A 48,384-nucleotide genomic window follows, 5' to 3' on the forward strand; every position below is an offset into this window, starting at 1 on the left:
CCTTTGATGGTTTTGGCGAAGATGCCGTTGTGCAGATCAGACAGCAGTTCGGAAACTGAATAGGCGTCGCGGCCGTTGGCGGCTTCATTTTCCATCATGCGGGACAGGCGCTCATCACGGAGCAGGTCGTAATAGAAAAAGGACTGTAACCCTTTGGCATATACGAGTGCACCGTATTCTATATTACCAATCGGACTCTCCTTGATAGGATAGCTTTTCGCATAGATTTCATTTTTAAAGAGCCATGCAGGTGTGTTAAACACTTCTTCCAGCAGGTATTTTACGGCATCCTGTTGTTTCTTTTTAGGGACATGCACGTAGCTGTTCTGTTTCTGACCATATACGGTAGGCGTAACATAGACACCACCCACACTGGCCATTACGTGATAACCGTATTGATTCCACTGGCCGATGGCGCTGTTGAGCATTTTACCGGCTTCATCATAAGAACTTCCTTCTTCGCGGGTCCAGCTGAGAATCTGCGGAACGATGCGTTTCAGGTTCTGCAGGCCGTAACGGCTGGCTTTCACGGCATCGTTGCCCAGGTCTTCTATCTGGCTGCGGGGATCGATGGCATCTCTGATATCCTGTTGTTCACCGAAAGCATAGAGCGGATCATTTTCGTGTGCCCGTAACTGTTGGTTCAGTTCAACCAGCTCTTCATGCGGATTTTTACCGGTATAACGGTAAGCCCATCCGATCGCGAATTTATCGTATACGCCAATGGCAGGTGTGATCTGGGTTACGTTATCACCAGGTTGGGCCACGTAGTTAAAACGGGCGTAGTCCATGATGGAAGGCGCAGTACCACCCATGCGGGAGGTGAACTCCGGAGAACGCAGCGAGTCTACATCGAAGGCGAAGCTGCTGCCCATATTGTGCTGGAGGCCCAGGGTATGCCCCACCTCGTGGCTCGATACAAAACGGATGGCGTGCCCCATCAGGGAATCGCTGAAGTGGTTACCACGGGCGCGGGGATCGATGGCACCTGTCTGGATACGTACCCAGGAGTGCAGGGTGCTCATCACATTATGCCACCAGATGATATCTGCTTCCAGGATTTCGCCGCTGCGGGGATCTATCACGGAAGGCCCCATAGCGTTGGCTTTGGCAGAGGCAGCGTAAGTCACTACAGAATAGCGGACATCGTCTGCATCAAAATCAGGATCGTTGACAGGTGCATCTTTAGCGATGATCGCATTTTTGAAGCCGGCTGCCTCAAAGGCTTTCTGCCAGTCTTCAATACCGGCTTTGATATAAGAACGCCACTGTGCAGGAGTGCTGGCATCGATATAATATATGATCGGTTTCTTAGGTTCTACCAGTTCACCATTCTTATAACGCTGCATATCTTCCGGCTTGGGTTCCAGGCGCCAGCGGGTGATCAGTTCCCGCTGCTCCAGTTTGTGCTGTGCATCGCTGAAGTACCATCTGGGCGTAGTAAAGAGCCCTACCCTTCTGTCGGCGAAGCGGGCCTTCATCGGCTGATCGCTGAGCAGTACCAGGTTGGTAGTGGTTTCAATAGATACTTCCACACCGGTGATTTTGGATGTCAGCTCAGACTTGGCCACCACATTATCCTGAAAGGGTTTGATACCACGGATGCGGGACAGGTCTTTAATAGGAGAGCCTGGCAGGCCGAGTGATTCAAAGACGTTGTTGATGCTGCTGTTGGAGCCGTCAAACAGTTTGGACACGTTGATCACGAATGCAGTGGTGTCTTTGTTATAGGCTTCTATTTTAAACTGATCTATCAGGGAAGGGGCGAAGTTATCTGCTACAGACTGCGCGATGGCATTGTTGGCAGGTACTTCGAGGAATGGGTTGTATTTACGCAGGAAGATCTTGTTCAACAGGGTATCTCTTTCAAAAGTGATGACCATGTTGGCATAGTTCATTCCTTTATTGACACCGGCTTCATTGAGTTGTTCCGGTACTTTGGAGAGTTTGTTGACTACCAGCAACTCCCGGCCTATCAGGTTCAGCGGGATTTCGAAGAAGTAGTCCGTTTTCACACGGTGTACCTTAAACAGGCCATCGCTGGAGACAGCATCTGCCGGGATCACTTCTTTATAAGGCTTCAGCCCTTTGGTATCGGGTTTCTTTTTAGCGGTCGTATCAGCTACTACCACAGGGGTTTTCTTCCCGAAAAGCCATCCGCCTTTCTTCTTTGATTGGGCTATTACATCAGTGGATGTAAAACATTGTGCCGAAAGGGCTACACATGGGAGTAGCCATAACAGTTTCCTGTAACTTGCGTGCATAGATAGGAGTTGTTAAGATGTATTGTAAATACTTCCGGGTAACAATCATCCAGCCCATTGCCGCGGGAAACTGAGGTGATGATACGCCACAGCTAAGCCCAGCAAGGGCTGGGCTACAAAGGACGAACAAGGTTTGCTACAAAGTATTGATGCGGTCTACTTCAGTCAGGACACAGGCAATTTCTTTACCAGCAATATGATTTTACGTTTAACTTTTTTTTAACTATAAGGGCGCAAAGCTATTGAAAAGTATCAACTAAATCGTTTTTTGTTAGACAGCTTTCTGGTTTTACAGGAAAAAAATAGCGGGAAACAAGCTACGGACGGGCATCGCCGTTCATAACATTTTTAAAAAAATTATAAAAGCCGCTGAAAGGGGATACATGCAGCACTTCTATAATATACCCATTGTGCTGCTAATCTTTTTTGTAGATATCAAATTTATTAAACGGCACCTTCCCAAAATCCTTGCTGGTACGAACTTTAGAGGTCACCTTGTCTGGCTCGGAAGCATGAAAACTATCGCCTCCGTCTTTGTGCAGGTACCAGTATTTATCTGTTGGTGAATATTTGAAGGTGATAATCCGCGTCCATCGCCAGCTGCTGCCACCATAGTGTTCTACGGAAAAATAACCGTTTTTGATCACCACCGATTCGAAAGGATCTCCCATCATACCACCGCAGTCTACACAATACACAACATTGTCATTGCGGGCGGCCAGTTTATAGGAATGGTCCGGCTGTCCCAGCAATATCAACAGCGGTCTTTTTTCAGGATGTTCCACTACATCAGAGGTGGAATCCTCTCCTGGTTTATACAGTACCATAATCATATCCGGGTAGGGATCCAGATTTAAATCACCACTGGTGGTATCAAGGATACTATACACCTTAGGTATGAACGGGGCCAGCTGCCGCGGAATAGCCGCATCTGCATCCTTCTTTTTTTGAGCCACGGTAGTGGAAGCACTCCACATCAGGAGGGAGATTATTAAAAAAGCGGTAGTTAACAATTGTTTTCCCATATGACACTGTATTAGCTTCTTTTTTAAATAGATGGATCATTATAATCATCTACATATCGCAAGTTGTAAAAAAAATTTCTACCCCCAAACTTTTTAGACTTAACATCCCGTATCTAACAATATAGCTCAACTGCTATCATTCAATACAAGTTTCCACAAAATGAAAAAGCCAATCATAACATTAACCATATGGAGTCTGGCGCTGAACGCAATGATAAACAACCATATCAACCCGGATGCAGCAAAAGAACAGTCTACAGACAATGATGCATCCTGGTGGCTCGACTCCCAGGGCCAGCTATGGCAGGGCAGGCAGGGAAAGATATGGACAAGTGTAACCGTATCGAAGGCAGGAAAGAGAACACCGCCTCCCGGTACGGTGTCCCCCCAACGAAAAGCCCCCGGCAGCTGTTATACATTATCAGACGGTCGCATGCTCTGGATTGAAGAATAAAACATGATTACTATTCCGATTATATTTGAAATCACTACGCATATATCAAAATACAACACTTGTTTCCCCGCAGCTGCAGGAGAAAGAAGTAGTATTCCGGCGCCTTTACGATGATTATTCAGGCGCTATATATGGAGTGATATTAAGCCTGATAGATGATACACATCTCGCAGAGGAAGTCTTACAGGATACTTTTTTGAAAATATGGAAGAACATGGATCAATATGATCCAAAAAAAGGAACCTGGTTTACCTGGATGCACCACATAGCCCGAAACACCGCCCTGGATGTGATGCGCAGTAAAGCCTTCCGCAACCGCAGCAAAAACGAGCCGCTGAGTGACCACCACATGCAGCTTCCCGCACCTGCTGCCCAGGAAGATACAGGTCTCCGTAAGCTGGCCGGCCAGTTAAAAGACGACCATAGTGTATTGATAGAACTAGCCTATTTCCAGGGATATACTCAGGAAGAAATCGGACGCAAACTGAACATCCCTTTAGGCACTGTTAAAACAAGGCTTCGCACAGCCCTGAAAAGATTAGCAAAAATGATCACGGACCCTTGAATATACAAGCATACATATCAAGCGGCGCGCTGGAAAGCTACGTTTTTGGGCTGGCGACTCCCGAAGTAAGATCGGAAGTAGAACAGCTCAGAATGCTGTATCCGGAGGTGAATGCTGCTATTATACAATTGCAGCATGACGTTGAAAATTTTATTATCCTGCATGCTGTTACTCCCCCTGCAGGATTAAAAGACAAGCTAATCGAAATAGCGAATCGAAACAAGAAAAGGGCTCATGATCTTTCTTTTCATATTACGATAAGCCCTGGTTCTTCTCCCCATCTTATCACGGTACACCGTTACTGGAGAATCGCGGCAGTCACCATTATCATTCTTTGTTTTGCCTTATTATCCAGTGCAATAATTTTTGGTCTCAAATACAAATCGCTTTCACAAAAAAATGAAATACACAACCGTGCACTCTATCATCAACTGGCAGCCAATCCGGATGTAAGAATGATCCCGTTAAAAGGCAGCAACAGCGATCAGACCTGCTCCATCACACTCTTCTGGAACAGACATACCGGCGTCTTATATGCCCTGGCCGATTACCTGCCCAACTCTCCGAATGAACTTCAATTCCAGGTATGGGCCGTTGTTGATAACAAACCCGTTAATGCAGGCCTGATGAAAGTAGATAACAGCTTCCAGAAACTAATCAATATCCCCCACGCAGACCTCTTCTGGATCACACTCGAAAAAACCGGAGGCAGTAGTGTGCCCCGCAAGTATAATATCATAGCAACAGCGGAAACTAAATAAAAGAAACAAACATTTACCCTATCTTAGTTGCGTTTTTAAAAACCCGGATTATACAGTTCAACTTCCCCACTTATCCCAAAAAGTTGTTGGTCAAGGAACTGCACCGCAACACAGGAAATAAAATACCTTATGAAAAAGAGATTTATCTATCAGGATGAAAAGTCAAACAAGTTTTGGGACATTGAAATAAAGGAAACGGAGCTGACCGTCACTTTTGGCAAAACAGGCACCCAGGGCCAAATCCAGACCAAAACATTTTCCTCGGCAGAAGAATGCAATAAAGCCGCTGAAAAACTAATCACCGAAAAAACCAGGAAAGGTTATACCGAGCTGGCTGAAACAACGCATCCCGAAAATGATGCCGTAGCTCCGGGAACCTTCCCCCCGCCGGCACAGCTGTATAACGATATCCTATCACTGGCCGCATACCTCGAAACACACTGGCCTGAAAAGGTGGAGATATCCCCCGCTTCCGAAGAGCATATCGGACAAATGGAATCCACAGCCGGTTTCAGCATGCCGACGACCTTCCGTGACTTCTGGCTCAAAAAAGGATTTTTCTATTTTGATAAAGATGATATCACCTGTGCCGTTTACGCTTATAACGCCGAAGGGCCCAATGCCAACACCCTCTACGCGATGCTGGACTTATTCCTGAATATCTATAATCGCGAAAGTGTATGGCTGGAACAGGAAAAAGACTTTTTATCCCAATGCTGCTGGTTACTTGGCTTAATTGTCAAAGACGAGGAAAGATGGTACACCGTTGTCGATCCGCTTGGCCAGGTATATAATATTCATACCCCTCAGTCCCTGAGTGATATTACCGATGAGGACTTTATACAGGCATTCGCACCGCTGTTGTCAGCCAAAGCGTCCCTGTCAGCATTTATCAAAACAGGAGAAAGCCAGGCACCGGCACATCCGGAAATACCACCTGCATACCTGCAACCCACCGCGTCATTAATGGATGTAACTACCTCCCTGCTTACTGCAGAAGGTATTTCCTCCCAAATGATCACCAACTATGAGCTGGAGAAGGTAGAAGAAGAAACAGGTTTCCCGCTACCACCAACACTGATGGCCTTCTGGCAGAAACATGGCAGCATCCTGTACAACAATCCTTCTCCTGTTCCACCCAGCTTCTACCAGAACATACAACTCTTCTTCCCCTCCAGGCCTTATATGGTCAACTATAAAATGATCCGCTTTGGATTGTTTGATTTTCTGGAGACGCTGCTCAAACCTAAAACAGTCAGACCTTTTGAAGATGAAAAAGAATATCTGAACAAATGTTTTCTGGTATATGGCATGATGAATGAATGCATAGAAGGTTTCAATTTTGTGGAATGTTTCTATTGCGCTGCAGATGGTTCCATGGGAAGTATCAGATTCTTAAATGCGCTGCCTTTTGATATACACCAGATCCTTGCGCCGGTAATGGCTCTCAAGGATAAACAGACGTATGCTATTCAGCATCTGGACGCTGTAAAAGCAGACCAGGAGAAAGCAGCGGAAATGGCAGAACAGCAAGAGGGCGCAGATGAAGAAAACGAAACAGCCACTTTCCTTCAAAAGTACCGACTGCAAAAGCTTTCCTACCAGGAGGTTTTGGAGCGGCTTGATGTGGATAGTTTGTTTGATTACTGGGAGGTGGAAAGTGAAGGTAATAACTATACCATAGAAGAGTATGAGAGTGAAGAAGAATATTTTGAAGATGACCGGCAGATTTATTTCTGTGATGGTGACCTGATCATCAATGGCGACCTGGACATTCCACACACCGCCTACGATCTCCTGGTAGTAAACGGGGATATGACCATCAACGGGAGAATACCCGACCGATATGGTGAGAGTACGCCTTATTATGTAACAGGCAATACTACCGCCGATTGTCTGATCCTGGGCTATTTCCAAAAAACGTGTGGAGAAGAGAACATCCGTTACATTGCCTGCGCATGGGCTCAGGACGACGAATCACTAAATGCTTTGCCCCATCGTAAAATTAATGCCCCGTACTTTTTTTCATGGTTCTATAACCTGGGATGTTTTGAATTTGCGCCACATACGCTGATTACCGCCCTGTATGAGGAAGAAACGTTATTAGCCTATGAAACGGATAATGCCTTCCTCCCCTGGCATGATTTTGCATGCGCCTTCCAGCCGGCTTTCTATTATAGCATCGAAGAGCGATACCACGACAATCTCAGTATTGATATCTCCGCTATGTATGAGGCGCTCCGCAACAATAAGCCCATACTGGCTGAAGGTGTCACACTGGAAGGTATTCAGCTGATACCACAGGGTCTCCGCCTGAAAAATGAAGAAGATTTTGCCGGTGCCTATACCTGTTTTAAAAAGGCCATAACGCTGTCCCCAGGCTATTACTGGCCGTATTACTATGCCGGTGAATGCCTTTTTAAACAACAGGCTTATGCCCAGGCAATGACCTACTTTTCTAAAGGTATCGCCTACACGCCGGGAAAAATGAAATACGAATACAACTGTATGGAACAAGCTGCGCTGTGTGCCGTTCGTATAGGCGAATATGAAAAAGCCATCGAATGGTCAGAAATGGCCATACAGAAGCAGGCATCGGCCTATTTCCCCATGCGGGTGATCGGAGAGGCACTGATCCTTCAAAACCGGCTGAACGAGGCAAAAAGTTATCTTGAAAAATCACTCAGCATCCACGATATCTTCAGCAACAACTGGCTGCTGGGGCTGGTCTATCACCTTCAGGGCGATCAGGAACAAGCCGCTGTCTACTACAATGCAGCTGCCGACAAAAACCATAAAGCAAAGCCCTACACACAACACACCGACCTCACCTACATATACGGCGAGCCGGTTACCGTAGACTGGGATACCAAACGTTCCAGCCCCAAAGTAAAAGATCAGGCTTATTGGGATCAGTTTATGGCAGATGCCCTTTCCCAATACGGTCCCGACCTGTACAAAAGAACAGGCCAGTTCCCCGATTACTGGCTCTCCGCCAAACTTGCGACCATCCCGGCGCAATACAGGACACAGGCCATGCTGCTGGCTTTACTGGGCCATCAGACCAACGGAGAATACGATGTAAATGGTGACATGCTTCAATCTTTTGATCCGGAAATGATCACGCCGGAAATAGTGTTACTGGCCTTGGACCGCGAGTCTAAATGTCATTATAAACATATTCCAGCCAATTTGCTGACCATGCCCGTTTTTGAGGCATCCATACAGCAAATTGATCTGTCTTATGTACCAGCTGAACTGATCACTTATGAATTGTGTTTCCGCGCGGTAAGTATTAATCAGTACAACTACAATCATGTCCCTGAAGCATTCAGGGATGAGCGTATGAACATTGCGCTCATTGCCGGCGGCGGCCTGCAGAACCATCCATGCAAGGAACTGCCTTCCAGGTATCATACCCGCGAATACATACAGCCCGCCATCGACCTCGGCATTCATGTTATAAAAAATATTCCAACCAGATTGGTGGATAAGGAAGTGTATGAATATGCTGCTGCCAAATACGGCCAGGCCCCTGAATGGCCATTTATCACAGAGCAATACGACCGGCAAAGATGGCGCTATGGCTCCCCCTCAGACGTTGAGTGGATGGGCCAACAAGTCCGGAAATACGGCATCGGCGCCTTCACTCATATCAATACTGCCCGGATAAATCAACATAGTTATCAATACTTCAAAAAACACCTCGGACACCTGCCGGAATTTGAGCAAAACGTAAAAACATACGGCTGGGACCAGCGTATCAAGATCACTGATTCAGACATCCAGGAATTCGATTACGACACCTTTGGAAAGGTATGGGCCTGCTTCTGGGACGAAGACTTTATCATTAAAGCTATTACCTCCAATACCAGGGATTCCTGCGAACGTATCTATACCGTACCTCAGCAATACCTGACACAAAAAATCTGTGATATCGCTGTACAACGGAATTCCTACGATTTTCAGTTTGTCCCCAAACAGTACGTCACCGCGCAGATGTGTGAAACCGCCTGCTCACAGGATTATGGCACTGCACTGGAATATGTACCCCTGGAGCTGCGGACCGAAAAAGTCTGTGACCTGGCTCTTTCCAGGAATGCAGACAATATTAAATTCGTGCCCATCCCGCTGCGCAGCGCGCAACGTTGCCTCCGGACAGTCCAGCGGGACAGCCGGCTGTACAAATATGTTCCTTATGAACATTATACCACCGTTTATGAAGCGCTCTGTAAAAAACAGCAGAACAGCGATTCTCAGGACTTCCTGCTCCTCCACTGGGGCCTCGGACTGATCATCGATAAAAAGTACAACGATGCCCGAAAAAAATTAATGGAAGTAGAAAAAGCAGAAGACCCCTACTCCTGCTACCTGCATCAGGCACTTTATTATATCGGCTGGAGTTATTTCCTGGAAGGCGATACAGCAGCCGCCAATGAGTACTGGCAAAAAGCACAGGACCTCGCTAAAACAGAGAAGATTGAAAAAGAGGACTGGCTGACTTTCCCCTACAGCGATTTTCAGCTGGTACCCGTTGCCGGAGGACTCCCCTTCAGCAAGGATGAATTTGACAGCCAGATGCGCGAAGTAACGCTGCTGATTGGAAATAAGGATTACACACAGGCCATTGAACTTTTAGCCCAAACGGAAAAATTGCTGCAGGACAGCCAGTGCACGGAAATATGGCTATGGGCATATGTCTGGGACCACCAACGTTATGCATTATACGAAGCCGGTATGCAGGATGCATCCCTGATATTATGCAGAAAGATCATTACAGAACTGGAAAAGGTCACGCTATGGGATTATCTGGAAGAATATAACCCTGTACGGGCTGCACTGCGCAATGCACACAACAGCCTGGCTTATCATTACTACGAAACAGCCACCAGCCTGGATACCGTCATGGAAGGTATTAAGCATATTAAAGTAACCATGAAAACGGCTGCCCCCATTGAGGAAAAGAGTGTGTTAAATCCGTTTTATGAAACACAGGTACTGCTGTGGCATAAAGCCATGCACTACGATCCGGCCCGCCAAAAGGAATTTCAAAAGGTGGTAGACAAAATCGGTAAACTCAAACTCTGGGAAAAAGGCTTTTTAAGTGATGAATTAAAAGAGAAGCTGGGTATATAGTACTAAAAGCAGGCAGTATTAAACTGCCTGCTTTCTTATTTACATCCCTTATTTAAGACACCTGCCCCGAAGACTTAATATTGAGTTCACATCTGCTCTCTATGTTTGTTCCCGGATATGGAAAAGCTAACGGACCATCGGTTGTTGTTATTGATTCAGAAGGGAAATCATGCTGCTTTCACCGCCTTTGTCAATCGTTACTGGGAAGAGATTTACACCTATACGAAATCCCGGATAAGGCAGGGTGTGGATGCCCAGGACATTGTACAGGATATCTTTATCAGCTGCTGGAATAACCGGGAGCGTCTTCACACCGGAGAAAATGGCCGTCTTACTGCCTATCTTTATCAGGCTGCCCGGTATGCTATTATCGATTATTTTTCGAGGCCAGGTATTACTGTCTACAACGATATCCTGCTGGAAGCGGTCGCTGACCGGCAGATGGAGAATAACTCCGAAGCACAGCTCTATCTGAAGGAACTGGAGCTTCATATCCGGCAGGAAGTGGACCAGCTGCCGGATCGTCTTAAAATGCCCTATCTGCTTAGCCGGGAAGGGAATCTGAGTCTGAAGGATATTGCCCTGAAAATGTCGCTCTCGGAACAGACCGTAAAAAACAATATCACAACAGCCCTTCGTATCCTCCGTGCACGCCTGCACGAAAATGAGCATTACCTGGGAACGCTGATGTTATTACTTGCACTACCCTCTTACAACAACTTAATAATTCCGTAACATAGATTAGCGGTACTTGTAGCTGTCCGGAGAGATTCTCTCTGTATGGAACATCAACACCAGCATAATAACGGCGTTAAAGCGCTGCTGAAACGTTACCTGCAGGGAACAGCCACTCCGGAAGAAGCGGAGAAAATAGCGTACTGGTACAGTACCCTGCAGAACCCGGAGCAGTCGGCTTTATCACCGGAAGAAAAGGCCATACTCAAACAATCCATACTACACAATATCATCAGGCAGACAGCACCTGCAAAACAGGGAGTTAGCCGGAAATGGTTCCGCTATGCAGCAGCTGTACTATTAACCGCATGCGTTGGCGGATGGCTGTATTCCCGCTATAGCCCTGCAGCAGCGCCCACTGTGGTATATTCCGGCATCGGAATTACCAGGCGGGTAGTCCTGCCAGACAGCAGCATCGTCATCATGAACGCCGGCAGTACCCTGCGGATTGCTGCCAGCTTTGGCAAAAGAGAAAGGAATATCGAACTCGAAGGAGAGGCTTTCTTTGATATAAAGCCCAATCCCACCTGTCCTTTCAGGGTACGTCATGGCCAACTGACCACCACCGTTCTCGGTACCTCCTTTAACATCCGTACCTACCCGGGAGAAGAAAATGCAAAAGTAGCAGTTGCCAGTGGTAAGGTACAGGTAGATATACATGGAAAAGAGGGACAGCATTTTCTGCTGGAAAGCCATGAAATGCTGCAGTACAGCTCCCTCCAGGGCAACGTAAGAAAAGGCAGGGAAGATACCAGCAGCATAGGACAATGGCAGCGGAAGATCCTCGACTTTAACGGCTATACGCTGACCGCAATGGTAGCCGAACTGCAACGGCAATACCCTGTCGGCATACAATTACATACCACCCCTGCGGATACAGCCCATTACAACATCAGCTTCCAGCAGGAAAATATACAGGATATCCTCGCCGTATTGACCGGTCTTACCGGCATCACCTATAAAAATGAAAATGGACAAATCATTATTTACAGTAAAACTTATGCACCGTAAACAGTAAACAGAAAAAAGAAACCGGAAGTGCTACCAACACCTCCGGTTAGATCCCGTGCCCCGTAAAGGCACAGTATTTTTTAACGACTAACATTAAAAACACCACAAAAATGAGAAATTTTTATGCCGGTTGTATCAGACCGGTCAAAACTCTTTTTTCCTTAAAAATGAGACTAACACTCTTTTTCGCAGTCCTTTCCACTTCTATCGCCTCCGCTACTCATATAGAAGGACAGTCGATGGAAAAAATCAGGGTGGACATCAATGCCAGGGAATTACCGATGAAAAAAGTTTTGCAGATGATAGAACAACAATCATCGCTTACCATCGGGTATGACCTCAGTACCATCCCTGCTGAAAGCAAGGTCAGCTACACCGCTTCCGGTAAAACAGTTGCCGTAGTCTTAAGGGAACTGTTAAGCTCTTTCCCGGTCAATGTAGTGCAGGTAAATGACAAATATCTGTTGCTTCAGTCCAGCGGTCAGCAGCAATCGGTAAAGATCAGCGGCCGGGTGACCGACAACAAAACCAAAGAAGTATTACCAGGTGTCAGCATCAGCATTAAGGGCAGTTCTTCCGGTACCTTAACGGATGTGGATGGCCGCTTCTCACTGGGATTTCCGGCGAATAAAGAAGAAGTTACACTGGCAGTGTATTTTCTGGGTTTTAAGAAGAAAGAAATCCAGCTGAGGAAAGAAAACTGCAGTGGTTTACAGATTGCACTGGAAGAAGACAGGCTGGGCCTCGACGAAGTGGTGGTAACAGGCCAGGGTATTGACATTGCACGCCGTCGTTTATCCTCCAACATCGTCAGCATCGGAGCCCGTGATATCGAAAATGTACCGGCAGGCCGGCTGGACCAGCTACTGCAATCCCGTCTCCCTAACGCACAAATCAAAATGACCGGCGGTCAGGCAGGTGCTACCTCACTAATACGCACCAGAGGTATCAACTCTGCCTTTATCAACTCTACGCCCATCATTTATGTAGACGGTGTGAGGATGGACAACCTCAACACTGTCTCTGCAATGGGTGGCGGAAGTGCGCAGGGTGCAGCTATCAGCGCCATTGCAGACATTCCCATGGATAATATTGAAAAGATCGAATACATCAACGGAGGTGCTGCCACCACGCTCTATGGCTCAGATGCTGCCAACGGTGTAATCCAGATCTTCACAAAAAAAGGCGGTGCAGGCACCACAGCCATCAACGCCGAAACACAGATGGGTGTAGAAACACCAACAGCCGACTTCCTGCACTTCAAGCGTACCAAAGAACTGCTGATGCAGCATGGTTTCTACCAGAAACATCATATCGGCATCAACGGAGGAACAGACAACTTTGGCTACAGCTTCTCCGGTAACTATCTCAATTCCCAAGGAACTGAAATATTTAACCAGAATCGTAACCGCAAAATCGACTTCAGTACCGGTTTCCGGGCTGGGCTGGGTGAAAAGGTAACTTATGAATCATCCTTCACCTATGTCAACAATAAATACAAACGTAACCGTAATGGTAACCAGGGCGGCTATACGGGATTATGGTTTACAGAAAGCGGCGCTTCTGCCATCACAGGTCCTAAATTCAACCCTGATATCGACAACCTCTCTGATGCTGATTTTGAGAAGATGAAAGCGTATGTGCGCGAAGCTGAACGTTTACAGGATAATGATATCACGGTAAACCGCTTTCAAACTTCTCAGTCATTTAAATACCGTCCACTGAAAAACCTGGTGTTTAAAGCTACCGGTGGTATCGATTACCGTGTGCAGAAAAACCAGGTGATCACTACCAACCAGTACCTTTCCTTTACCACCGGCAATCCGGTAAAAGACCAGGGCAGCATCGCCAACAATGATCGCAAATACCTGGGCCTCACCCTGGAACTGAATGGTCAGCATGAATTTAAAACAGGACAGTTTTCATTCGTTACTACTGCCGGTACACAATTCTTCCGGAATGAAGACCAGCAGATTGCCTATAACGGCAGCAATATCCGCGACGGCGCAAGAAATATTAAAGACGCCGCCTCCAAAACAAGTGATGAATTTTATCTGGAAGCAGTGAACTATGGCATTTATCTGCAGGAAAACATCGGATTTAAAAACAAACTGTTTCTGGACCTGGGTATCCGTGGTGATGGTAACCCTGTCTTCGGTAGCAATATTGGCATACAGTACTATCCTAAAATCGGTTTCTCCTATATCCCCAGTGCTGAGCCCTGGTTTGCTGGTATTGCAGAGATCATTTCTTCTGCCAAACTGCGCGGAGGATTTGGTATCGCCGGTAACCTGCCTACTCCCTTTGCTAACGAAAAGACGATTGCCTTCCAGGGTTACAACAACGATCAGGCGGCATTTTTCGGTCAGCCTGGCAACGACTACCTGAAGCCGGAAAAAACACATACGCTGGAAGCCGGTGTAGACCTGGGTTTTATAAAAGACCGCCTGCTGGTGTCTGCCGGTTATTTTAACGCCATGACCAAAGATGCGCTCTTTTTTGTACCTCCCACTCCTTCCTCCGGCCAATCCGTATTTCAGTTATACAATGTGGGTAAAATACTGAACCGCGGATGGGAACTCAGCATTACCGCCATTCCGGTAGATACAAAAGATCTCACCTTACGACTGAATGCTTCGCTGAATACCCTGTATAACAACGTGGAAAAAGCTGGCGGCGCACCTTTTAACCTCAATGGTTTCAGTGCCCGTACCATACAAACAATCGTACAGGAAGGCTCTCCTATCGGCTTCCTTCGCGGCAACTATGGCGTATTGGGTGCTGATGGCGTATTACAGTCCACCACCGCACAACAGAACCTGGGCACTACTATTCCCAACCTGTTTGGCAGTCTGGGTCTGAATCTGCGTTACAAACAATTCGACTTCTTCGTGAACGGTGACTATCAGAAAGGTGCCTATGCCAACTCCTTCGACCGTCAGTTCCGCTTCTATTACGGCGCCAACAATGAAGGTATTCCACAGGCTGAGATAGACAAAAACAAACGTAACAACTGGCTGAACTTCACCAATATGTTCACCGAAAAAACAGATTATATCAAGATCAGACTGATCGGATGCAGCTACAACTGGAAACCGGCCCTGTTCCACAAAGTGATCAAATCGGCTACCGTAAGCTTTTCCGCTATCAATCCGCTGAATTTCGCGACATCTTCCTTTGATCCTGAATCTACCATCAGTGGCAGTGCACAAGGCCAGGGTGGCGCTACTACAGGAGGCATCTCTTACGCCACCTATTCAGCACCCCGTCAATTTCTGGGCACTTTACGCTTAAACTTCTAAATAAAAAAATCATGAAAAGATATATAACCGCAGCCCTGTTATCAGGTATCCTGGCACTGGACAGCTGCTCCGTATTAAACCCGAATGTTACAGAACCTGTTTTTCTGAACAATCCCAATGCAGCCAGCAGCTGGGTAGTAGGCCTGCGCCGCCAGCTGGCGCTCACCATGAACCAGGTAGTCGTTTCTTCAGAACTGGTATCAGATAACTACTATAACAACCGTACGCTCAGCAGTAAGGTATTTGATATCCCACAGATCGATTATTACGACCTCGATGTAAATAACCTGCAGGTGCAGGTACAACGCCTGCGGGAGATGTCTGAATACGGACTAAACAAGGTGCTCCCGGCCGATCCAACCAGCACAGCCGCCGATTCCGCAGAAGTATACTTCAGCAGCGCCTTCGCCCATATCCTTAGCGGAGAGCTGTTTGTAGGGCTTCCGGGCAGCAGCAACGGGCCGGTAGTAGCTCCCGCCGAACATCTGCAGACAGCCATCAGCCAACTGGACAAAGCCATCTCCCTCAGTAAAAACGCCACCGAAACAGGCGCCTATACCCTGCTCAAAGCCAGGGCCTACTACGCACTGGGAGATGCGGCCAATGCAGCTAAATTCGCTACAGCGGCCATGAGTAATAACACACTGCTCCGCCAGGTAAAATATGATGGTGTGAACAACGTGTCCAATGATATGCAGACCTATCTCTTCTCCTCCACCAATAACGAGTTTGCTCCTTTGCCCCGCCTGGACTTCCTGGATCCCAAGTATTTCCATACCGGCCTCGCAGCAAACGATCAGAAACCCGTTACCATCGCCAAAGCAGAAGAAGCATGGCTGATACTGGCAGAAACACAGATAGCAGCCGGTAACCTCCCAGAAAGCCGCAATACGCTCAAACAGCTGCTCACCATCGTAGCCAACAGGCCCGTAGTGATGGTAGACGATAAAAAAGAAACCAGAAACGGCGGTAACCGCACCGACTACCCGCTGACAACCGTAAAGGTAAAATTCGATGAGGCCGATTCCCTGCGCAGCAATTATGTATTGAACCGCCAGGCGGGTAACGTCAAGGTATATACGGTTTCTGGTACCATGGTCACCGATAATGACCTGAATGCAGCCGCCACCGAAGATCAGCTGTTATACGTGCTGTACCGCCTGCGACAGGAGATCTTCATCGCAGAAGGCAGACGCATGACCGACCTGGGTATTAAATTCCCGGTGTCACAAACAGAACAGCTGAACAATCCCAACGTGAAACCTGAGCACCTGAAAGCGCAGATCCCTGCCTTCATTCCGCTCAACAGGGGCATGGACGACTTTACCTACGATAAAGCCAATGGCGTGGTAACCATGAAGTATGACATGAATGCCGTACTGGTGAAGAACAAACATGCAAAAGAAATTTTCCCTTTCATCAACTAAAACGGTCATCAGCATGAAAAAACTCATATTATTCGTAGGTACGTTACTGTTATCAACCACGTACACCATAGCCCAACAGGCGAAATACGTAGTACTGATCAGCATCGACGGCTTCCGGCCGGATTTTTACCTGGACCACTCCTGGCCCGCTCCCAACATGCAGCGCCTGAAAGGAAAAGGGGTACATGCCACCGGTGTGAAAGGTATTTTTCCTACGATTACTTACCCATCGCATACAACACTCATCACAGGTGTAACACCCGCTAAACATGGCATCTGGTATAATACACCTTTCGAACCTGAAGGAGCCAGCGGCCGCTGGTATTCAGAAACCAAATACATCAAGGCCGAAACCCTATGGGACGCAGTAGGAAAGGCTGGCCTGGTGTCTGCCGCGGTTTCCTGGCCGGTATCTGTAGGGGCGCCGGTAAACTATAACATTCCGGAGACCTTCTCACTGAGCAACCCCGGCGACCGCAGAGCCCCTACCAGTGAGCAGTCCACCCCTAAAGGACTGTTCGAAGAAGTACAACGCTACGCCACCGGCGAACTGCAATCCACCGACCTTAACCTCCGCTATCTCGGGATGAATGAAACGCTGAGCCGCATGGCAGCTTACCTGATACGTCGCTACAAGCCCAACCTGCTCACCGTACACCTGCCCTGCACCGATGAGGTACAACACCGCGAAGGCCGGGAAGGTAATGCTGTCGCTACTGCAGTCGCCTCTGCAGACCACGGCATCGGCACGATCCTCGAAGCCATCGAAAAAGCCGGCATCGGCGACAACACCGCCGTTATCATCACCGGTGACCACGGCTTCGTTGACATCCATACCTCCCTTGCCCCCAATGTATGGCTGGCACAGAAAGGCCTGGCAGGCAGCAAGGAAAATCCCGGCAGCTGGAAAGCCATGTTCCATAGCGGTGGAGGATCCACCTTCCTGAAGCTGAAAGATAAAAACGATCAGAAAACACTACAGCAGGTGAAAACCATACTGAACGAACTGCCGGAAGGCATCCGCAAACAGTTCCGTATCATCGAGCAACCGGCCCTGGCCCAAACCGGCGCCGATCCGGATGCCGTGCTCGCACTCACTGCCGTACAAGGTATTGCCTTCTCCGCCGGTAAAGACGGTGAAGCAGTCAAAAAAGCCAACGGTGGCGCACATGGCTATTTCCCTGATTTCAGGGAAATACAAACCGGTTTTGTAGCCTATGGTGCAGGCCTGGCTGAAAATGTAACAGTGCCTGTGATAGAACTCACAGACGTAGCGCCGTTGATAGCGAAGCTGCTGGGCATATCACTCAAACAAGCAGATGGGATGGTGTATCCCGGGATGCTGAAGAAAGGGAATTAAAATTAACCACCTGATAAACAAAAGGGAAGCTTTACCTAGCTTCCCTTTTGCGTTGATGACTGCCATCGTTTCGGATGCATATAAAAAACAACAAAGCCGCCCTGGGGCGGCTTTATTGCTGTCTTCATTTTCTCACAAATCAATGACAGGTTTTACCTTACCTGCCAAAAGATTTTATTATACGCTCCATCTTGTGCAGCAACAGCTTTAAAGTTGTCAGCATTCAATGTGCGTTCTTTATCAGGATAGAGTAATCTCAGCGGAGGCGTAGGCATGGTAGTAGTACCTACATCTTTCGGGAAATACAGTTTGGGATAGCCGCTTCTTCTCATCTCTGCCCATGATTGGGGAGATAACATCACACCATAATCTACCCATTTCTGTAATCCTATTTTATTCAGGTTATCATCTTTCCCTATCGTACCATAGGCAACCTGCGGACTGGTCAGCAAAGCGCTGATTTCTGCTGCAGTAGCGGCCTGGGCAGGAGTTCCCCAGGCGCTCATGCCATTGATATTGAAATAGTAGGTAATAGATTGTTTGATACCGTTTTCGTAGGCCGCTTTAGCATCACCACCACCCCATCTTTCATAGGCTTCCGCTTTAGAAAAACTAACTTCTGCAGCAGTTAATATAATACCCGGGAAGTTCACGTTGTTGATGAATGTTACAGAATCTATACGGGAAATAAAACCGGAGGAAATGGAGTCTGACTGACGACCACCATCCCAGGACAGTGGCACACCAAAGTAACCACCACTCTTGTTTTTCGCAAAGAATACTCTTAAGCGCGGATCACCGGAAGGTTTCATCAGTGAATCCAGCATATAACCAGGTGCCAGATTACCACCCAACCCGTCACGCATATCTGTAGACAACAGGTCAGGACCTTTTGCAGCTATCTGTACGTTCTCAGAGACAGTCTCTATCAGCGGATATTTTGTTGGATTGCTCAGCAATGTTTGCACAATACCTTGCGCTTTGGCCTCGTCCTGGTAGGAAATACGCATCGCCAGGCGTAACATCAGTGAGTTACAGTATTTACGCCATGCCACCAGATTACCTTTCAATACAAAGTCCTGCTTGGTCAATTTATTCTGATAAAACTGGTCTGCCTGCACAGTAGACAGGTAGTCGCTGATCCGTTTCAGATCAGTTAATGCCAGATCATATACATCTTTACCTTTATCATACTTCGCCAGTATCAGCTCTCCTCCGGTAGCATTCAGTTTACCGGCATCGGTAAAAGGAATATCTCCCCATAAATCCACCATCTGCGTAGCCTGGTCATAAACAAAAATACGCGCGGTTTCCATGAACAGTAAATAACCTTGTTTTTCCGCATCCGTTTTAAGGGCATTATACAGGCGTTCCATTTCGCGGAAACTCGCTATAGGACCGGAAAAATTTGAACCTGGTGCAGTATAGAAATCATTCCAGCGGTCCTGCGTATAGTTCACTGTTTGCTCATACATGCGGTTAGTATTTGCAAAACCCAATGACTGCGCATACCGGCTCGTTTGAGGAGCAATAAACGTATACAGGTTCCAGTAGTTAGGAATAATACGCCTGTTTTTGAATAAACCACTGTATAAACCGTCGATATTTGCTAAGGTTGTTTTCTCCGGATCATAATACCGATCATCAAACTGCGATTTTTTGCACCCTGAGAAAATGCCCGCTGACACCGCGGCCATCATTGCTATTATCAGAATATTCCTTTTCATTTTTCTCATTTTAAAAAACAGATCAATTAAAAGCTCAATCTAAGATTCACCCCCATGGTACGGGAAGCTGCTGTGGTACCGGATTCAATACCCTGGCTAACAAAGCTGCTACCAATACCCACCTCAGGATCCAGGTTAGGCAATGATTTGTACAGATAAAACAGGTTTCTGCCAAACACGCCTACAGTGAGGTTTTGTGCCTTTACTTTGCTTTTTAATTTCACTGGCATTGTGTAATTCAATGACAGTTCGCGGAATTTGATGAAGTTGTTATCAAATACAGCACCTTCATAAGTACTGGAAGAGCCGGAACCAGGCCATGAACCCCAGCTGTAGGTGTTCAGATAATAGCTGGCCGCATCAATGATTGTTCCGTTCTGCTTACCATCTGCTGTTAAACCATTCAGGACAACACCATCATGATAAACTTTTGCACCAGCCGGAGCTCCGCTCCCCGCAGCTACATTTTTACCGCTACCATCTACATAGTAGGCTACACCGCCATGTTCTGCATCACGACCGGCTAAAGTGCTCTTATACATACCGGCACCTGTACCATAGTAGTTGGAAGTAGAAATCATCTGACCGCCCCAGCGGAAATCCACCAGAAAGTCGAGGGTCCAGTTTTTATAACGCAGTGTATTGGCAAGGCCACCTGTTAAGTCTGCCTGGATGTTACCCAGTTTTACCTGATGATCAAAATCTATGATATAATAACCGTTAGCATCAATCATGTAGTTGCCCTGCGCATCCTGTTTACGTTTGTAGCCCATGATATCACCCGCAGCCTCACCCACTCTTGCAGTTACCAGCAGGGAACCATTATCCACATTGGAAAGTACCAGTTTATCCATACCAGGCATCAGGCTTTTCAGCTTGTTTCTGTTGTAGCCCAGTGTAGCGCGCATGTTCCAGTCAAAATTACGGGTGGTAACCGGCGTACCATTCAGTGCTACTTCCAAACCATAGTTGTTGAGATCTCCTACGTTTTTCCAGATAGAGTTGGCACCGGTGCTGGAAGGTATGGTCAGGTTAATGATCTGTCCTTTAATGGTACCGTTGTAATAGGACACATCAAAGCCCAGTCTGTTGTTCAGTAATTTGGTTTCCCAGCCTACTTCCACTTCATGTTTACGTTCCGGCTTCAGGTTATTATTACCATAAGCGCTTTGCGGAAGCAGTGCAGGTACCCCATTCATGGTATAGCCGCTATATACTACGTTGGAAGAATATATACCGGCAGCAGTAGCTACTTCACCGTAAGACAAACGCAGTTTGCTGTAGTCCACAAAGGAAGGGAGTTTCAGCGCTTTAGTCAGTTCCAGTGAAGCACTTACGCTGGGATAGAAATAGGCATTGTTGCCGGGAGCCAGTGTAGAAGCTCTTTCATAACGACCAGTACCCTCGAGGAACAGGAAGTTTTTATAATCAAAGCTTACAGTACCAAATAAACCATCCTGTTGATAATACTGACGGTAGGTAGAGCTGGCAGAGATCGGATTTTTTGAAGCATTCAGGCTAAACCAGTTTTCCTGCGTAAGGCCACCATTGGTACCAATACCCACAAAACGATTTTCTTCCCGGCGTGCCTGATAACCCGCGCTGGCACTGAATCCAATGTTTTTAGACAGTTGTTTGTTGTAAGACAGTAATACGTCGCCGTATACGATGTTATACACATTGTTGTTTGTAGCATATGCACCACTTTCACCAAATGACAGCGGAAATTCAGCTCTGTTCATGGTTTCTGCACTATACCCGGTGAAGTCATTACCTATTCTTCCACGCAACTTCAGATCTTTCGCAATTTCATAGCTCAGGGTAAGGCTGGACAACAGACGATTGGATCTTTCATCGTAGCTGTTTTCCAGTTGTTTCCAGAGAAAATCCATGTAATCATAAGCTCTGATACTGTATTTAATCGCCTCTGCAGGATCTTTGGAAGTATCATCAAACTTCACCCACTTGTATCCTTTGCTGGTTTTATATTTGTTCATGTACACATCCATATAGTCAGCAGAACTGAAGAAGCCACCATAGTTGGAGGTTACACGGTTAATCTGCTCAGGACGGTTATGTACTTTTTCATTCACATAAGTGAGTACGATGTCTGTAGTCAGCTTAGGAGTGATTTTATAAGTCGTATTAAAGTTGAACGTATTTTTTTGTTGTTTACCACCAATCTGCACCCCCTGATAATCGTTACGGGTATAGGAGAAACGGTAGGTCAGTTTGTCGCTGGCATTTGATATCGCAACGTTAGCAATAGAGCTGTAGCCATCGCGATAGAACTGTTTCCAGTTATTTTTATGGCTTACATACTTACGGAATTGTCCATCCCACCAGTAAACATCCTGTCCTTCCATTTTAGGGCCGAACTGGGCGTAGGCGCGGAAGATAGGCCGTATGGCATCCTTACCATTAATAGTACCCATATGAATCCAGCCATCATCATCAGCGCCAAAAGAAGATTTATTGGTAGCTCTGTCGTAGCCCGGACCATAGGTAGTTTGCAGATCAGGTGTTACACCCACTTGCTCAACACCATAGGAATAGTTAACATCTACGCCAAGACCTCTTCCTTTAGTACCGCTTTTGGTGGTGATCATCACTACACCGTTACTGCCGCTGGAACCGTACAACGCAGTAGCAGCAGCACCTTTGAGGATATTGATATCGGCAATATTATCAGGATTGATATCCAGCAGACTGTTACCACGGATACGGGTATCACTCCAGTAACCACCATTGTTCACAATATCATTACGGATAGGAACACCGTCTACTACAATCAGTGGCTGGTTATCACCATTGATGGAGTTCAGACCGCGGATCTTAATATTCACCGCGCTGGTACCGCCACCGGGAGCAGATTGAATTTTTACGCCGGCAGCCCTTCCATATAAAGCAGAAGCGAAGTTGGTAGGAGAAGACTTAACAATATCCTCACCGGATACTGTGGAAATAGCATAGCCTACTTTACGCCGGTCTTTTTTAATACCCATAGCGGTTACTACTACTTCACTCAGGCCCTTTGTATCATCATCCAGACGGGCATTCAGTACAGTGTGACTACCTGCGGGCAGTTCCTGTTTCAAATAACCAACAGAACTAATAATCACGGTGGCATTAGACGATACATTCAGTTTGTAGTTCCCGTCGGCATCAGAGGTAGTGCCATTGGTAGTACCCTTTTCCTGTATACTTGCACCAATAATCGGATTTCCTTTTGCATCCTGTATTTTACCGGTAATTGCCTTCTTTTCCTGCGCCAGAATTACCTGACAACAAAGCAGAAGAAGAGACACGCATAAGAACAGCGATCTTTTCATTTTTTACTTTTTTTGATGAATGCGAATAAAAGAGACGTAGAATTTTGATTATTAATAGCCTTTAGCCATTATTTGGTTGATACTATCTTTTTGGCATAGCAGTAGCTTATAATGCGCTATGGCATAGCACAAAATCCAATTGCAGTTGGCTGAATTTTCTAAAATGGAATACAGTTACTGTTGGCTGTTAAGTAAAATCTCTGGTTGAATGTTTAATTAAAAAAATGACAATCTGGTCTTTGCTCCTCTGACTGATTCTTGGTTGAACTGATGATCTGGTAATAAAAAAGTTGCAGGTGTAATATTTACTCCCGACGAATACAGTAAAAATGTATCAGTCCTGGTAAAACGTTTTAGCTCTTTCTGAAAAAAAATAAGAGTTCCCCCTTGATTCAGTATTCTTATCTAGCAATTCAAACCTATGTAAACTTTTCTAGTTCCACAACTTTTTAATAGTTTTTTTACAAAAAAGTTAAAATATGATCATTTTTGATTAAAATAAAATCATTATACTATTCAAATTATCAAGACAAACATGAAAACTTTACAACGATTTTAGCATTTATGTGGAGGAAAGCAGGATTGAGTTCATTACCTGGATGATAAAATAAAAACGGCCGTCTTTATCAGACGGCCGCTTCAAAGAAATTTTAATTGCCCAATCCATTGCTCTTCACGCGTTTATGTTCTTCTTCTGTACCACTTTCGATTTGTTTTGCCGCTTTTACCTGACTGTTTCCGAAACGATAGGTAAAGGATACTTTAAATTGTCTGGTTTCCTGTTTACCCGCCGCCCAAATTTTCTGTCCGGCAAAATCCGAGCTGGCGCTCCACTTCAAGGTGTTGAACAAGTCGCTCACAGCTACTTTGATAGCAGCATTACCCTGCAATAGTTGTTTTTGCAGGCCGGCATCAGCACTCCAGATAGCTGCCGCCTTCATGCTACCCTGCCAGATGGAAGGAGTATTGTAAAAGGCGCTCAATTCTCCGGTCCACCCTTTCCCAAAACGGATGCTGTTTTGCAGGAATATATTCGCTCCATATACATCCAGATTCAACTCCCGGCCGGCGCCATAGGAAGCGTTGTATTTTGAATAATAACCATTCACATTGGCGAAAAGGCTATAGCTCTTATATTGAAAGGGAAAGCTGAAGGAGATACTGGTGATATCCTGTGCAGCCAGATTACGATTGGAGAGATACCCCTTCGTTCCATCAGCGGTATCCACCACCTGTCCAAATACATCTTTCACATGGCTGTAGCTAAGTGTTGTGTTTAACTGAAACTTATACGTATAGGTGAGGCTGATAGTATTACTATATTGTGGGCGAACTTGTGTACTCCCTTTGTGAAAAGTATATTCATTCAGCCGATATTCAAAAGGGTTCAGGTCTTTGTAAACCGGACGGTCAATCCGGCGACTGTATGCCAGCACAAACTGGTTGTTGGTTTTAGGTGCAAGCGTGAATGAAAGGTTCGGGAAAAAATCGAGATAGCTTTTATGGAATGACTGGTCTGTCGTCTGATCATTTTCCGCTTTTTTCCCTCCTGTCAATTCACCTTTTACTGTTGAGTGCTCAGCCCGTATGCCTCCCTGTAAAGAAAAGCCTTTGAACTCACGGGAATACCGGGCATACAATGCATTCACATTTTCGGTATAGCTAAAAAAATTACTGGCAGCATTATCCAGCACTGTTCTATCACCGGCTTCATTATACTGATTGAAAGTGTTATCGGTTTTAACATAACCAAACTTGCCGCCAATACCTAAACGTCCTTTAGCAAGTCCGTGTTCGTAATCAGCTTTTATTGAATAAATGTCAATATGAGTGGGACTTTCGATAAAATAGTTTTTACTGCCTGTTATTGTTTTGCCATCGGGTTGCAGGAAGGTGTTGGGTTGCCACTGGTCAGAATTCAATGAATAATTACCATAGTCACCATTTACTGTCAGGAGCCGGCCGGTACTATCTTTATAGGTGTAATTCAGGTTTACGTTTACGTTATTATTTTTCATGCTGTTGTTGTTGGTAGCATCCAATATGCGAGCCTCGCTGCCTGTTGGGTAATACATAATGGGTGTATAGTTGTGGTTTTCCAATGTGGGTGTGGCAAAGCTCCCATTCACCGTCAATCCGACTGAATTTCTGGTATCAAGCGTGTAATCAAGACCAGCTTTGACATTGTGGCTTCGGTTCTTAAAGAGTACCTCACTCTTTTGATCAAAGGCGGTATCCTTTACAATGCGATAAAGGTTGAAATCCATGCCAGACTTACCAAAAGCACCGGTATACGAACCAAAGGCGTTGAGTCTTTTGTTACGGTAGTTGAGCGAAAAACCATCATCCATCCTTGTATGACGGCTGATGCTGACACCTGCTGAGATGCTACCGTTTAAGCCCTGCGATTTATTCTTCTTCAGCCTGATATTGATGACACCTGCTGTACCGGCAGCATCATACTGTACTGAGGGGTTGCTGATGATTTCAACAGCTTCAATCTGAGATGAAGAAAGGGATTGGAGATAATTACTTAAGTCCTGTTCATTAAGTGGCGATGGCCTGCCGTCAATGTATACCTGTACACCATTCCTGCCATTCAGCGTCAGGTGATCATCTTTATCTACCATAACTCCCGGCGATTTGCGCAGCAAGTCCAACGCATGGCCCCCTATTGCATTGATGGTACCTTCTACATTCAATACGGTTTTGTCCGGCCTGACTTCTACCATAGGTTTACGCGCCGTTACGCCGATGCCCTTTAGATTACTGCTGGCTTTATGCAGATGGAAAGTGGGAAGGGTTATTGTCTTTCCCGAAAAATAGAACGGTAAAGAATAAAAGACATCAAAACCCACATAGCTGATAGTTATAAGTAGCGTATCCCGCGGCGCTTCTGAAAAAGCATAACTGCCATTCTCTGAGAGACTAAGCTTAATCAGTGAACTATCCTTTGCGCTAAGCAGGGAAACCGTGGCGCCACTGAGAGGTCCCCCTGTTTCATCGCTTATCGTGCCATGAATGCGCTGGGCCTGTAATGCAGATGCAAGAAGAGAAAATATCGGAAGAAGAAGTAAAATTTTTTTCATAATTTCTTTGTTGTGAGTATATTTTTCAGGCAAAAGGAAGGCTATACGACGCTCGCGCCTCGTTTAACCAAATAATTTATGTGCAGGGAGTTAATAGTTTGGCGTTAATGGGGCCGAACAAATTGGAAACAGGAAGAGCGGGAATAACGCTCTTCCCGGATGTTGCTTAGGCTCCGCAGCTGCAGCCACAAGTACAGGTACTGCCAGGACAGTTATCGCCGCAAGTGCAGGTATTGTTGTTCATAGTAGTGGTGGCGCAAGTGCATTTTTTTGTTTCCATGTTTTTTGTGTTTTTGATTATTGAATGATTTGATAACACAAAGCTACAATGGCAAAAAGGGTTCATTGTTACATCATGAAGTGGTAGATGTACATAATTCCAGGTTTTCGAAAAACGCTGCCGTAAGGCAATTCCCCGCTTGCTGCATCCTTATATAATTACCGGGGGAAGATCATTTCATGCTTGGTACTGCCATGCAATTGTGATAATTTAGCAGCTTCAATACGAAAGAGTATGCAATATCCCAAAGCCGCCATGTACCTGGGTTCCACCCGCAGTATGTTGATTTCCCCGCACCTGGTAACAGACGTTCATCAACACGTCGTTATTCAGTTTACCTGTTCGCTGGATGGAAAACCCTTCATTGTTTGGACGGAAAGTGACGGCTGGCAACAGGCAGAGGCTGTACTCATCGATTCGGCTGTTGCGCATAGTCTGAAAGAGTTTGATGGCTGGCAGGTCACTACCTGCATTATGCCGGATGTACAAACAGGACGCCTGGTTCAGGAGAAGGTTTTAGAGGGAAGACCTATTAAATACTATCTGGAGAAAGATATTCTACCAATAATAGAAGCCCTGCAAATGACACGCCGGCAGCTACTCACCGATAGCAACGTATTTAATTCGCTAACGGATACTGTTTTTCATTACCTCCTCCAGGAAACACCATTTAGGCCTCCACTCGATGACCGTATAAGGAAAGCGATCTATTTCATACGTCAAAACATTCACAACAAAATTTCTGCGGCGGCACTGGCATCAGAAGTGCACTTGTCTGAAAACCGTTTTTTGCACCTATTCCGGGAACAGGTGGGGGCCCCACTCCGGCAGTATGTTATTTGGCAACGGGTGGCAGTGGCAACCGAAACCCTGATGGAAGGTAAATCATCCAAAGAAGCCGCTTACGAGGCAGGCTTCTCCGATCAGGCGCATTTTTCCCGTACCTTTTTCCAGATGTTCGGAGCGCAACCCTCTGCTTATGCCGCACTTAAACCTCTTTACCATTTCGGATTCTTCCATAATATTTAAGCTATGAAGCTCCTCCTTAGCCGAGAATAGCCAGTTTATTCAAATCAACAGCTGTTTCATTCAAACTTACCAGGTTTCACCTTTGTAATTTTGCGCCATTATATAACAATCAATAGATAATGATGAAACAGCATTTAACTTCAAAAACAAATTACTGGCGCCGAATGTATTCAGGCGTTCTCAAAACCAAACTCGCCATCGCATCTATCTGGACCATGCCGCTGGAATGGAAACTGCTGTACTCCCTCCTCATAGTAATGACTTTACGATTAACTGTTATTGCAATCTCTGTAATTAAACAGCACTAAGCATTCAACGCAATTTTTCAGGAGATTATCAATCCCCCAAATAATAATGGAATTCGTTTATACCCTTCACGTTAAGAACATGGTTTGCCAACGATGCATTCTCATTGTCAAAAACATTTTGGCTTCACTGGATATTAGCGCGTCAGATGTGGATCTTGGAAGAATAACCCTTCTACATGAATTGGATATAAGTCGCCAAAAACAACTGGCAGATAGCCTTAGCAATATCGGACTGGAGATCATTGAATGCCGGGTGAATCAGCTTGTAGAAGAGATAAAACAAAGCGTAAGAGACTACCTGTCTCTGAGTCCCGACTCCCATCAATACAAGCTCTCAAGCTTTATATCAGGAAAACTGGCTTATGATTTCGGATACCTGAGCGATTTGTTCTCCAAAATGGAAGGCATCACTGTTGAGCGGTATTTCATGTTACAACGCCTTGAAAAAGTAAAGGAGCTGCTGGATTATGATCAATTATCACTTAGCGAAATTGCCTTTGAAGTCGGATTTAGCAGTGTTCACCACTTGTCTTCCCAGTTTAAAAAACTTACAGGCACTACTCCCTCCCAATACAAACAATTAGCCGTGAAAGAACGTAAATTCCTTGATTTGGTAGGCGTTTGAATTGAAATATCTTTCGAAACAAAATTCATTACCACCAACGATCTGACATGAAAGAAATCGTATACCCAATTGATCTGCCCTCACGTAACCACAATCACATGCAGGATAAAGAAGAAATAGAAAATCTTATTATTGACAATGTAAAAACATTGATAGAAGAAATTTACAATGACGATTTTCAGTTTAATGAAAGCTTTTGCCTGGATAATTATATTCAATCCCGATTGCCCATTACCCGGACCGAAGTGGAAATTTGGTTTATCGACAGGAATGAAAAAACTATCCAGCAATATGCGATGGAGGTACGGGTTAATAAAGTAAAGGAACTACTGGTCTATACCAATTTAGACCCGATTGCCATTGCGAGGAAACTAGGCTATTCTTCGGTTTGGATAATGTCAGATGAATTGATGCAATTAACCGGACTTCCAATTTCCTTTTTCCAGAATATCAAACAGCAAAAAGAAGACATGGCGAAGCGTCAACAGTAAAAACCTGCAGCTGAGATCTGATGAGTCTGGATGGATCATACTGCATCGTTACGTATCATTCTATTCCCGGCTTTTACCACGAATTCCCTAACTTTTCCATTCGTAACCAACTCCCCGATACAGAAAGTAATCAACATTAATTATTGCAAGATTAAACCGGCTGCCGTACTTTAGGATTTATTAATACAAGTTTAGCTATACTATATTAAGTTCATGAACCAATCCTGGGGAATGCGTTCTCTGATACCATTTCAATAACTGCTAAAATATATTATGAAGACAGTACAACATTCTTTTCTAAAAAGCATTTTTGCATGCTTTTTATTGGCTGCTCCAGGCATACAGGCACAGGTAATATCAAACAGTCCGGAACCAAGAAAGGATATCAGAAGCCCCGTAGATACTTCCTGGAACCAGTTTTTGGCGGGAGATAAACTGTTGGCAAATGGTCAATTACTGAATCCTGCAGGACAAAGCCTCAGTTTAACAAAAGGAACCAGGGTATTAAACCTGGAACTCGCTCATCAACAGCATATACTCATTGCAAAAACCAACAAGCGGCTGTCTTTTATTGATGCAAAAGATTTTAACACACTTAATTCCTTCGACTATCTTGATAAGGAATCAGGCTCAATGAATGGCCTTGCAGTAGATGACAACGATTCTACTATTTATTTTACCGGGTTGGAAAAGAATTTATATGTAGGAAATGTTAGCAGCTCAGGAACATTCACGCTTACAAAGAAAATCGATCTATCGGCCCATAATAAAAAAACCAACCCCTTAGGAATTGGATTATGTAAAAATAATATCGCCTTTGTAGCGCTTGCTATCACAAACGAGATTGCTGTTGTTGACCTTCCAAAAGGTAAGTTATTAAGCACGATCCCAGTAGGTGTTTGTCCCTATGCAATAATCATCAGCAAAGACAAAAAGCTGGCATTCGTGAGCAATTTCGGAGGGCCGCGTCCTGGGAAAGGGGATAGAACAGAAAAATCGGCCGGAACAGATGTTGCGGTGGATGAACGATCAGTGGCATTGCGTGGCTCCGTTACCGTAATTGATGTTCAGTCAAGAAAAAAGATTACCGAGATTGCTACCCGCATCCACCCGGAGTCAATGGTTTTATCTCCTGACGGTAAATCCCTTTATGTAACTGATGATAGCGGAGATGGCATTAGCGTGATAGATGTAAAGACCTTAAAAGTCGTGCATACAATTAATACCAAGCCGGATCCTTCTCTCCCCTATGGTAGCCTGACAACCGCACTGACATTCAGTTCCGACGGAAAAACACTATTGGCTGCCAATGCCGGCAATAATTCAATCGCACTCATTGATCCGACACATCCCGGGAAAGCCCCCTATGGCTTTATTGCAGCAGGTGGTTTTCCGGGAAGCATAGGTGTTAGCGGAAACAATTTATTTATTGGAAACGTGACTGCGTTGAAAGGGGAAGTGCAAAAGGTTGTACTCCCAACCAGTAAAGCTGAGGTAGATGCATATACAACAGAAGCCAGCAAAGGATTTCATTTTATAGAATTGTTAAGAGCACAGGCCACAGCCAATTTAAACGCTAAACCTAAACCCATCCCTGATAACCTCGGAGAACCAACTCCTATCAAACACGTAGTATATATTATTAAAGAGAATAAAAAATTTGACCAGGTGCTGGGGGACTTCGGAAAAGGTAACTGCGATCCCAGACTTGTTGAATTTGGGAAAGAGATAACCCCCAATACCCACGAACTGGCTAAACAATTTGTTCTCCTGGACAATTACTATTGTAATGGTGTTAATTCAAGCGACGGGCACCAATGGGCAATCCAGGGAATTACTACACCTTATCATGAAAAAGATTTTTCAAATGGGCATTGTGCCTATGATTTTGGAACAGATCCCCTGTCTTTTGCAGGTTGTGGTTTCATTTGGGATCACTTGCTGCGTAAAGGCATTTCATTCAGAAATTTTGGAGAAACAGACCTCGCTGAAATAACAAAAGGAAAGACCTGGACCGATGTATATAACGCCTGGAAAAATAAAAACGATTCCGCCCAGTACCAATGTTCGTACGCAATGAAAAGCCTGGAAAAGTACAGTGACTTGCGTTTCCCTGGCTGGAACATGAATATTACAGATCAGGTCAGGGCCGACGCATTCATCAAGGCACTGAAGGAATACGAAGCAGCAGGCAGCCTGCCTGAATTTATTATTGTCTATTTACCCAATGACCATACCAATGGGTATAGTGAGCATACACCTACTCCCCGCGCCTATGTAACAGACAACGACTGGGCAACAGGCAGAGTGGTGGAAGCCCTTTCGAAAAGTTCCTTCTGGAAGGATATGGCTATATTTATTAATGAAGATGATCCTCAAAGCGGCACAGACCATGTGGATGGCCATCGTTCATTCTGTTTGGTTGCGGGCCCTTATGTAAAGCGGGACACTATCATCAGTAATTTCTACAATCAATCATCTGTACTACATACCATCTGCCAGATATTCGGCGTACAACCCATGAATCAATTGGTCGCAGCAGCTCCGTTAATGACAGCGTGCTTTCAGCAAAACCCTGACTATACGGCTTACAATAGCCTGACGCCATCAATTGCCATCAACGAGATGAATCCCCCAAAGGAAATGATCAAAAATAAAACCACCGCCAGATTAGCGCCACTGACACAGAAAATGGATTTCTCCAGGCCGGATCTTATTGATAAGGATGCCTTGATATTTAGTGAGTATGTATGGTCCACCATACATGGTGACAAACCCTTTCCTAAAGAGTACTTCGGCGCACATCAGAAGGGCTTGAAAGCCCTCGGCCTGAAAGTAGACGCCAAATCCGGGGAAGATAATGATTAGTGCTGGCTGGAAAATGTAACGATGTCCCGTCCTGAAATGTTTTTATTTTAGGATGGGATAACATAAAAACGAGTAATTGCTTCCCGATACACACGTTATAAATCTTCTGCTATCATCATCCTTATTTTGGGTTTCACGTTTGGTTCATCAACGATCTTAGCATAACCTTTTAAGTGCTAAAGGACACTTGTCCAATTATCATGATCTGATGTTTTTACGTTTATCCACCAGATCACTAAAGAACTGTATAAGACACGCCTGCCGCTTATAATCTGACACAAAATCATACTCCTGGTTTTGCACAGCAATCTGTCTTTTAGCGCTGATGTTCTCTGCCAGCTGTTTGGTATTGGTATTAACTACCGGACATAGAAAAAGCCCTGCTGACAGGGCTTTCATCATATTACGCTATGAATGCTTTGTGTTGATTATTGCACTTTACTTCCCGTACAGAAACGGCCCGGGAGATGATGACGCCTGTTATATCGTGGGTTCAGGGGAAATAAAAGCGGGGTTGTGAATGATTCGTAACAAGTCTCGATAATGCTCATCCGCGCTAGGCTTTCACGCTCCCACCCAGCTATGGAGATGTTCGGGCAAAACGTAAATGCATCATTTCCCCGCTGTTGAGCTCAAACCCACTTATTCGACCTTTCTTGTCCCGGATGACCACAACGTGGTCCAGGCCGCCATCGCTAAGCAGGTGATCCGTGCCCAGCAAGGTGATCTTTGCGGGTAGGTGAGCAGCATTCGTAAAATATAGCTGGTGGTCCCTGAATTCAATCCGATACTGGCAATCCAGTTCGGGGCAGGTATAGGTCCCGGTATAACCTTGTAAGAGCTGGTCGGAGGGATTGACATCCTTGGTCCTCTCCAGGTAGATCGGCCGGGAAAGGGCCGGGCTATACAGGCTAACACCAACAGCTACCGCAGTTTGATGAAAATCATAGTGTACAGCCGGATTGCTGAGCGGGGAAAAATGCAACGCGGAATCGTTGACCAGCAGGGTCGTACCGTTCAGCCACAGACGTTTATCCCGGATCTCAAAACGGAGCCGGTAACCGTTCTCTGCAATATAGTTACCGGTAAGTCTTTGAAATTCATCCGGTGTTTTCAGTTCAGCAACAGCAGAGTCGCGTCTCATCGTGGGTGAGGCGGCCGTTTTTTGGCGCTTATCCGGTATGAATAAAGTGGCCAACTGGTTGATCTCGCCATAGATGTCATTGTTACCCGAATTACCGAACACAATAAAGCCGGTCCGGAGTTCAGGGTAAACGGCGATGATTGTCCGGAAACCCGCCAGGCCACCATTATGTACGTATTGCACCCAACCACGGGAAGTATTGACGTTGATACCCGAAGCATAAGGGATCTCGCGGCCATCGTTGAGCCGGCCCTTTTCGGTAAGCAACGCGATCGTTTGCATATCGCCCGCCCTGGGTTCATAAAAGTTCATGACCCAGTGTGCCATATCTGCCACACTCGTGAACAAGCCGCCATCGCCCAAGGTGTACACATTCTGGTAACTGTTCTTAAAGAGCTTGCCGTCTCCGGAAGTGTAAGAGGCTACCCGGTTAGTGACCAGTTCCTGGTTATCGTCTATAAACCGGCTGACGGTCATGCCCAGCGGCTGAAAGATATGTCCCGAGGTGAAGGAGCGGAAGCTTTCCCCGCTAACCGCCCTAACGATTTCAGCCAGCAATACATAATTGGAATTGGAGTAGGAGAACTTCTCACCCGGTGGGAAATTCAGCGTCCGTTGTTTTTTGAGCAGCTCCAGTGCCAGCTCCTGGGTAAGCATCCCGTCCGGCGGCAACCCCGCGATGACTGCAAGACCAATATCATCGCGTATACCGCTCGTATGGTTCAATAAATTGCGGACGCTGATCCGATGACCGAAGTCCGGCATCCAGGGCAGGTAAATATGCATATCATCATCCAGTTTCAGCTTGCCCTGCCGAGCCAGCAAGGCAATGGCATAGCCGGTGAGCTGCTTGGATACCGAGCACATATAGTATATACTTTCCGGTGTGTTGGGTACCTGGTGTTCCAGGTCGGCCAGGCCGTACCCTTTGGCATACAGCAGGGAATCATGCCGTACGATCCCAACTACGCAGCCCGGGGTATTGGGTGTAGCGTATTTTTGGAAAAGCAGGTCCACCTGTTTGGCCAGGGAGTCCGGCAGGGATTGGGCGTTGACCAAGGCAGTAGTCAGCAGGATGCTCAGTAAGATTAAGCCTGTTTTTTTCATCCTATATACTTTCAAGCTAAGATAGATCCGGAAACGGACAATAGCTAGCATGGAAAGGGAGACTTTTTCGGGGAAACCGATTAATGATGACAAATTTTGCTCATGATAATTTCGTTTTGGGGTTACTAATTAGAAGGAGATGAACGTATCATTACGTATCATACCATATCATTCTTCCTCTTGATTCATGCCACGAAGTCCCATATGCCTGCCGCGTATAATCTGACAGAAAATCATATTCCTTGTTTTGCACGGCAATCTGTCTTTTGGCCCTGATATTCTCTGCCAGTTCCTTCGTGCTGGTATTATGAAGCTTATCTGCTGCCTGTTTCGCTTTATCGAATAGGTACATCCCCAAAAATCACGTCTGGTAGGTTTACCTGTTTCAGGGTGTGGGATAGGTGGATAAAAATCCAGATACAGGCTTTGCCGGTCTTTAGAAATAGGCTTTTGCCTTAAAGTTACTTTGGTCATCTGCTTAGGTGGATATAGGTTAACAATGGGGTTAAAGAGTAAACATATCATTGATCCGTTGCCGGCTGATAATGGTGTGATTCCCGAATTTTATAGCCGGTAATGCGCGGCGTTTAATAAGCCGTTGCAATGTCCATCGGCTGACGCCCAGCAGCTTGCTGGCATCGGCGATGTTTAAAAACTCTTTGATTTTTACCTCTTCAATGGGCTTTGCCTTTATAGCCAGGGTTTCGCTGTCGCTCTGTTCCATCTTGGCAGCCCTTTGCCTTACCTTATAGAACATTTTCGCACAGTGATCACTGCACGTCTGGGAGGTGGTTTTCTTCGCCACGAAATCACGGCGACAATATTGGCAAACTCTGTTTACTCTAATGTTTGAACTCATTATCTATCAATGTTTTACACTGACAGTTCAGTAATGGTGCAGCATGGGGCTGTATGGGGCTACGTGGTGCAGAGTGGTGCAGAGTGGTGCAGTATGGTGCATTATCTCGCCTTTTAAATTTACGAAAACATTTCTATGCTTCGAGGTACAAATAAGGTACAAAAATGCCCAAAACAACGCGAAACAACCAAAACAAACGAAAACTACCGGACATAGAAAAAGCCCCATTGACGGGGCTTTCATCATATTTCACTATGAATGCTTTGTGTTATTTATGCCACTTTACTTCCCGATACAAAACTTACTGAAAATATAATCCAGCCTATCCTCATTTGTTACCTCACCGGTGATCTCTCCGAGGTAATGCAGGCTACGGCGTATATCCAGTGCGAGCAGGTCGCCGGGCAATCCGTTGTCCATACCGTTTTTCACGTCCTGGAGCGACTGCAGTACTTCCTGGAGGGCAGCATGGTGACGGGCATTGGTGATGATGGTGTCTTCGGTATTGATATCGCCGGCCATGACTTTCTGTACCAGTTTGTCTTTAAGATCCTGGATATGGTCGTGGTTTCTGGCGGAGATAAAGAGAATAGGCAGACCGTCGAATTTAGCGCGGGCGGCTTCATCTCCAGCTACATCGGTTTTATTGCCGACGAGGAGGAAGTTGACATTATCTGCTTCGAAGTCGTGTATTTGTTGTTGTATATCGGCGGCGGAGAGTTCGTTGACATCGAAGAGGTATACCACTACGCCTGCTTCGCGTATTTTTTCCATGGTTTTCTGTACACCGATGGTTTCGATGGTATCGCTGCTGTCGCGGATACCGGCGGTATCGATGAGTCGGAAGAGGATGCCGTCGATATTGAGTATTTCTTCGATGGTATCGCGGGTGGTACCGGCAATATCGCTGACGATGGCTCTGTTTTCGTTGAGCAGGGTATTGAGCAGGGTGGATTTACCGGCATTGGGTTTACCAACGATGGCAGTATTGACGCCATTTTTGATGACGTTACCCATGCGGAAAGAGTCTATCAGGTGTTGGATGATGGTGGTAGCATTGCTGACAAGGGCGTACAGGCGTGTTCTGTCGGCAAATTCCACGTCTTCCTGGCTGAAGTCCAGTTCCAGTTCTATGAGGGCCGAGAAAGTGATGAGTTGTTCCCGGAGGGCATGTAATTCTTTGGAGAAGCCGCCGCGCATTTGTTGCATGGCGGTTTGATGGGAGGCGGCAGAGTTGCTGGCGATAAGATCGGCAACAGATTCAGCCTGGGTAAGGTCCAGTTTACCATTGAGGAAGGCGCGCTGGGTGAATTCGCCTGGTTTGGCAAGGCGGGCGCCTTTATCGACGGTGGCGGCGATGATTTGTTGCTGGATATAGGGAGAACCGTGACAGGATATTTCGATGACATCTTCTCCGGTATAGGACCGCGGGCCTTTGTAGAGGCTGATGACTACTTCATCGATGATTTTACCGTTGTGTACGATATTACCGAAGTGAAGGGTATGGCTGGCCTGGAGGTCCAGGTTTTTGGCCGGGAAGAGGCTGTTACAGATGGGAAAAGCATGTTGACCGCTGAGCCTGATGACGGCGATGGCGCCGATTCCTGGCGCGGTGGCTACAGCTACGATAGTATCATCAAATCCTGTTAATTTTCCCAGCATACCGGTATATCATTTTTTTTAGAAAGGCAAAGGTACTAAAAATCAAAAGCCCCGTTTCAACGTAGGTTGAAACGGGGCTTTGATTATCGTTAGTGATAGTACTACTCTTGGAGAGTGAAGCGGATCGGGAGGTTGAACTGTACAGAAACCTGGCGTCCGTTTTGTCTACCAGCTTTCCATTTAGGCATGGATCTTACCACGCGTACAGCTTCTTCTTCCAGACCACCACCTTTTGCGGCGCCTACTGTTTTCACATCTTTGATGTTACCTTCAGAGTCAACCACAAACTGTACGAATACAGTACCGGAGATACCGTTTTCCTGCGCAACGCGAGGGTAACGGATATTTTTGCTCAGGTATTTGGCCAGTGCGTCCTCGCCACCAGGGAAGGTAGGAGGCTGCTCTACGAAAGTGAAGATTTCTTCTTTAGCAGGAGCAGGAGGCGCTTCTACCACACCAGTACCTTTACTGTCTTCCAGCAGACCCGCATCGATACCGTTCGGGTCACCTTCTACGGTTTTGGTGCTGATGGATTTGTCTTTAATTTCTGCCTGTTTTGGAGGTTCTTCATCCGGTGGTACTTCATTATCTTTTTTGATCACCGGAGGAGTGAACTGTACAGACGGTTTAACCGGCGGCGGCGGTGCCGGCGGAGGAGGAGGCGGCGGAGGTGTTTTCGGATCATCCGGGAGTTTCACGTCCTCCATCTTGATTTCCTGTATCACCGGCTTCTTATTGTTATCACCTTCAGAAGCTTTTACATAATTAGTGATGATATAGGCCAGGAAAAATACAAGAAACAGGGAAACGGTACCCAGAATGGCATTCCGCACACGCTTATTATACTGCTTCCTCAGATCATAAGCCCCATACTCCTTGTTCCTGCCTTCAAACAGGATATCAAGAAAATCGGACTTTAAGACTTTAGCTGAATCCATTGTTAATGTTAATTTTTATAGATGGATGCAAAAATTGATTAATTCCACAAGACTATTTTACACCGTTAGCAGCTTCTGTCTGCTTAATCCACACTTTGTCCTGATCGCTGATGTCTACAGTTGCATAACGCTGTATACGGTTGATAGCCATTTCGTCCAGGATGTCCACAAAGTTTGCGTAAGTAGCGTCATCATTTGCTTTAATGATTACCACCACATCTTCTGGTTCACCTTTTGCATTCCTGGTTTTGGACACTTCATCTCTTTTTTTGATGATTTCATCCCTGATTCCTCCTTTGTTGGCAAAGCTGGTTGCTTTAAAGAAGTCAGGGTTTGCTGCCGCGTTAGGGTCTTGTGCCAAACCTTCGTAATAATATACTCTATTGTCTTTACCAAGTAAGATGGTCAGGGCAGTACTTTCTTTTACTTTGTTCTGGTCCTTTTCTTCCTTGGTATCTTTTGGCATGATCAAGTCCATTGTTTTGGGCTTGCTCATGGTAGTGGTAAGCATGAAGAAGGTAATCAGGAGAAAACCTAAATCCACCATGGGCGTCATATCTACACGGGTCGACTGTTTCTTCGATTTCGTCCCACCGTGTTTCTTCCCTTTCCCACCACTACTACTGGTATCCATTTCTGCCATAGTAGCCAATTTTTTTAGTTCTTAAATCAGTAGCCTCCCAGGTCAGGGAGTGGTTGCTACCGTTTACTACTCTTTTTTACCACCTGATGCCTGTTCTTCTTTCCAGGCTGCAGTTCCCTCAGGAGCTGATTTCAGGTTGGTTACCAGGTTGAGTTTCTGGATATGTTTCGCTTTGAAAGTATCCAGAATTTCCTTGATCTTGGGATAAGGAGTACCGTTGTCCGCTTTGATACAGTACTTCAGTTTGTTGAAGTTACCGCCTTGCGCTGCCATGCCATACTCAATCCAGGCACCTAATTCGTTATTTGCAGAATCTGTCGGGATTCCTTTGTCAAGACCCTGTTTTTTACGCTGTTCTTCAGAAACAGACAGGTAAGTTTTCAGGTCTTTAATGGGAGTTCCGACGCTCGCACCAGTTACAAAGTTTTTGATTTCTTTGTCGTCCAGGCCAAGTTTATACTGCGTGTTCAGATCTTCGATCAGCTTTTTTCTTTTAGGCTGGCCATCCATGCTGAAAAACACTCTTCCGTCCTTATCTACTGTGAATAACAGCACGTCAGAATCAGGCAAAAGGGTTGTGTTGATAGAGGACGGGGTAACTACCGTTACCGGTTCATCCGGTTTGAACTTAGTTGCCAGCATAAAGAAAGTTAAGAGCAGAAAAGCCACATCACACATTGCTGTCATGTCAACTAGCGTGCTTTTCCTGGGCATTTTAACTTTAGGCATCTTTACTTTTTTTATGGTTTACTTTAATTAGATTCAAAACCGCTGAAATTCCACAAAATAGTTGTGATTATTTGTGATTTGCAGCAAAGCTCTGTGTTAAAGTAAAGCCAGACTCGTCAATAGCATAAGTGATGCCATCGATATTGGTAGTAAAGTAGTTGTACATGATGATCGCAATAGCAGAAGTACCGATACCCAGAGCGGTGTTGATCAACGCCTCAGAGATACCTAACGCCAGCTGAGCAGAGTCTGGTGCACCACCGGAAGACATCGCTGCGAACGCCTTGATCATACCCAATACGGTACCGAACAGACCCAGCAGGGTAGCTACGGAAGCAATGGTAGACAGGAACACCAGGTTCTTTTCCATCATAGGCAGTTCCAGTGCAGTTGTTTCTTCAATTTCATTTTTGATGGTCAGAATCTTCTGATCTGTGTCCAGCTCAGAGTTAGTAACCATTTCTTTGTACTTTTTCAGACCAGCTTTCAGTACGTTACCAACAGAACCTTTCTGTTTGTCGCACTCAGCCAGAGCTGCGTCAACATTTTTGTTAGCCAGGTGATATTGTACTTTACGTACCAGCTCAGAACCGCTGAACTTACCTTTAGCTTTTGCCAGGTACAGGAAACGCTCAATTACGAAAGTCAAGCAAATCAGTAATACAGAAATCAATACCGGTACCACATATCCACCTTTGTAAACAGTACCTAACCACTTGCCAATACCAGAATCGATCGGATGTGCCTCTGGATTATTACCTTGGAAGTTGGCTGGATTACCTAATACAAAGAAGAAAAACAGAAAACCTATCACCAGACAGATAGGTACAGCCAACGCCGCGAACAGGTTGGACGACTTTGTAGGTTGATGAGAAGAAGCCTTAGCTGTAGCTGCAGTCACAGTTGTTTTAGTCTCAGCCATGTTGATTGAAATTTTAGTGTTAAAAATTAAACTATTGTTTGTTAGAAGTTACGATTTTACTATTTCACACTGGTGGAATGCCACACAGCACTCAATTTACTCTTTAATAAGCGATTCGCAAAGTTATAAGGTTGGCCCAAAAAAACAAGTGCAGCCCAAAAAAACCCAAAAAAATTAACCTAACCCCTCAAATGCCCTACCATAGGGCCTTCCCATCACTCGTTTTTTTGTTTTGAGCAAACACTTACGTCAGCAAATAACCAATAATTGCAGTCCTCTTAAATTGTTACTGTCCCAAAAATTTGAAAGCTGTTGATTTTTTTTCAAAGTTGGACGCACAATTTAAGAAAAAATTCAAATGTTCCAACAGAAATCTTACAAAACTGAGAACATATTTATTCCCGCGCCAGTCAACACTTTGAGCGCCCGCTAATTGGTTTTAGCCTGCCATTCTGCACATACTTCTATTTCCCCCAACTCCAAATCCACTACTGTCGCGGCAAATCCTCTTCTGCCTGCTATAAATGCTATATAAAAATATTATATACTATAACAATAAATGATTACATAAAAAAGTTGGTACGGCAACTACTGTTTTGACGTCCATCCCCCACCTTTACCCCTACTTTTTTCCATTCTTATACCCTTTTCCCGCGCTTATGGATTTTCCTCATAAGTTAATACTTTATGTACTTACTTGCAATCCCATTTTTTAAAAAGTGAACGTTACACAAAACCAATCATTCAATGTACAAATCAATCAATCTGAAACTGATGGTCGCTGTTGCCGGCTTAGCCTGCATCGGCTCATCCGTTTCCTTTACCGCTAATGCACAGCGGAAAAAGAAATCTGCCGCGCCAACTCCAGCTGCCGCTCCAGCTAAAGACACTACTGCCAAACCTTCCATGATCAAGCCCGGACCTAAAACCGGACCTAAACCTTTCGCGGAGATCATCACTGATAAAGCCTCCGCTGATTCTGGCCTGTTCAATATCTACAAACAAGATGACCGCTACTTCTTCGAAATAGCAGACTCCCTCCTCGGCAGAGACATCCTCGTTGTAAACAGGCTGTCCAAATCCGCCGCAGGCCTGCGCGTACAAATGATGGGCTTCTCCGGTGACATCATCGGCGAAAACGTTGTCCGTTTCGAAAAAGGACCCAACAACCGCATCTTCCTCAAAAACATCTCCTACTCTGATGTATCCAAAGACTCCACACAGCCCATGTTCACCGCTGTGATGAACTCTAACCTCCAGCCCATCGTAGCCGCCTTCGATATCAAAGCCCTCTCCAAATCAGGACACGGCAGCGTTATCGACCTCACCGAATATATCTCCGGCGACAATGACGTGCTCTTCTTCGATGGCACTATCAAAAATATGATGAAACTCGGTGGCGTTCAACCGGATAAATCCTACATCTCCGATGTAAAATCCTATCCGATGAACACCGAAATCAAAACCGTTAAAACATATAGCAAAGCCGGCCAGTCTATGCCAGGCTTCCCACCGGCTCCGGGAGGCAATGCTACCGTTGAGCTCAACAGCTCCATGGTACTGCTCCCCGCCGTCCCCATGCAGCCACGCTACTTCGATCCCCGGGTAGGTTTCTTCACTACCCGTGTCACCGATTTCGACGCCGATCCGCAAGGTGTAAAACAACTCCAGATGATCACCCGCTGGCGCCTGGAACCCAAACCGGAAGACATGGAAAAATACAAACGCGGTGAACTCGTAGAACCTAAGAAACCTATCGTGTTCTATATCGATCCAGCCACCCCGGCTAAATGGCGCAAATATCTTATCATGGGTGTCAACGACTGGCAGTCCGCCTTCGAAGAAGCCGGATTCAAAAATGCCATCATCGCCAAAATGGCCCCTACCAAAGAAGAAGATTCTACCTGGTCTATCGAAGATGCCCGCTTCTCAGCGATCGTTTACAAACCGTCTGATGTTCCCAACGCCAGCGGCCCTCACGTACACGATCCCCGCTCCGGTGAAATCCTCGAAAGCCATATCAACTGGTACCACAACGTAATGCGTCTGCTGCGCAACTGGTACTTTGTTCAGGCTTCTCCCAACGATCCACGCGCCCGCAATATGCAGTTCAGCGATGAACTCATGGGTGAACTCATCCGTTTCGTGTCTTCCCATGAAGTAGGCCATACCCTCGGACTTCGCCATAACTTCGGCTCCAGCTCCACCTATCCGGTAGAAAAACTCCGCGACAAGGAATGGGTGAAAAAGAACGGCCACGCCGCCTCTATCATGGACTACGCCCGCTTTAACTACGTGGCACAGCCTGGCGACGGCATCAGCGGTGCCGATCTCTACCCTCGTATCAACTACTACGACAAATGGGCCATCCAATGGGGCTACAAACTCCTCCCCAATGCTAAGTCAGCAGAAGCAGAGGTAGCTGTACTCAATAAAATGACCATCGAAAAACTGAAAGACAAAAAATACTGGTTCGGTACAGAATCCAATCCAAATGATCCCCGTTCCCAGAACGAAGATCTCGGAGACAATGCCATGAAAGCCAGCGCCTACGGTATCAAAAACCTGCAGCGTATTATGCCTAACCTCCTGACATGGACAAAAGTGGAAAACGAAGGGTACGGTACCCTCGCTGAACTTTATAAGGAAGTTGTCAGCCAGTTTGGCCGCTATATGGGACACGTAACCAAAAACATCGGTGGTATTTACGAAACACCTAAAACTGTTGAAGAAGAAGGTGCTGTATACGAATTCGTACCAAAAGCCATCCAGAAAGAAGCTGTTCAGTTCCTCTCCCAGCAACTGTTTACTACGCCTAAATGGCTGGTAAACCAGGACCTGATGAACCGTACCGGTAGCACCGGAATAGGCCTGGTAATGTCTGTACAGACACCTGTGCTCGGCAAAATCCTGTCTGTCAATACGCTCAATAAACTGAGCGCAGGGGAAGCAGCGCTGGGTAACACCGCCTACCAGCCGCTGGAAATGCTCAACGACATGAAAAAAGCCATCTTCAGTGAAATCTACACTCACCAGCCGATAGATGTATATCGCCGTGGGCTGCAGCGTACTTATGTAGACAACCTCACCGCCATGATGGCGCCTCCTGCTCCCAGCCAGATGCCAGGTTTCAGCGCACCGGATGCCAGCAAATATGATGCTACCGCCATCTGCCGTGCTCACCTCTCCTCACTCAGAAATGAGCTGCGCGGTGCCGCCGCCAGTGGTGATGCCATGACCCGCAACCATATCCTCGATCTGGTTGCCCGCATCTCCAGTACACTGGACCCGAAATAACGCAGAAGTATATACGAAAATAAAAAGGGTGCGACCGGATAGTCGCACCCTTTTTATTGCTATAGCTAATAACAGCTGTATTCACCTCCATTTCATTATTCCGCCTTCACCCCACGTATTTTTATTATTGCGGAAATTGCTTAATATAGCTCCATATTTAAATAAATCCAGCCTCAAAAGTGAAAGAGCGAACCAATAAAATAACGATATACGACATTGCTCAAAAACTGAACCTGTCTGCCTCCACTGTATCACGCGCTTTGCAGAACAATCCGCTGATCAATGAAGAAACACGGGAAAAAATTCAGGCAACAGCAATGGACATGGGTTATGTACCCAACTGGATAGCCTCCAGCCTGCGTAAAAAACGTTCCAATATCATTGGGCTGATCGTGCCTCGTACCTCCATGTATTTTCAAAGTACAGCTATCAGCGGTATTCAGCATGAAGCACACAAATACGGCTTCAGTATCGTAATCGGCCAGTCCGATGAAACAGTAGCCATGGAAAAAGAACTGGCCCACACTTTCTACTCCCTGAGGGTGGATGGCCTCCTGGCTGTAGCCTCCATGTTCACTACCAACTTCGACCATTTCAGTCCCTTCATAAAAAACAATATTCCACTCGTATTCTATGATCGTGTGCCAGTGGACTTCCCCGGTTATACCATCACCGGAGATGATTTCAAAGGCGGATTTCTCGCCACCGAACACCTCATCAAACAAGGCTGTAAACGGATTGCCCATTTTTCCGGCCTGCTCACCTGTAACCTTTATCAGCAAAGACTTTCAGGATACAAGGAAGCACTCGCCAAATACAATATTCCTTACGATGAACAACTCGTATACATTCATAACCTTACCATGGATGCCGCGGCACAGGCAGCCCGTGAACTGTTCGACAAAGGCAATCTGCCCGATGGTCTGTTTACTGCCAACGACAGTTCTGCTGTAGCCTTTATACAGGAAGCCAACAAACGGAACATTGCCATCCCTGAGCAAATAAAGGTGGTCGGCTACTCCAATGATCTGTCTTCCCGCATTATCTCCCCTTCATTAAGTACCATTGAGCAATCAGGGTATAATATGGGGCAAAAGGCCGTTGAAACGATCGTCAAACTGATCAATCATGAAGAAGGTGGTAAAGTCACCAAAAATTTTGTCTTCCCTGTAGAACTTATCCAGCGGGAGTCTACTATGATTAAAAAACCATAATCCTAAATCGGTCATACTGATTTCAACCTACAACTTTATGAAACGTCATTACTATGCAGGACTGCTCCTGCTGAGTGTACTGGGCATAACTTCCTGCAACCGGCATATTTATGCTCCCAATGCGGTCAATGTACCGCTGCTGAAAGAGAAAAATGAGTTTAAAGCCAGTATTTCTCCCAATAACCTGCATACAGCCTTTGCTATCACTGATAATATCGCCATCATGGCCAATGGTCAGTATGTATATAAGCTGGCCCCTTGGGACAATGATCAGAGTACAAATGATCTGTTTCTTGATCAGGACCTCCGGGGAGGTGTTGTAGAAGGCGCTGTTGGCTTTTTTAAGCCCCTGGACAAGAAGAAAAGGATGGTGTTTGATGTTTATGCAGGTGGCGGCGCAGGTGGCTTTAAAACGCTCGCAGCGCATAATACCGAGGCATCAGCTAATCCCAACGATTATCTGTTGAAAAACAGGTTTTCCAAAGTCTTCATCCAGCCCAGCATTGGTTTTGTACATCCCGTTATTGAAGCGGCGTTCAGCAGCCGTTTTTCCATGCTTAATTTCTACAATTCGCAGATAGGTTCCCGTGCATTTGAAAATAATACTACCGCAAAAGACGACTTTCTCCGCGTTGCAGATAAACCAATTGTTTTTTACGAGCCGGCCTTTACTTTCCGTGTAGGGTATAAGTATGTGAAGTTTCAAACCCAGTTATTGTTCTCCATTCCGCTGAACGATGAGAACTTCAGTCAGTATCAAACGAATCAGTATTTTCAGCAGGTAGGATTCATGATGGGTGCCTCCGTCAATATTGCCCACTGGTATGATAATTTCAGGAAGAAACGATAATCTCTTTTGATTCCCACATAGATTTCCCCTTCGTCTGGACAAATACTAAGATGAAGGGGAATTTTTTTGAGAAGAATATTTAGCAGAAAAGCCTGATAGATCCTGCCTGATGCTGATGTTGAAGAAAGGAAGACGGTTATTATTGGGGGAGATGTTTACCGTTTGCCGTTTATAGCAGGTAGAAGAAGAATGATTTTCCCCTTGTCAGGAAGAAGCTTAACACCTTTTGTGACGGATAGAATAGAAAACCTTTGAGAGAATTTTCCCGGATTACTTTATGAGAGCAGATATATAATGTTTCTCCCGGATTGTTTTTATTGGTGATCTGATTGGTGAAAAGAGAAAGATGAAAAGGGCATAAATAAAAAAAGCCTCAGTGTAAAACACCAAGGCTTTTTTCAATAAATATGGCAGTTACCTACTCTCCCGCATGATAGTGCAGTACCATCGGCCATGAGGGGCTTAACTTCTCTGTTCGGAATGGGAAGAGGTGAACACCCTCGGCATAACCACCATAAGATCTTTAGCTGTGATGATCACTCATCTGAGATGCAGGGGCTTTCGCTTGCCTTATCTCCAGCTGATAATAAGATAACATATTGGGAAAGTCGTATACGAACTTTGCAGTAATAAATAAAATTAAAGCTTACGGGCAATTAGTATTACTCGGCTTTGATGTTACCACCTTTACACCTGTAACCTATCAACGTCGTAGTCTCCGACGGCCCTTAAAAGTAAACTCATCTTGAAGCAGGTTTCACGCTTAGATGCTTTCAGCGTTTATCCTGTCCGTACATAGCTACTCTGCACTGCACCTGGCGGCACAACAGATACACCAGCGGTACGTACGACCCGGTCCTCTCGTACTAAGGTCATGTCTCCTCAATTTACTAACGATCACAACAGATAGGGACCGAACTGTCTTGCGACGTTCTGAACCCAGTTCACGTGCCACTTTAATCGGCGAACAGCCGAACCCTTGGGACCTTCTCCAGCCCCAGGATGTGACGAACCGACATCGAGGTGCCAAACCTCACCGTCGATATGAGCTCTTGGGTGAGATCAGCCTGTTATCCCCGGAGTACCTTTTATCCTTTGAGCGATGGCCCTTCCATACAGAACCACCGGATCACTTTAGCCTGCTTTCGCACCTGCTCGGCTTGTTTGCCTCACAGTCAAGCACCCTTATACTAATGCGCTCTGCGTACGATTACCAACCGTACTGAGGGTACCTTTGCGAGCCTCCGTTACCTTTTAGGAGGCGACCACCCCAGTCAAACTACCCACCAAACAATGTCTCCGTTGCCGGATTAGACTCTAAATAACAGAAGGTTGGTATTTCAACGATGACTCCACAACTCCTGGCGAAGCTGCTTCATAGTCTCCCAACTATCCTACACATCTGGCATTCAAAATCAATGTTAAGTTGTAGTGAAGGTTCACGGGGTCTTTCCGTCCCGTTGCGATTAACCGGCATCTTCACCGATACTACAATTTCACCGAGCTCGTGGTAGAGACAGTGTACAACTCATTAGACCATTCGTGCAGGTCGGAACTTACCCGACAAGGAATTTCGCTACCTTAGGACCGTTATAGTTACGGCCGCCGTTTACTGGGGCTTCAGTCAGAAGCTTTGGATTACTCCGAACATCCTTCCTTAACCTTCCAGCACCGGGCAGGTATCAGGCTCTATACGTCATCTTTCGATTTTGCAGGGCCCTGTGTTTTTGTTAAACAGTTGGTTGTACCATTTTACTGAGACCACATTACTGTGGTACGCCTTATCCCGAAGTTACAGCGTCAATTTGCCTAGTTCCTTTACCACGGATCACTCGAGCGCCTTAGAATACTCATCTCGACTACCTGTGTCGGTTTACGGTACGGGCTGCTATAAACGAACCTTAGAAGTTTTTCTTGGAAGTCTGATTAGGGACATTATCAGCGCTGCCGAAGCTTTGCTGTACTATCAGGTTCAGCACCATCTGCGGATTTTCCTACAGTCAGTATACCTACACCCTTTAACGCACTATTCCGTAAGTGCGCAGTCCTTTCACTACTCCGTTACTCCATCGAATTTATAGCAGGTACTGGAATATTCACCAGTTTGCCATCAGCTACGCCTCTCGGCTTTGCCTAAGGACCCGACTAACCCTGATCCGATTAGCGTTGATCAGGAACCCTTAGTCTTACGGCGATAAGATTTTTCATCTTATTTATCGTTACTTATGCCTACATTTTCTTTTCTAAACGCTCCAGCATGTCTCACAACACACCTTCGATGCAGTTTAGAATGCTCCCCTACCGTCTAGCATTGCTGCTAGGCCTAAAGCTTCGGTTGTATGTTTGATGCCCGATTATTTTCCGTGCCCAAACCCTCGACCAGTGAGCTGTTACGCACTCTTTAAATGAATGGCTGCTTCCAAGCCAACATCCTGGCTGTTTTAGGATTTGAACCGCGTTTGTTCAACTTAACATACGATTAGGGACCTTAGCTGTTAGTCTGGGTTATTTCCCTCTCGGCCATGGACCTTAGCGCCCACAGCCTCACTCCTGGAGATTATGTTATAGCATTCGGAGTTTATTAGGGTTTGGTAGGCGGTGAAGCCCCCTAGCCCAATTAGTAGCTCTACCTCTATAACACGTCTATATCCAAGGCTGTTCCTAAAAACATTTCGGGGAGAACGAGCTATCTCTCAGTTTGATTGGCCTTTCACCCCTATCCACAGGTCATCCCATAGCTTTTCAACGCTAATGAGTTCGGACCTCCAGTTGGTTTTACCCAACCTTCATCCTGCCCATGGATAGATCACAAAGTTTCGCGTCTACCCCCACTGACTAAGCGCTCTGTTAGAACTCGCTTTCGCTGCGGCTCCGGTACTGAAGACCTTAACCTCGCCAGTGAGGAGTAACTCGTAGGCTCATTATGCAAAAGGCACGCCGTCACTCTTTCGAGCTCCGACCGCTTGTAGGCGCACGGTTTCAGGAACTATTTCACTCTCCTGTTCGGAGTACTTTTCACCTTTCCCTTACGGTACTGGTTCACTATCGGTATCTAAGGAGTATTTAGCCTTACCAGATGGTGCTGGCAGTTTCACACAGGATTCCTCCGGTCCCGCGCTACTCAGGATACTACACGTCCATCAGAATTTCTGTCTACAGGGCTATCACCTGCTACGGCTCATCTTTCCAGATGATTCAACTTGATCTGACTTTCTAAAAGTAGTCCTACA

Annotated in this window: 30 protein-coding genes and 2 rRNA genes (2 of these 32 running past the window's edge); 16 read left to right on the plus strand and 16 right to left on the minus strand. The window is 45.9% G+C overall.

Features of this window, described 5'->3' with window-relative positions:
- Together KD145_RS15985 and KD145_RS15990 are read right to left on the minus strand one after the other, a co-directional pair.
- Positions 1-2,264, minus strand: the 5' portion of a protein-coding gene (locus KD145_RS15985; RefSeq protein WP_211999872.1) for a zinc-dependent metalloprotease. It extends 361 nt beyond the left edge of the window; the window shows 2,264 of its 2,625 coding nt (coding positions 1-2,264); it begins with the start codon at positions 2,262-2,264; the stop codon falls past the left edge of the window.
- Positions 2,265-2,680: 416 nt separating this feature from the next.
- Positions 2,681-3,289 carry a hypothetical protein gene (locus KD145_RS15990; protein WP_211999873.1) on the minus strand — a complete coding sequence of 203 codons (609 nt, stop codon included), beginning with the start codon at positions 3,287-3,289 and terminating at the stop codon, positions 2,681-2,683.
- A gap of 160 nt (positions 3,290-3,449) precedes the next feature.
- On the opposite strand from KD145_RS15990, the gene KD145_RS15995 reads away from it, so the two are divergent.
- The 9 genes from KD145_RS15995 to KD145_RS16035 all read left to right on the plus strand — a co-directional run bounded on the left by KD145_RS15995 (position 3,450) and on the right by KD145_RS16035 (position 18,040).
- A complete protein-coding gene (locus tag KD145_RS15995; RefSeq protein ID WP_211999874.1) occupies positions 3,450-3,743 on the plus strand; it encodes a hypothetical protein in 294 nt (97 codons plus the stop codon).
- A gap of 25 nt (positions 3,744-3,768) precedes the next feature.
- Positions 3,769-4,308 carry an RNA polymerase sigma factor gene (locus KD145_RS16000; protein WP_211999875.1) on the plus strand — a complete coding sequence of 180 codons (540 nt, stop codon included), beginning with the start codon at positions 3,769-3,771 and terminating at the stop codon, positions 4,306-4,308.
- Complete coding sequence (locus KD145_RS16005; RefSeq protein ID WP_211999876.1) at positions 4,305-5,069, plus strand: anti-sigma factor; 765 nt, start codon at positions 4,305-4,307, stop codon at positions 5,067-5,069. Before KD145_RS16000 ends, KD145_RS16005 begins: the two co-directional genes overlap by 4 nt.
- A 129-nt stretch (positions 5,070-5,198) precedes the next feature.
- Positions 5,199-10,205 (plus strand): WGR domain-containing protein, encoded by a 5,007-nt coding sequence (locus KD145_RS16010; RefSeq protein WP_211999877.1) that lies wholly within the window; start codon positions 5,199-5,201, stop codon positions 10,203-10,205.
- Between the two features lie 117 nt (positions 10,206-10,322).
- The gene (locus KD145_RS16015) at positions 10,323-10,940 is read left to right on the plus strand and encodes a sigma-70 family RNA polymerase sigma factor (RefSeq protein ID WP_211999878.1); all 618 of its coding nucleotides are present in this window, start codon (positions 10,323-10,325) and stop codon (positions 10,938-10,940) included.
- 45 nt (positions 10,941-10,985) lie between these two features.
- Positions 10,986-11,951, plus strand: a complete 966-nt coding sequence (locus KD145_RS16020; RefSeq protein WP_211999879.1) for a FecR family protein — start codon at positions 10,986-10,988, stop codon at positions 11,949-11,951.
- Between the two features lie 167 nt (positions 11,952-12,118).
- Complete coding sequence (locus tag KD145_RS16025; protein WP_211999880.1) at positions 12,119-15,253, plus strand: TonB-dependent receptor domain-containing protein; 3,135 nt, start codon at positions 12,119-12,121, stop codon at positions 15,251-15,253.
- Positions 15,254-15,264: 11 nt separating this feature from the next.
- Positions 15,265-16,680, plus strand: coding sequence for a hypothetical protein (locus KD145_RS16030; RefSeq protein ID WP_211999881.1), 1,416 nt, complete (start codon positions 15,265-15,267; stop codon positions 16,678-16,680).
- A 13-nt stretch (positions 16,681-16,693) separates the two neighbouring features.
- Positions 16,694-18,040: an alkaline phosphatase family protein gene (locus KD145_RS16035; RefSeq protein WP_211999882.1), complete on the plus strand. Its 1,347-nt coding sequence runs from the start codon at positions 16,694-16,696 to the stop codon at positions 18,038-18,040.
- A gap of 152 nt (positions 18,041-18,192) precedes the next feature.
- Here the strand turns inward: KD145_RS16035 and KD145_RS16040 are convergent, their stop codons facing one another.
- The 3 genes from KD145_RS16040 to KD145_RS16050 all read right to left on the minus strand — a co-directional run bounded on the left by KD145_RS16040 (position 18,193) and on the right by KD145_RS16050 (position 26,188).
- Positions 18,193-19,767: a SusD/RagB family nutrient-binding outer membrane lipoprotein gene (locus KD145_RS16040; RefSeq protein WP_211999883.1), complete on the minus strand. Its 1,575-nt coding sequence runs from the start codon at positions 19,765-19,767 to the stop codon at positions 18,193-18,195.
- A 26-nt stretch (positions 19,768-19,793) separates the two neighbouring features.
- Positions 19,794-23,099, minus strand: coding sequence for a SusC/RagA family TonB-linked outer membrane protein (locus tag KD145_RS16045; protein WP_211999884.1), 3,306 nt, complete (start codon positions 23,097-23,099; stop codon positions 19,794-19,796).
- 650 nt (positions 23,100-23,749) lie between these two features.
- On the minus strand, positions 23,750-26,188 hold the full coding sequence (locus KD145_RS16050) for a TonB-dependent receptor (protein WP_211999885.1): 2,439 nt from the start codon (positions 26,186-26,188) through the stop codon (positions 23,750-23,752).
- Positions 26,189-26,702: 514 nt separating this feature from the next.
- Between KD145_RS16050 and KD145_RS16055 the strand changes: the two genes are divergently transcribed.
- The 4 genes from KD145_RS16055 to KD145_RS16070 all read left to right on the plus strand — a co-directional run bounded on the left by KD145_RS16055 (position 26,703) and on the right by KD145_RS16070 (position 31,789).
- On the plus strand, positions 26,703-27,497 hold the full coding sequence (locus tag KD145_RS16055; protein WP_211999886.1) for an AraC family transcriptional regulator: 795 nt from the start codon (positions 26,703-26,705) through the stop codon (positions 27,495-27,497).
- 489 nt (positions 27,498-27,986) lie between these two features.
- Complete coding sequence (locus KD145_RS16060) at positions 27,987-28,430, plus strand: AraC family transcriptional regulator (RefSeq protein ID WP_211999887.1); 444 nt, start codon at positions 27,987-27,989, stop codon at positions 28,428-28,430.
- Between the two features lie 47 nt (positions 28,431-28,477).
- Positions 28,478-28,921 carry a hypothetical protein gene (locus KD145_RS16065; RefSeq protein ID WP_211999888.1) on the plus strand — a complete coding sequence of 148 codons (444 nt, stop codon included), beginning with the start codon at positions 28,478-28,480 and terminating at the stop codon, positions 28,919-28,921.
- A gap of 420 nt (positions 28,922-29,341) precedes the next feature.
- Complete coding sequence (locus KD145_RS16070; protein WP_211999889.1) at positions 29,342-31,789, plus strand: alkaline phosphatase family protein; 2,448 nt, start codon at positions 29,342-29,344, stop codon at positions 31,787-31,789.
- Between the two features lie 198 nt (positions 31,790-31,987).
- Here KD145_RS16070 and KD145_RS16075 read toward each other — a convergent pair whose 3' ends face one another.
- From KD145_RS16075 to KD145_RS16115, 9 genes are all read right to left on the minus strand, one after another.
- Positions 31,988-32,191, minus strand: a complete 204-nt coding sequence (locus tag KD145_RS16075) for a hypothetical protein (RefSeq protein ID WP_211999890.1) — start codon at positions 32,189-32,191, stop codon at positions 31,988-31,990.
- A gap of 178 nt (positions 32,192-32,369) precedes the next feature.
- Complete coding sequence (locus KD145_RS16080; RefSeq protein ID WP_211999891.1) at positions 32,370-34,040, minus strand: serine hydrolase; 1,671 nt, start codon at positions 34,038-34,040, stop codon at positions 32,370-32,372.
- Positions 34,041-34,191: 151 nt separating this feature from the next.
- Positions 34,192-34,392 carry a hypothetical protein gene (locus KD145_RS16085; RefSeq protein ID WP_211999892.1) on the minus strand — a complete coding sequence of 67 codons (201 nt, stop codon included), beginning with the start codon at positions 34,390-34,392 and terminating at the stop codon, positions 34,192-34,194.
- Positions 34,393-34,545: 153 nt separating this feature from the next.
- Complete coding sequence (locus tag KD145_RS16090) at positions 34,546-34,899, minus strand: helix-turn-helix domain-containing protein (RefSeq protein ID WP_211999894.1); 354 nt, start codon at positions 34,897-34,899, stop codon at positions 34,546-34,548.
- Positions 34,900-35,181: 282 nt separating this feature from the next.
- The gene (gene mnmE / locus KD145_RS16095) at positions 35,182-36,561 is read right to left on the minus strand and encodes a tRNA uridine-5-carboxymethylaminomethyl(34) synthesis GTPase MnmE (RefSeq protein WP_211999895.1); all 1,380 of its coding nucleotides are present in this window, start codon (positions 36,559-36,561) and stop codon (positions 35,182-35,184) included.
- 101 nt (positions 36,562-36,662) lie between these two features.
- On the minus strand, positions 36,663-37,499 hold the full coding sequence (locus KD145_RS16100; RefSeq protein ID WP_211999896.1) for an energy transducer TonB: 837 nt from the start codon (positions 37,497-37,499) through the stop codon (positions 36,663-36,665).
- 52 nt (positions 37,500-37,551) lie between these two features.
- The gene (locus KD145_RS16105) at positions 37,552-38,142 is read right to left on the minus strand and encodes a biopolymer transporter ExbD (protein WP_211999897.1); all 591 of its coding nucleotides are present in this window, start codon (positions 38,140-38,142) and stop codon (positions 37,552-37,554) included.
- A 66-nt stretch (positions 38,143-38,208) separates the two neighbouring features.
- The gene (locus KD145_RS16110) at positions 38,209-38,871 is read right to left on the minus strand and encodes a biopolymer transporter ExbD (protein ID WP_211999898.1); all 663 of its coding nucleotides are present in this window, start codon (positions 38,869-38,871) and stop codon (positions 38,209-38,211) included.
- Positions 38,872-38,938: 67 nt separating this feature from the next.
- Positions 38,939-39,793, minus strand: a complete 855-nt coding sequence (locus KD145_RS16115) for a MotA/TolQ/ExbB proton channel family protein (RefSeq protein ID WP_211999899.1) — start codon at positions 39,791-39,793, stop codon at positions 38,939-38,941.
- A 747-nt stretch (positions 39,794-40,540) separates the two neighbouring features.
- Here KD145_RS16115 and KD145_RS16120 point away from each other — a divergent pair.
- The 3 genes from KD145_RS16120 (at position 40,541) to KD145_RS16130 (ending at position 45,154) form a co-directional block, all read left to right on the plus strand.
- Positions 40,541-43,090 carry a zinc-dependent metalloprotease gene (locus KD145_RS16120; RefSeq protein ID WP_211999900.1) on the plus strand — a complete coding sequence of 850 codons (2,550 nt, stop codon included), beginning with the start codon at positions 40,541-40,543 and terminating at the stop codon, positions 43,088-43,090.
- Positions 43,091-43,269: 179 nt separating this feature from the next.
- Positions 43,270-44,304, plus strand: a complete 1,035-nt coding sequence (locus tag KD145_RS16125; RefSeq protein WP_211999901.1) for a LacI family DNA-binding transcriptional regulator — start codon at positions 43,270-43,272, stop codon at positions 44,302-44,304.
- Positions 44,305-44,341: 37 nt separating this feature from the next.
- Entirely contained in the window at positions 44,342-45,154 is an 813-nt protein-coding gene (locus tag KD145_RS16130) for a hypothetical protein (protein ID WP_211999902.1), read from the plus strand.
- Between the two features lie 405 nt (positions 45,155-45,559).
- On the opposite strand, the gene rrf is transcribed toward KD145_RS16130, so the two are convergent.
- Together rrf and KD145_RS16140 are read right to left on the minus strand one after the other, a co-directional pair.
- Positions 45,560-45,671: ribosomal RNA gene (gene rrf / locus KD145_RS16135) — 5S ribosomal RNA — on the minus strand.
- A gap of 119 nt (positions 45,672-45,790) precedes the next feature.
- A 23S ribosomal RNA gene (locus tag KD145_RS16140) occupies positions 45,791-48,384 on the minus strand (it continues 284 nt past the right edge of the window).

It is taken from the genome of Chitinophaga sp. HK235 (assembly GCF_018255755.1).
Lineage (GTDB): Bacteria > Bacteroidota > Bacteroidia > Chitinophagales > Chitinophagaceae > Chitinophaga.

What these genes read in the sequence shown, in the direction of transcription:
- KD145_RS15990 (WP_211999873.1), bottom strand. Translation starts at nt 3,289, where the DNA reads ATGGGAAAACAATTGTTAACTACCGCTTTTTTAATAATCTCCCTCCTG.
- KD145_RS15995 (WP_211999874.1), top strand. Translation starts at nt 3,450, where the DNA reads ATGAAAAAGCCAATCATAACATTAACCATATGGAGTCTGGCGCTGAAC.
- KD145_RS16010 (WP_211999877.1), top strand. Translation starts at nt 5,199, where the DNA reads ATGAAAAAGAGATTTATCTATCAGGATGAAAAGTCAAACAAGTTTTGG.
- KD145_RS16015 (WP_211999878.1), top strand. Translation starts at nt 10,323, where the DNA reads ATGGAAAAGCTAACGGACCATCGGTTGTTGTTATTGATTCAGAAGGGA.
- KD145_RS16020 (WP_211999879.1), top strand. Translation starts at nt 10,986, where the DNA reads ATGGAACATCAACACCAGCATAATAACGGCGTTAAAGCGCTGCTGAAA.
- KD145_RS16025 (WP_211999880.1), top strand. Translation starts at nt 12,119, where the DNA reads ATGAGACTAACACTCTTTTTCGCAGTCCTTTCCACTTCTATCGCCTCC.
- KD145_RS16030 (WP_211999881.1), top strand. Translation starts at nt 15,265, where the DNA reads ATGAAAAGATATATAACCGCAGCCCTGTTATCAGGTATCCTGGCACTG.
- KD145_RS16035 (WP_211999882.1), top strand. Translation starts at nt 16,694, where the DNA reads ATGAAAAAACTCATATTATTCGTAGGTACGTTACTGTTATCAACCACG.
- KD145_RS16040 (WP_211999883.1), bottom strand. Translation starts at nt 19,767, where the DNA reads ATGAAAAGGAATATTCTGATAATAGCAATGATGGCCGCGGTGTCAGCG.
- KD145_RS16045 (WP_211999884.1), bottom strand. Translation starts at nt 23,099, where the DNA reads ATGAAAAGATCGCTGTTCTTATGCGTGTCTCTTCTTCTGCTTTGTTGT.
- KD145_RS16050 (WP_211999885.1), bottom strand. Translation starts at nt 26,188, where the DNA reads ATGAAAAAAATTTTACTTCTTCTTCCGATATTTTCTCTTCTTGCATCT.
- KD145_RS16055 (WP_211999886.1), top strand. Translation starts at nt 26,703, where the DNA reads ATGCAATATCCCAAAGCCGCCATGTACCTGGGTTCCACCCGCAGTATG.
- KD145_RS16065 (WP_211999888.1), top strand. Translation starts at nt 28,478, where the DNA reads ATGAAAGAAATCGTATACCCAATTGATCTGCCCTCACGTAACCACAAT.
- KD145_RS16075 (WP_211999890.1), bottom strand. Translation starts at nt 32,191, where the DNA reads ATGATGAAAGCCCTGTCAGCAGGGCTTTTTCTATGTCCGGTAGTTAAT.
- KD145_RS16080 (WP_211999891.1), bottom strand. Translation starts at nt 34,040, where the DNA reads ATGAAAAAAACAGGCTTAATCTTACTGAGCATCCTGCTGACTACTGCC.
- KD145_RS16085 (WP_211999892.1), bottom strand. Translation starts at nt 34,392, where the DNA reads ATGTACCTATTCGATAAAGCGAAACAGGCAGCAGATAAGCTTCATAAT.
- KD145_RS16090 (WP_211999894.1), bottom strand. Translation starts at nt 34,899, where the DNA reads ATGAGTTCAAACATTAGAGTAAACAGAGTTTGCCAATATTGTCGCCGT.
- mnmE (WP_211999895.1), bottom strand. Translation starts at nt 36,561, where the DNA reads ATGCTGGGAAAATTAACAGGATTTGATGATACTATCGTAGCTGTAGCC.
- KD145_RS16100 (WP_211999896.1), bottom strand. Translation starts at nt 37,499, where the DNA reads ATGGATTCAGCTAAAGTCTTAAAGTCCGATTTTCTTGATATCCTGTTT.
- KD145_RS16105 (WP_211999897.1), bottom strand. Translation starts at nt 38,142, where the DNA reads ATGGCAGAAATGGATACCAGTAGTAGTGGTGGGAAAGGGAAGAAACAC.
- KD145_RS16110 (WP_211999898.1), bottom strand. Translation starts at nt 38,871, where the DNA reads ATGCCTAAAGTTAAAATGCCCAGGAAAAGCACGCTAGTTGACATGACA.
- KD145_RS16115 (WP_211999899.1), bottom strand. Translation starts at nt 39,793, where the DNA reads ATGGCTGAGACTAAAACAACTGTGACTGCAGCTACAGCTAAGGCTTCT.
- KD145_RS16120 (WP_211999900.1), top strand. Translation starts at nt 40,541, where the DNA reads ATGTACAAATCAATCAATCTGAAACTGATGGTCGCTGTTGCCGGCTTA.
- KD145_RS16130 (WP_211999902.1), top strand. Translation starts at nt 44,342, where the DNA reads ATGAAACGTCATTACTATGCAGGACTGCTCCTGCTGAGTGTACTGGGC.